Origin of the sequence: Nocardia sp. GCM10030253 (genome assembly GCF_042675075.1) — a bacterium.
In the GTDB taxonomy this organism is placed as follows: domain Bacteria; phylum Actinomycetota; class Actinomycetes; order Mycobacteriales; family Mycobacteriaceae; genus Nocardia.
Window position 1 is genome coordinate 115344 of sequence record NZ_JBHTDL010000005.1, and the last position, 57520, is coordinate 172863.

The window sequence follows — 57520 nt, forward strand, 5'->3', positions numbered from 1 at the left end:
ACATCACCGATGCGCGGGCCGCCCGCGACGATCACGATGAACACGCCCTGCAGCCTGCCGCGCATCTCGTCGGTGGCCACGGTTTGCAGCATCGTCACCCGCAGCGCGGCCGAGACCATGTCCACCGCGCCGCCGAAGGCCGAGCAGGCCAGCGCGATCCACAGGCCGAGCCCGAGACCGAGACCGTGCCCGGTGAAGCCGACGGCAAGACCGAACCCGACCATCGCGAGACCCCACAGCGCGATGCAGATCACCACGGCAAGGCCCTGGCGCCGGATACGCGGGATCCAGCCCGAGAAGACACCGCCGAGCACCGCGCCGACCGACATCGCTGCGAACAGCAGCCCGAGCGCGACACCGCCGGTCACCGGGTCGCCGAAGGTCTCCTGCGCGATCTGCGGGAACAGCGCACGCGGCATACCGAACACCATGGCGATCACGTCCACCGCGAAGGAGGCGAGCAGGATGCGCTGGGTCGCCAAGTACGCGAAACCGTCCAGGACCGTGCGGAATCCGGCCTTGGTCACGGTTCCGGTCGGTGGAAACGCGGGCAGCTTCCATACCGCCCACACCGTGGCGAGCAAGGCAATGGCATCGATCAGATACAGCGTGGACAGCCCGATCAGCGGGATCAGCGCGCCTGCGAGCACCGGCCCCGCGATAGCGCCGACCTGCTGGACGGTCATGCTCAGTGAATTGGCCGCGGCGAGCTGTTCCGGTGGCAGCAGACGGGGAATCGTTGCGCTGCGCGTCGGTTGGTTCACCGCGAAAAATGCCTGCTGCGTGGCGAACAGGCCGAGCACCACCCACACGTTGTCCAGTCCGGCGGCGGCCTGCACCCAGAAGGCGAGCGCGGTCAGTCCGGTGCCCGCGTTGGTGATGAGCAGCAGCTTGCGCCGGTCCATCACGTCGGCCAGCGCGCCGCCCCACAGCCCGAACACGATCAACGGCACCAGGCCGAACAGGCCGGCCAAACCGACATAGCCCGAGCTGCCGGTGATCTGATAGATCTGCTGCGGCACGGCTACCACGGCCAACTGCGACCCGATAACGGTGACAATGTTGGTCGACCACAATCGCCGGTAGTCCGGATATCGCAGCGGTGTCGTGTCGGCGAGCAGCTTCACCGACGAGAGCGTATCGAGCCGAACCCCGATGGCTCGACGCGATATTCATCACTCGTTCACGGCTGCAGGCGTTGCACCTTCATGGCATCGCCCTCGATGCGGACCCGGATCCGGTTGTGCAGCCTGCTGCGCCTGCCCTGCCAGAACTCCACCTCGTCGGGCCGCAGCAGATAGCCGCCCCAGTGCGGTGGCACCGGAATGTCGTCGACATCGGCGAAGCGGGCGGTGGTCTCGGCCAGAATCCGATCCAGTTCGGCCCGCGACCCGATCGGCTTCGACTGCCGCGAGGCCCACGCGCCCAGCTGGGAGTCGCGCGGACGCGAGCTCCAGTAGACGGCGGTCGTCTCGACGGGCACGATTTCGACGGCGCCACGCACATGGACCTGCCTGCCGAGCGCGGGCCAGACGAAGGTGGCCGACGCGAACGGGTTCGCGGCCAGCTGCATGCCCTTGTCCGAGTCGTAGTTCGTATAGAAGGTCACGCCGTCGGGCGATAGGCCTTTGCACAGCACTGTTCTGGCGACCGGGCGCGGACCGGCGTCGGTCAGTGCCACGGTGGCGAGCACCATGGCGTTCGGTTCGGCGATGCCGACGGCGGTGGCCTGTTCGACCCAGTGGCGCAGCAGCGGTTCCCAGCCGCCCGCCAACCAGGTTTCGTCCAGATCAGTGTCTTCACCACTGCCGAACGGGGTGCCGCCGTACTCGACACGCATCGCCGCCAGATCGGCGGTTGCCCGCAGCACGGCCGGATCCGTCGATGTTCGCACCACCGCGGTATCCGTGGTGGCGGGGTTTTCGGCCGTTTCCTGGCCGGCAGATGAATTGTCCAGGTCACGCATGGGCCAGACGTTACTCCGCGGTAGCAAGGAGCTAAGGTTTTCGTGATCGGCATGTGCTGGGTGAACCACATCCCCGTCCCCCGCGAACATGCGACCCGATGTGCAAGGAGAGTCACAACATGACTACCAGCCCCGCGGTTCCCGGTGGGCAGGCCACCGTACCGAGCGACTTCGTCAGCGGCCTCGAGGGTGTGGTGGCATTCACCACCGATATCGCCGAGCCGGACAAGGACGGCGGCGCGCTGCGCTACCGCGGCGTCGACATCGAGGACCTGGTCCTCGGACGGGTGACCTTCGGGGATGTGTGGGCACTACTTGTCGACGGCGAGTTCGGGCGCAGCCTACCGCCCGCCGAGCCGTTCCCGCTCCCGGTGCACACCGGCGACGTGCGTGTCGACGTGCAGGCCGGCCTCGCGATGCTGGCCCCGATCTGGGGCTACGAGCCGCTGCTCGACATCGACGACGAGACCGCCCGCGAGAACCTGGCCCGCGCCTCGGTGATGGCGCTGTCCTATGTGGCGCAGTCCGCGCGCGGTATCTACCAGCCCGCGGTGCCGCAGCGGAAGATCGACGAGTGCAACACCGTCACCGAGCGGTTCATGACCCGTTGGAAGGGTGACCCGGACCCGAAGCACACCGAGGCCATCGACGCCTACTGGGTTTCCGCCGCCGAGCACGGTATGAACGCCTCCACCTTCACCGCACGGGTTATCGCGTCCACCGGAGCCGATGTCGCGGCCTCGCTGTCCGGCGCGATCGGCGCGATGTCCGGCCCGCTGCACGGCGGCGCGCCCGCGCGCGTGCTGCCGATGATCGAGGCGGTCGAAAAGACCGGTGACGCACGCGCTTTGGTCAAGGGCGTCCTGGACCGCAAGGAAAAGCTGATGGGCTTCGGCCACCGGGTCTACCGGGCCGAGGACCCGCGCGCCCGTGTGCTGCGGGCCACCGCGAAGCGCCTTGCCGCCCCGCGCTACGAGGTCGCCGCCGCGCTGGAGCAGGCCGCGCTCGCCGAGCTGCGCGAGCGCCGCCCGGACCGCGCGATCGAGACCAACGTCGAGTTCTGGGCCGCGGTCATCCTCGATTTCGCCGAGGTGCCCGCGCACATGATGCCCGCGATGTTCACCTGTGGCCGTACCGCGGGCTGGTGTGCGCACATTCTCGAGCAGAAGCAGCTCGGCAAGCTCGTCCGCCCGGCCGCCATCTACACCGGCCCCGCGCCGCGCCGTCCCGAGGAAGTCGCGGGCTGGGCCACTGTGGCGCACTCCTGATTCGGTCACGCCTGCTTCCGGTCGAGCGCGGTTCGACCACGCATAACTGAACAAATTGAATCCGCGAGCCGGACGTCGCGGCGGGATCTGTTGCCCGCCACGGTGTTCGGCTCGCGTGGCATCCTGGTGGACGCGCTGAAAAGAGGGCTTACGGGGAATCTCGGAAGTGGATTTCGCGGTGACGAATGTTCGGGATCGGCGCTGCCGCGGTGGCGGGTTCGGCCACCGGATGTAGCGCAGACAACGGTAATACGCCACCGCGCAATCGAATACCGCGACGACCACCACCGGTGGGAATGCTGTCGGCACTGCGGCCGAACCTGGGTCACCGCGGGAGGCGGTCGACGAGGTCTGGGCCAACCACTCACCTTCGTGCATGTCCGGCTCCTCGCAGGGTTCGCAACTACGATCGCCCAAACGTGGGAACTGCAGGCATCCAGCCAGTAAGGTACCGGTGCCGACGGACTACGTCCTGCGGTGTTCGTTAGGCGGATCGCGGCTGCTCACCGGATATTTCGCCGATTGGCGATGTGACCGGATCAGGCCGATCCGAGCGGAAGGCGGTATGAGGGTGGCGCAGACGGTGATCGCGCGCACTCGGTTGCGGAACCTTGAGCAGTGGCGCGTTCGCTGGAAAGTCACCGCGGCTGTAGCCGTCCCGCTTGCCGCGGCGATGCTGCTCGGCGGTCTCCGGTTGACGGTGTTCTTCAACGACTACTCCAACTACAACGACGCGGCCGACCGGATCTCCGACATTCCCGCGATCACCGCGCTCGAGTCGGCGGCCTCGACCGTCGCGGGCGGGCAGGTCTACGGCACCACCACCGACCAGGACCTGGTCGAGCTGTCCACCGCCATCACCGAGGCCACCGTGCGTTCCGGGCGCAAGGGGATCGATGAGACCGTCGCGACAGCGTTGCGGGAAATGACCGCGACCAGCGAGGTCATTCGCGCCGGCGGCAAGGGCGGCGGCGATCCGCTGAAAGCGGTGGCATTGAACAACGCGGTCGCCCATGAGGCGGTCAGCACCGTCGACAAGCTGCTCACACCGCTTCAGATCAGCTCGGTCGTCACCGGGAAGACCCAGTTGTTCGATCTACTGCTCGGCAAGCTGGAGGGCTTCAACTTTCTGATGGTCGCGATGTCGGCGATCCAGGATCCGACGAAGGTCAACGAGTTCAATGCCGTGCAGGGTTCGTTCCTGACGATGACGAACACCGTCGAACGCGACCTGCCCTCCGCCAAACCCGAACTCGACCGGGTGGTACGCGCCAACAACGCCATCCTGAAAGCGGCGATCGACGAGGCGATCGACACGGGAAAGATAGATCTGCCCGACCTACGCGACCTCGCGCTCGCTTCCCGCGATGTGTACACCAAGCTTGCGCGCGAAACCGTCCAGCGCATCTTCGCCGATGTCGACCACGCTGTCGACGCCTCCCGCTCCGCGGCGATCAAGGCGTCCGTGGTGGTGCTCGGCACCCTGGTCGCGGCGCTCGTGTTCGGCGTGCTGGTCGCCCGATCGCTGCTGCAGCCGTTGCGCCGACTACGCGCGGGCGCGGCCAAGCTCGCCGATCGCGACCTACCCGACGAGGTCGAGCGCATCAGCCTCGGCGCGCAGCTGGAGCACATCGTGGTCAATCCGGTGCCCGTGCACACCGGCGAGGAGATCGGTGAGATCGCCCGCACGGTCGACCGGCTGCACGCGCAGGCACTCAAACTCGCTGCCCAGCAACAACAGCTGCGTGACCAGGTCAACGACATGTTCGAGACCATGGCCCGGCGCAACCAGACCCTGGTCGATCGCCAGCTCAGCATGATCGACGCGCTGGAGTTCGAGGAGAAGGATCCCGATCGACTGGACCAGCTGTTCCGGCTCGATCACCTGGCCGCCCGCATGCGGCGCAACAGCGCCAACCTGTTGGTGCTGGCAGGCACGAAATCGCGGCAAGACCGATCCGGGCCGGTCGAGGTGCGTGACATCCTGCGCGCCGCCGGATCCGAAGTCGAGGATTACCAGCGAGTGAAAACCGGTGCGACACCCGATGGTTGGGTGACGGGCACCGCGGCCACCGATCTGGTGCACCTGATCGCCGAATTGCTGGAGAACGCGCTACGCGCTTCGCCGCCCGATAGCGAAGTCACCTTCGCCTACAGCCGGACCTCCGAGGGCGGCCTGCTGATCGAGGTCATCGACGTGGGCATCGGAATCGTGCACGGCGAACTCAACGAGATCAACCGCAGGCTGGCGACATTGGCGACGGCCACGCTGGCGACCACCCGGCAGATGGGTTTGTTCGTGGTCGGCAGGCTTGCCGAGCGCCACGGCATCACCGTGCGGCTGCGCCGTACCCAAGACCGCGCATTGAACCCCGGCATCACCGCGAGCCTGCATATCCCCGCGCCCCTGATCGCGGTGCCGCCAACGGAGCGCGACACTCCGGCGAGCGGACAGCCGGTCATCCAGGTCCATCGTGACACGCTGCATCCCGCGCGCATACCGACGCCGCAGGCCGGCAACAGGGCGGTGCAGAGCAAGCCGATCGGTCTGCTGACCGGGTCGGTCGGAACCGCGAAACCGCAGGCAGGGGCGATCGGCCAACAGCCGCTCGTACCGCGCCCCGCTCCCGAACCACCGGCCGAGACACCGCCTGCCGCACCGGTCATCACCAGTTACGGTCTGCCCAAACGAGTTCCGGGCGCCAACCGCAGGGGCGCCCGCAAACCGGGAGGAAACCGCCAGCCCACCGCGACCGCCACACTGGGCCCGACCGCACCACTCACGTCGGCATCGAGCAAGCCTGCGCAATCGGCACCCGGCACAGCAGCCCAACCAGCACCCGGCACAGCAGCCCAACCAGCACCCGGCACAGCAGCCCAACCAGCACCCGGCACAGCAGCCCAACCAGCACCCGGCACAGCAGCCCAACCAGCACCCGGCACAGCAACTCGGCCAGCACCCGGCACAGCAGCTCGGCCAGCACCCGGCACGGCAGCTCGGCCAGCACCGACCGCAGCCCCGTCGACCACGCCGACGCCGAGCAAGCCTCCCCCCGCGACCGCCCCGAATCCCTCGGAGTTGGACACACAGCAATACCGGGTTTCCCAGACCGCGTCCTTCTTCCGCGCCTCGCATGTGAAGCCAGGATCGGACGACGACAAGGCCGCAAGCCCGATCCCGCCGTCCCCGGGGAAAGCCGCACCACAGGCCGACAGGGCAGCAACCCCGCCGCCGCAGACCACCAGACCGGCCACAGGCCAAGCCGCGACGCCGATCTCGTCGGCTCTCGCGCAGGCCGCCGATCAAGCAGCAGCAACGACAACCGCGCCAGCCGCGGGCACCGCGCCGAACGCTTCGCCATCCGCGAGCGCCACCGATAGCGCGGCGACCGAGACGGCTCCGTCCACGACGAAAACCGCACAGTCACCTGCCCCTTCGCGACCGACCGGCACCACGACCGCAACAGCATCGACGACTGCACCACCTGCGGGCACCGCGCCGAACGCCGCACAGACACCACACACCGCACCCGCCACCGGCAACACCGCACCCGCCACCGGCAACACCGCACCCGCCACCGGCAACACCGCACCCGCCACCGGCAACACCGCACCCGCCACCGGCAACACCGCACCCGCCACCGGCAACACCGCAGCCCCGACGACTTCACCGGCGACGAAGCCCGAACCACCGACTGCCCCTTCGCAACCGGCAAACACCACGCCCGCCAACCAGGCGGCGACCTCTCCAACACCCACGCCCCGGCAGGCCGCGGCACCGATCACTTCGCAGACGGCCGAGGCATCCGGCGTCGATCAAGCACCGACGCCTATTGCTTCGCCACCCACGAACACCTCACACGTAACCAATAAGGCAGCGGCACCGATTAGTCCACCAGCCGCACCCATCACGGCACACGCCAATCACACAGCGGCGCCTATTGCTTCACCGACGACCACCGCACCCGATGCCAACCAGGCGACAGCACCGATCTCGCCGGCCACGCCCCTAGCACCGAATGCAGCCCAATCGACGCATACGTATTCAGCACCCACGAACGCCACACCCAACGCCCACCCGGCAGCACCGGTAACCTCCCCAGCGACACCTCGCACGGCGAACACCGGCCACACAGCAGCGCCTACCGGTTCACCCACCAGCACCGCTCCCCGCGCCTATCAGGCGGCGGCCGCGACCGCCTCGCTCCCCAAGGCGCCGAACGCCGATCAGGCACCGGCACGTGCCTCTTCACCACCCACAAACATCGGTCCCAGCCCCCACAAGGCAGCGGCCCCGCCACCCGAGGCGCCGAACGCCGATCAGACACCGGCACGTGCCTCTTCACCACCCACAAACATCGGTCCCAGCGCCCACAAGGCAGCGGCCCCGATCACCATGCCGCCGGACGCCGACCAAGCACCAGCGTCTTTTGCTTCGTCACCCGCGAGCACGGCACGCACCAGCGACCAGGCATTCACCGCACCCGTGAATACGGCACCGAACACTCTCCCCGCCGCACCTCGAACCGCCTCCACTCCTGCGCACCCCGCACCTGCCGAGCAAGAGTCGGCGAACCCGATCTTCGCGGGCATGATCTCGGCTTGGCTTGCCGATCCGGAGACCAGCACAGAGCAGGCGCCTGCGAGTTGGAACTCGGCGGCGGACGAGGGATGGTCTGCCGCACAGCGAGCCGCGGATCAGCCTGTCACCCTGCGCACCAGATCCGGCCTACCACTGCGGGAGCCGGGGAACCAGTTGGTGCCCGGCGGTGCGGAACCGACAGCAGGAGCGCAGGAGCGAGAGACCGACAGCCGCCCCGATCCCGCGTCGATCCGGGCCGGCCTCAACAACTATGACCGTGGAGTACGCGACGGCCGGGCTACTCGTTCGTCGAAACCATTCGCAGCCGAGGACATTCGATGACCGCACCCGAATCCGTAGCCCCCTCGTCCAGCACCCGCGCCGTCTCGGCCAAGATCGTGATCGCAGGCGAGTTCGGTGTCGGCAAGACCACGCTGGTAGGCGCGGTGTCCGATATCGTGCCGCTGCGCACCGAGGCGGTGATCACCGATCTCAGCTCCGAGGTGGACGACACGTCGCCGGTTCCTGACAAACAGACCACCACCGTGGCAATGGATTTCGGGCGCATCAGCCTGGCCGACGACTTGGTGCTCTACCTGTTCGGCACACCCGGCCAGCACCGATTCTGGTTCATGTGGGACGACCTCAGCCTCGGCGCGATCGGCGCGATCGTGCTCGTCGATGCCCGCCGGGTAGACGAAAGCTTCTCGGCGGTGGACTACTTCGAGGAGCTCGGCCTTCCGTTCCTGGTCGCCGTCAACGAATTCGACGACGCACCGAGATTCCCCGAAGAAGCCATCCGCGACGCCCTGTCGGTCCCCGACGAAGTCCCGGTCATGATGATCGACGCCCGCAACCGCGAATCAGCAAAGAACGCCCTCATCGCCGTAACCCGCTACGCCCTGAGCCGAGTCTCCCCTTCCGCCTGACAGGCCCGGCTTCGCACCGTGGCGAGGGCAGCGCTTCCGGCGGGGCGCTAGTCCTCGCCGAGTGAGGCGATCCAGTCGACGGCTACCGATTCGCCGTGGTCGACGGTGAAGAAGGCGACCTCGAGGTGCTGGCCGAGGTCGACGAGGCTGATGGCGGCCAGCGGAATCGGCTGGATCAGGCGCACGCGCCACGGCTTCGGCTCGTCCCAGGCGCGCAGCTCGAGATCCAGCCGAAGCACCGGGTCGTCGCGGCCGCCGTAGTCGGCCGCGACGGGTGCGGCGGCCAGCACGGTGGCGTCGGCGCGACGACCGTCGGACAAGATCTTCGAAATACTCGCCCGGCCCGCCTCCGCGATATCGGGCACGTACAGCACCAGTCGGTCGCGGTCGCCAGGATCGACCCGGCAGCACACGACATCACCCGGCTGCATCCATTCCAGGTCGTCCGAACGCATGCGCTGGCGCACCCTGGTCTCGTAGGGCAACGCCCCTTCGATCTGCACCCGAATCCAGAACACGTGTCCGGGCTCCTGGCGGCGAGGCCGCACCCCCAAGATCGTTGCCGAGCCGAGCGTTCCCCGCATCAGCAACTCCCGCCGCTGTGCGTCCGACATCGAACCAGCGCGCAGTCCGAAATTGCGTGGCCGCCGACTGCGCAGTCGCCACCCTGAGTTAGCCGACGCCATGTTCATGGGCGTCAACGTTAGCCGGAGTGTGGTCAGCGTCACAGCAATACCACCGTCTACCCTGTGTGCCATGACCACTGCGTTCCCGACGATTCCCGACGATCTCAAGCCCGCCGACGGACGGTTCGGCTGTGGCCCCTCCAAGGTGCGACCGGAGCAGCTGCAGTCTCTGGTCGACGTGGGCGCCTCGGTGTTCGGAACCAGTCACCGGCAGAAACCGGTCAAGGACGTGGTCGCGCGCGTGCGCGGCGGACTGCGTGAGCTGTTCGCGCTGCCCGACGGCTACGAGGTCGTGCTCGGCAACGGTGGCACCACCGCGTTCTGGGATGCGGCCGCGTTCGGCCTGATTCGCGAGCGTTCGCTGCACCTGACCAACGGTGAGTTCAGCTCGAAGTTCGCCTCGGTGGCGAAGGGCAACCCGTTCATCGGCGACCCGATCGTGGTCTCGGCGGAGCCGGGCAGCGCGCCGGAGCCGGTGTCGGACCCGTCCGTCGACCTGATCGGCTGGGCGCACAACGAAACCTCCACCGGTGTCTCCATCCCGGTGCAGCGCCCGGCCGGTTCGGAGAACGCGCTCATCGCCATCGACGCCACCTCCGGTGCCGGCGGTCTGCCGGTGAACATCGCCGACTCCGACGTCTACTACTTCGCACCGCAGAAGTGCTTCGCCTCCGACGGCGGCCTGTGGGTCGCGCTGATGAGCCCGGCCGCGCTGGCCAGGGTCGAGGAGATCAAGGCATCGGGTCGCTGGACACCCGAATTCCTTTCGCTGCCGATCGCGATCGACAACAGCTCCAAGGATCAGACCTACAACACCCCGGCGCTGGGCACCCTGCTGCTGTTCGCCAACCAGATCGAGTGGCTCAACAGCAACGGCGGCCTGGACTGGGCGGTCAAGCGAACCCTGGATTCGTCCTCGCGCCTGTACTCCTGGGCCGAGTCGAGCGAGTACGCCACGCCCTACGTCGCAGATCCCGCGCACCGTTCGCAGGTCGTCGGCACCATCGACCTCGCCGACTCGGTCGACGCGGCCGCCGTCGCGAAGGTGCTACGCGCCAACGGGATTGTCGACACCGAGCCCTACCGCAAGCTCGGCCGCAACCAGCTGCGCGTCGGCATGTTCCCGGCGATCGACCCGGAAGATGTCAGCCAGCTGACCCGTAGCATCGACTACGTCGTCGAGAAGCTGGGCTAGTAACCACCAGGCGCGAGTCTTACGAGCGCTGCAAATTGAGCACGACACGCCAACACTCGACACGCCGCGCCGGAAGGCGCGGCGAATCGAACAGAGCAGATTAGCGGGGCACGGCGGGTTATTGCCCGATTTCCGTGCCGCGTGTCTTGCCTCGAGATCATCAGTAGTGCACTACTGTTTCGGAAAGTGGGCGGTGTCGCGAGCCGACGCGATAAGGAGGTAACGGTGCGTGAACTTCGAGTGATCGGGGTGACGCCCGACTCCACGCACATCGTGTGTATCGACACCGAGACCGGCACCAAGTACCGGCTGCCCGCCGACGACAAGCTTCGAGCCGCAGCTCGCGGAGACCTTGCCCGATTCGGCCAGATTGAGATCGAAATGGAAGCAACTATGCGTCCTCGCGATATTCAAGCTCGCATCCGTGCCGGGGCCTCCGTCGAACAGGTCACCGAAGAGTCCGGGATGCCGGCCAGTCGGGTCGAACGTTTCGCTTACCCAGTACTGCTGGAGCGGGCCCGCGCAGCCGAACTCGCGCAGAAGGCGCATCCGGTCCGTGGCGACGGCCCCGCTGTGGAAACCCTCATCGATATCGTCACCGCCGCCTTCACCGAGCGCGGGCACAATATCGAGGGTGCCGAATGGGATGCCTGGAAAGACGAGAAGGGCTTCTGGGTCGCCCAACTGCAGTGGCAGAACGGCCGTTCCGACATCACCGCGCATTGGCGCTACCAGCCCGACGCTCACGGCGGTTCGGTGTCGCCCCTGGACGATCCCGCCTCCGACCTGATCGATCCCGACTTCGGCCGCGCGCTACGCGGGCTGGCCACGATCCTTCCGCCGCAGGCCGAGATCGAAGCACCCGCCGTGCCAGAGGCGCCAGTGGAGACGCGGCCTGCCGAAACCCGACCGGCTCGGGACACCACGGCTCCGGCCGCGCGTACCGCGACCCGGCAGGGCCAGCCGACGCTGGACGAGTACTACGAGCAGCGCTCCGTCGTCGCGGGTGGCGCCAGCGCCGCCATCCCGGCTGCCGCGAGCACCAACGCCATTCCGGCCGCGAGCACCAACGCCATTCCGGCCGCGAGCACCAATGCCATTCCGGCCGCGGGTGGCACTGCGGCCGCAGCCACGGCGGCAACCGGCACGGCACCCGCCGCCGGTAGTTCGACCACGGGAACCCCGGCACCCAGCGCGGGCACCGCCCCGTCCGTGCCCGCAGCGCCGACGACTCCCGCCGCTCCGAAGACCCCTGCGGCGTCCGCCGAGGAAAAGGCCAAGCCCAACGGCAAGGCCGCCCCCGCGAAGTCCAACCGGACCAAGCGCGGCAAGGCTCCGATGCCGTCCTGGGAGGACGTGCTGCTCGGCGTCCGTAGCTCCGGCCACTGAGTTATCCGGCCGCGTATCCCTTTTCGCATTCGCCCGGCATGGGTGTTCGATGTCCGGCATGGGCGTTCGACGTGCCGGAGTGTCGCGAGCATCGGTAGATACCCACCGAATCCGGCCTTGATGGCAGATGTTTGCCAGCGCGGCCGTGGAGGTTGCTGAGCCGCCTTTGTCGCGAATTTCTTGGGCCGCTGGCGTGTTCGCGGGCAGAAGCCGCGTACTTCGCGGCGAAGTGCGAGTAGATTTTTGGGTGCCGTCGAGTGGTTTGTCGGCATCGGGCGGTTCGCGGTGACGGAAAGCTGTCGAAATCACCAAGAGTTGCTCGAAGTTCGCGGAGCTCTTACGTGCAACCATCGGGAGGTGCCGGAAATGCTATCCAAAGCCTCGTCCCTCTGGTACGTCGACGCACTCGATCCGTTGGCGGTACTCCGTGCGAACCACGATCCCGACCCGGACGCGGCACTCGCCCTCGCGAAGCAGCTGCACGCCGACCGAGATGTCTTGCCGATCATGGTCGGCACGCTCGGCGGTTGCGCGGGCCCGGACGTCGACGAGGTCTACATCGGCTGCTATCCCGGTGTCACTGTGGTGTGTTCGACGCAGGCGGCGCTGGTGCATCCGACGGCCCTGCCGGAACTGCTGGTCCGTCCGCTGGCTTCGGAGCACACTTACCTCGTCTCGTTCGACGCCGCGCACGGCTGGGGTGCGTTCGCGCATTGGGAGCGCGGCGAATTCCGCCGCGCGTTCAGTTCGACGCGGGTGAACATCCTCGAAGACGAGGGCCTGCCGCTGGTGTGGGAGCGCCCCTACTGGGCGGGCGACCATCCGGTGCACTGGTATCCCGGCGACCTGCCCGACCCGCAGACCCTGCCATTCGATCCGCCCGAGTTCGCCGACGCCGCCAATCACCAATGGCTCGGATTCCACTACCGCGCCGCGGCAACCGACGGCGCACTGATCCCCGGCGATATCTCGGTGTGCGGGTTCACCCTGTATCCGAAGGGGCAAGCACCCGACCCGGCCACCCTGGTATCAGGGGACGGACGACCGGACATCGACGCGAAACGCAGACGCGGCCTGTTCAGTTGGCTGCGCGGCCGAGACCGCGTCTCCTGACAGGCACCGCCTGACCGCGCGGCCGCACATAGACCCCCGATAGGCCCCGCGCTTGAACGAGCGCGGGCGGCGCACCGCCTCCATAGGCGCAGACGGACGTAGTTCCCTCAACAGCCCCGCGCCTGGACCAGCGCAGGTGAGGCCACCGCTTAAGCAGCAAACCCACCGAACAGCAGCGCCAACCAACCGAGCAGCACGCCCGCCGCGCCGCCCGCGAGCACCCAGCGGGTCACCGGGACGAACCGCCAGCGCCAGGCTGTCGGCGCGGCCCCACCGGCCGCGACGAGGTTCACCACGACCGCGAGTATCGGATGCACCTGCGCCAGCGCGTCGCCGAACGCATACACCGCGACTGCCGTCAGCAGCGCAACCATGCCCGCGACGGTGAGCCCGGCGGCCCACGGTGTCGGGTCCTGGTAGGGCGGATAGGGCCGATACGCCCCATTCGGCAGGTAGTTCACGACCGCCCCTCGTTCACGATGTCCTCACCCGTTCATAGAAAGCCATTGCCGCCGCGGTCGCGACATTCAACGAGTCGGTGCCAGGCGACATCGGAATTCTCGCCCGGATATCGGTGGCTCGCATGGCTTCCTCGGTCAGCCCTGGCCCCTCCGCGCCCAACAGCAAGGCCACCCGCTCCCCCGTCATCGCCGTTGCCAGGTTCACCGCAGCGGGGTTCGGCGTCAGCGCGATGATCTGGAATCCCTTGTCTCGCAGTATATCCAGCCCGCCCGGCCAGTGCGGAAGTTGCGCGAACGGCACCCGAAGCACATGCCCCATCGACACCCGCACCGCCCGCCGGTACAGCGGATCGGCACATCGATCCCCGAAGAGAATCGCGTCCGCCCCCAACCCCGCCGCGTTCCGGAACATCGAGCCGAGGTTCTCGTGATCGTTGATCCCCTCCAGCACCGCCACCGTCCGTGCCCCAGCGAGCGCCTCGTCCACGGTCAGCTCGGCGGGCCGCGGTGCCACCGCGAGCACCCCACGATTGAGATGAAACCCCACCACCTCCGCCATCACCTCGGCACTCGCCCGGTAGTACGGCACATCGACACCATCGAGATCATCCACCAGCTCTGCCCGCCGCTTGTCCACCCCGAGCAACGCACTAGGCCGGAACCGCGAGCCGAGCATCCGCTGCACCACGACAACCCCCTCCGCGATAACCAGCCCCTTGCGCCCAGGCAGATCCGGCCGGCGATCAGCGGATTTGAGGTCACGAAAGTCATCAACCCGCGGATCAGCGGGGTCGTCGATATCGAACACTTCGGCCACGAGGACACATCCTGCCGGGCCACACCGCCACCACCGACACCGGTGCCCGCCCGCTACGGCCAGAGCCGCACTGGCTGAAAATCGGGTGCGGGTGGGTGGGGTCCGTGGGATGGTCCAGGTATGACGCTGATACCCGGTATCACCATTCGATCGGCTACCGAGGGCGATGCGGCCGGGATCGGGCTGGTGGTCCAGACTTCCTTCGGGACACGGCCGGACGAGTCGCTGGGGGAGCCGTATCGGCGACTGTTTCCGCCGCAGGACGCGATTGTCGCGGTCGACGGTGAGCGGGTGGTCGGGCATGTGGAGTCGACGACGATGACGTTGACCGTGCCGGGCGAGCGAACCGTGGAAGCCTGCGGGATCGCCGGCGTCGTAGTGGCGCCTACGCACCGACGACGCGGGATTCTGCGCGCGATGTATACCGAGCAGCACCAGCGCATCGAGGCGGCCGGGTTGCCGTTGACGATCTTCACCGCGAGCCAGGGCGGGATTTACGGACGGTTCGGGTATGGGCCCGCGATCCGGGAGAACGCGGTGAGCATTGATCGGCGGTTCGCGGAGTTCCTGCCGTCCACACCGGATCCGGGCGGGGTAGAACTCGCGGTGCTCGCCGAGGCGACCGAACGGGTGCGGGCGATCTATGACCGCTGGCGCAGGCCGACTCCCGGCGCGCAGGTGCGTCCCGACGCACGCTGGGAGGTCACCTTCCTCGACCCCGAGCGTTTCCGGGACGGCGGTACCGATCTCTTCGTGCTGCTGCATGCAGATGGGTATGTGCTGTATCGGTATCGGTATCGCGACTCCGTCAGGATCGCCGATGTGGTCGAGATGCGGACGGTAACCGCCGATGCCCATGCCGCACTGTGGCGGACCCTCTGCGGGCTGGATCTCATCACCAGGATCGACGCCGAACTCCCCGACAACGACCCGCTCCCCTACCTACTGACCGATCCCCGGCTGGTCCGGACGAACCAGCGCTACGACGGACTCTGGTTGCGGCTCATGGATGTGCCCGCCGCGCTCAGCGCGCGTTCGTATCTGCGCGACCTGGATGTCGTGTTCGCAGTGACCGACCCGTTCCGGAACGCGGGCGGCACCTTCGCACTCAGGGTGCGCGACCGTGTCGCCGACTGCACGCCGACTACCCGCGCCGCCGATGTCGAACTCGGCATCGATGTGCTCGGCAGTATGTACCTCGGCGCGTATCCGGCGCGGGTGTTCGCCGCCGCGAACCGGTTGCAAGCCAAGGATTCCGGGCAGGTGCGCGCCATCGATGAGGCGTTCGGCGCCGAACGCGACGCGGAACTCGGTTGGTTCTTCTGACATCGTGGCCGACACCGCCCATCGGTGTCGGCTGCGCCTCGGCGCTGGGGCGGATGTCGCGGCATCGGTGCCGTTGGGCGGGTTGCGCCGATGCCGCATCAGGGTCCGACCCGGAGAACGATGTAGTCCCCTGGAGTGATGCCCGAACTGCCGATCTGCTGGCATGCTGGAACGCATGAAGCCGATTCAGCTGGTTCTCAATATCCTCTGGCTCGTGCTGTGCGGGTTCTGGATGGCGCTCGGCTACCTGCTGGCGGGGATCATCTGCTGCATCCTCATCGTCACCATCCCGTTCGGTATCGCGTCGTTCCGGATCGCGGCCTACGTGCTGTGGCCGTTCGGGCGGACCACGGTGGAGAAGCCGTCCGCGGGTGCGGGCTCACTGCTCGGCAACATCATCTGGTTCATCGTCGCGGGCTGGTGGCTGGCGCTCGGCCATCTGTTCACCAGCATTCCGCTGTTCATCTCGATCATCGGAATCCCCTTCGGCTGGGCGAATCTCAAGCTGATCCCGCTGTCGCTGTTCCCGCTCGGCCGCGAGATCGTCGACAGCGATCAGCCGTTCGGTGCCCGGTATCCACAGGACTCCAGGTACTGACCGCCGGCAGGGTTATTCGGACTCGGTGACGAGTTGCTTCATGATGCCGACGGCTTTGGTCAGCACAACCAGCTGCTCGTCGGTCAGCGTGGACAGCTGCTCGGTCATCCAGGCCTCACGGGCGCTGGTCTCATCGGCGATCAACGCGCGACCCGCATCCGACAGCGAGACAATGATCTGCCTGCCGTCGGTCGGATGCGGCTTGCGCTCCACCAACTCCAGGTCCGTCAGTGAGGCGATCACTCGCGTCATCGACGGCGGCTGCACGCGCTCCTTCGCGGCAAGGGCGCCCGGCGTCATCGCGCCGTCCCGGTGCAGGGTGGCCAGCGCGGAGAGCTGGGTCAGCGAAATTTGTGCGTCGGCGCGCCGCCCCCGCAGATGTCGCGTCAAACGCACCACCGCGAGCGACAGCTCACCCGCGAGAGCTCGAACATCCGATGGCGTTGTCACAGTGGCAAACGATACGGGACCCGTTGGCTGCGGGACGACTGTTCCCGCAGCTACGCTAGGGCGGTGACGCAGAAAGTGCCCGAGATCCCGCAGCGGCTGACCGATCCACGGCCGGTACTGGCCGTTGGCAGCGCGCTGTGGCTGATCGCCACGATCGTGGTGTGGGCCAGCGGCGATCGCTGGGAGTCGGCCCGCCCGGTGTGTCTCATGGGAATGGCGGTCGGCTTGCTGGGGTACACGATCTTCGCGATCCAGCGCCGCGGCGCCCGGCGTGGCGACAAGGGCGCGCAAACGGGTCTGTAGCGTCCGTCAGACCACATCGAATTCGTCGCTGGTGCCGGTGAACGGGTGCAGCGCGCCGTCGGGGCTCAGGCTGTCCGCGTAGTGCTGTAGCCGGTATCGACCAGGCGCCGCGTCGGCGGGAACATCCCAGGTGAAGCGGGCCACGGATGCGGCGGTGCCGCGCTTGCTCCAGTGGAACCGCACCGCCCACTCACCCTCGTTGGCGACGCGCACCCACTCGCCGGAGTCGTTGCGCCGCTGCACTTCCAGGAACGTGCCGTTGCGGCGTGGGTTGTGCTTCGGGTGTGCGGAAACGAATTCGGCGGCGACCTGGGTGCCACGGGCGGCAGTGGCCGCGGGCTGGATCAGCACGTCACCGAAGTTGCGGCCCGGCGGCGTCATATCGGGACCGGGTGCGGACTGGAAATTCGGCTGCATGGCGGACACGTCGCGCGGGGCGGGGCCGCGGGGAACCTGCTGACGGTCCGCGAAAGCCGTTGCCAGTCGGGTGAATTCCTGTAGATAGGCACTCGAGGTGTAGCGCCCGAACAGGGTTGACGCGCCCTCGTACTGCTGGGAGTCGTACTCCTCCGGAGTGGTGACGTATTCGTGATAGGAGTTCGCATAGCCCTGCAGGAGCACCTGCTCCAGCGATACACCGAGCGCTGCCGCCACCGCGCGGCGGATCCGCAGGCCGGAGACGATGGTGAACTCCCCGCCACCGGCCGCCAGGTACAGCTCGCCGATGCGGACGATCTGGATGGGCACCACACTCGGCACCCACGACACCGGCGGCAGCAGACCGAGCGGCGCCGCAATCGCCTTGGGCGCCTGGGCATCCGCGAGCCAGGACGGTGCGGGGGCGTTGGGGTTGCCGAGCGCGTCGATGAACGGGTTGCGCACGCCCTCCGGAATGGGAATGCCTGGCAGACCAGGGCCGTCCTCGGTGCTGCCCGCGATGAGCGAGACGCCCGCCGCCGCGGGCGCGGTGTGGCGCGGCTGCCCGTCCGGGGTGAAGCGGCCGTCGACGGCGATGTCGGCCAGGTCGATATAACAGAGCATCGAGTCGGCCGGCCCGCTCAGCGACTTCGCTTCGGCAAGTGCGGCTTTCGCTGCGTGGTACTGCCGTTCACCGATGATGCGGGTGTTGTCGAACTCGTCCTCGGTGGGGCCGGAGCCGGGGCGCAGGTTCAGGTTCGGCGACATGTCGCCCGCGTTGGTCTGCGCGAACGCGGCGATGAAATCGACGGCGCCGTCGAGGTATCGGACGCCGTGTTCGATGTGCTCGAACGAGAAAGACGCGTAGCCCTTGTTATCCGCGCTGATCAACCTGTTCTGATTGGTCATCGAGGTGTTGTGGGTCGCGAACCAGGTGATGGCGCCGACTTGTCTGCCGCCCTTGACGATCGACAGCGCGGTGACCGCCGGATCGATGGCCTGCGGGAAATGCTGTTTGTCCGCATCGGGGTTGCGGTCGAAGGCAACTCGCGAGCGATTGACGCTGGCGTTGTGCAGCTCGCTGCGTCCGAGCGCGAGCGTGCCGGGACCGAGATCGGCGTGTGCGGCGGCGATCGCTTCCACGATGCCGTTCACCTCGGCGTCATAGACCTGCTGCTGAAAACCGAGAATCGAGAGGTTGTATGCGTAATCGTTGCTGGAGCCACCGCAGGTCGCGTGTGAATGCGTCGAAGTGAGCAGCACATTCTGCTCGGTGTAGAGGTCACCGAAGCGGCGGGCGAGCTCGAGCATGACGCCGCGGTGCACAGACTGGAAAATCATGCCGTTCTCCGCGACGGCGAAGACGATTCGCCGCTCGGAGGTGGCGATGATGAACGCGCGGGCGCGCGGGCGCAGGTGAATGCCCGCGGTCTGCTGCTCCAACTGCGAATAGCCCATCATCCCGCATTCGGCGGCCGGGCCGGTGATGTCGGACAGGCCGATGCCGACGAGGTATCCGCCGGACGCCGGTGCGGCCGCGGCGGACGCACTCAATGCCGTAGTTACGCCCGGCACCGTGGCCATCGCAGCCGCGGTAACCAGCGTGGCCGAACCAGTCGCGGTTCGGGCCAAAACCGTTCTGCGTGACACCGGCATATGTGTCTCCCTTCGATCCCGATGTGCAGCGAACCACACAACTGGACGCTCGTCCAGTCGAGATTTTTCGGCCGCGCGAATTGACTGTGCGCTTCTCGGACGCTTAACTCCCTGAGGTGTCCTCCCGATTGAGCGTCGAAGAACGACGGGCCCACCTTATCGAGGCAGCCATCGGCCTTGCCGAGAAAAAAGGCGTGGCAGGCGTGACCACGCGCGATGTGGCTCAGGCGGCAGGTGTTTCGCTCGGTGTGGTGCATTACTGTTTCGAAAACAAGGACGCGCTGATGACCGAGCTGGTCAAAGCGTTGTCGATGGAATTACGCGATTCTGTTGACGCCAATGAAACAGTTTGGCAAGACGCCGGAAGTGGAAAAGAAGCGCTTCAGAAATTGGTACGCGCCGGACTGGAACTGATGTGGCTCAACATTGAAGCCACACCGGAACGACAGCTACTCACTTACGAAACCACGACTTACGCACTTCGCGAAGGCGAACAAACACCGGCGAAACTCGCGATTGCGCGCGAACAGTACGCGTTCAACGACTCCACCGTCGCCGACATCCTCGATCACGCGCGCGATGCGACCGCCAGCCGGTTCACGGTCCCCGTGCACGATCTGAGCCGGTTCACCCTCAACGTCATCGACGGAATCGTGCTGCGCTGGCTGGTCGACAACGACAGCGAGAGTGTTCGCGGGCAGTTGGACCTGCTCAGCGAAATGGTGTCGAGCTACGCGGCATAGGCGGGCGGTCGAGGCCCGGCCACGGAGGATCAGTCCTGCGCGTGCGGCCCTCGGACATGCAAGGTTGCCCCGTCCTGCCACCACGGGACGGCGACCGTAGCGGTCACGGCGCCGTGCAGACGTATGCGAAGGTCGTCGTGCACAACCAGGTCCCCTTGCTGCGGGGGCAGCGTGAAGAGTTGGCGCAGTACAACTCCGAGCGGTTCGGACGACCAGGTGGCCCGTCGGCCGCTGCCGACCACATCGGCGGTGACGGCCTCCGAGACAACGGGCAGATCGAGCAAGGTCGCCAAGGCGGGGGCAGTATCGACATCGCCGACAACCAGGCGGTCCGGCGGGAGTGCCAGGCCGAACCACGGCTGGTCCAGCACGAAGGCGTCGGCCGGGTCCACCACCGCTCCGGACAATGCGCGCACGCGATCGGGCACGTCGAGGTCGGCCAGGTCGAGCCGCTCTGCCGCGACCGCGGCGGCCAATCGTGCGTGGGTTCGTGAAATCACCTCGGGTGAAGGGGTTTTCGCCGGATCGGCGAGGGCAGTCAGGAGTGCGGCGGCCAGCTCCGGGGTGATGGCATCGGGATTCGCCAATGCGGCGCGCAAGGCATCGATGTCATGGCGACCGAGGCCGGGAGCGGCGAATTCGGTTAACAGGTCGTCGAATTCGGTGTCGGCGGGGTGTCGCAATAGGCCGAGCACCGTGCCGTCGATACGGGCGTGCCTGCGCAGCCACCACGCGGTGTAGCCATCGGGGTCGGCGAGTAGCCATCGGGTCCGTTCGCCGGAAGCCAACTGCCGCAAGGCCTCTGGCCAAGCGGCCTCGGCCACCAAGTCCAGGTCGCGGACGGCGGCCAGCTCCGGCGGATCCTCGGGCAGGCCCGACCACCAGCTTTCCTCGTCGTCCAGATGATGATCCGGGCCGGTCGGATCCACCTCGACGACGACACTGAAATCCCAGCCGACGCCGACAGCCCGCAGTGCCTCCGCGCCGTAGCCCTCCACCAGGTCCTTGGCGGCGGTACCGAACGGCGAATCCTCGACCAAAAGATCACGCAGTGGAGCCCCGGGCAGCAGCAGCTCGTCGGCAGGCAGCAATTCCCCCGAGCTATCCGGCAATTCGACCAACCCGAGCCAGGAGGGCAACGCGCCCGGGTCGGCGTTCGCGGCGAGCCGCAGCACCGCATCCGCGGTATCCGGATCGCCCGGCTGGTCCTCCAACTCGGCGCGCAAGCCCGGATCGCTCAACAAATCCTCAGCGGTGGCGGTGCGCGCGCCCAACCGAGCCAGCAGCGGATGCGCCGCCTCCGGATGCACCAGCCGCGCCCAATGCACTGGAATGGGGTCCTCGAGCCGATCATCCAAAACCACTGTGCGCGGCCCGGTCACGAGCCGCCCATCGGCCAGCGGCACCGCGAGCGCCCCCAGCTCCTCGGCGGTCAACGGATCGACCACAAACGGCTCCAGCGCCGCATACAGCGAATACCACCACTGCGGCGACCGCTCCAGCCCACCGGACAACTCCGCAAGCCGAGCCAGCCCCAACCGATGCACATCCAGCACACCGAGCGCCTCGCCATGCGCACGCCCGGACAATTCCGGAAGCACCAACGGCCCGACCACATCATCGATCAGCCCGGCCAATTCCATCGTCAGCCCAGCGAACACACTCGCCCGAGTCGGCACAGCGGCAGCCGCTGCCCTACCCGGCAGTGCCTGTCCCCCTGCAAATTCCAGACCCTCGGTAGCGCCATGCACGCGCGCAGCGGCCGGAACGGTGATAGCCGCCCCGTCATCGCGCAGTTCCTGACCGGCAGGCGGTTCCACACCCTCTCGTCCGGCCGTAACCGCACCGGATGTGTCCGAGCGATCAGTGACAGCGTCCGCGCTATCTGGGAACGGCTCGGCCCAGAGCGAATCCGCGTCATCGAAGTCGGCCGCAGCCGTATCGGACGGGCCGGTGACCACGGGGAGCCAGGAGTGGGTTTGGAGTTCGCGGACCAAGGCTTCGCGGAGCAGGCCGTCGGCTTCACTGCGGGCGAAGCCGGGGGTCGGGACGAGAATGAGGCGGTCGCGGGGTGGGAGGGCGCGGGCGAAATCGCCGTATCCCTTTGCCAGTTCGGCGAGGCGGGCGCCGGGGAGCAGGCGGCGGCGGTCCGGTTGCATTGGAATGTCCGCGATCAGGAGGGCCGGTAGCGACAGCTCCTCGTCGGATCGGGTCGGTGCGCGCAGCACATCCGGGGCGACGGCTACCGGCCTGCCTTCGCGAAGCGGCAACAGCCAGCGGGCACGGCTGGTCCGGTACTCCCACCACACTCGGTCGAGGTCCGGGCCGGAGATGCGCAGCGCACGCAGGCCGGTCCGCTGCGGGCCGGTGTCGCTCGGATCCGTGACCGTGCAGGTCAGTTCGTCGTCGCCGATTCGGATGCTGTGCAGCGCGGGGAGCTCCAGCAGAAGGTCGGCGGCTTCGGAGCGCATTGCGGTAAGCAGGGCCGGTGCGTCGATGTCGTCGCGCAGGCGCAGCACCACTTCGGTGTCGCCGTCCGCGGGGGCAGCGGTGCTCGGCCAGGCCAGTCGCAGCACCGGTGGGGCGAACTTGTCGGCGGTCTCGGGCACGGTGATTGCGTTGTCGTGCAGTGCGTTCCACGTGTTTTCGCGCGAGAACACCAACGAACCGGTGGTCGAACGCACCTCGATCTCGTCGCTCACCGACAGCACGGCGGTGAAGCCGACGCCGAACCGGCCGACGCTCGCGGCCGGATTCGCCTTCGCGGACGCACGCAGTGCGGTGAGTGCGTGTACGCCGGAGATGTCCAGTGGTGCACCGGTATTCGAGATGTGCAGGGTGCGCCCGTCGAGCTGGACAACAAGGCGGCCGGCGACGCCCGCCTTCGCGGCGGCATCGGCGGCGTTCTGGGCCAGCTCGGTCAGTAGCCGATCCCGATACCCGGCCCGCACGAGATCCGCCTCGGTTGTGGCATCCTCCCGCAACCGCGTCGGCGAATCACGCCATGCGGCAAGGACCGCAGCGCGCAGCGTCGAGGTACCGAACGAATCGGACGCCTCGGACGCGTCGCTCAGCCCTGTGTCGATGATTCGGACTCCGGCCGCGCATCGACATCAGACTCGCCCGCGCCACCGGCAGCCTCGACACCCGCGTCAGCGCCCAGCGCCTGCTCAGCAGTCGAAGCCGATTCAGCAGTAGAAACCGAATCCACGCTCGGGACCGACTCGGCTTCCGGCGCCTGCTCAGCAGCAGGTGTCGCGTCGACAGCAGATGCTTGTTCGATGCTCAGCGCCGACTCGACACCCGAATCCTGATCCGACACAGCCGAACCGATGCTCGTCTGCGACGCATCCGACCCGATCGCAGCATTGTCGGCGGCTTCGTCGATCGACTGGGCTACCTCGGCCGCCGCACTCCGAGGGCTCTGCACGCCCTCGGCACTCAACGAAACCGCAGCGCCCGACTCACCAACGGTGCCCGGCTCAGCATCGATATCGCCCGACCGACCCGCACCTGCGGGCTGAGCCGTCTCATCCGCTGCGCTCACCGGAGCCACGCTGCTCGACTCGGCCGCCCTATCTGCCTCGGCCACAACATCGCTCGGCAGGCCAGTGGTCGACACAGCCTCGGCATTCGAGTCACCTGGAACGCTCACCGCTGCCGCAGCATCCGACCCAGCCACCGTGCTCGGCTCAACCACCGCACCACCCGTCAGGCCCGCGTCGGACACCGCCTCAGCGTTCGGCTCGACCTCGGCACTCACCGGAGCCACTGCATCCGACTCGACCATCGTGGTCGGCTCAGCCACATCGCCCGCCGCACCCACAGTCGAGTCGGCCTCGGCGCTCGCCGGGGCCGCGGCGGCCGGCTCCACCACCGTGTCGGTGGATTCAGCTGCGACTGTGCTCACGAGATCGGCTGCTGCCGTGTCGTCGGCGACGGTGCTCGAGTCGACTTCGGTCGATGCCTCGGTGTCCGTCGCGTCGCCGGCGGGTGCTGATTCCGGCTCCGGCTTGCGCGGGGCTTCCTGGGTGATGACGTCGAAAGCCGCGTCGTCGTAGGCCTCGTAGAGCGGGGAGCCGCCGCCGGTGGGGAGGACGGTGTCGGAGTGTGCGCCGCAGCCGTATTCGGCGTGCACCACTCGGCCGTCGGCGCCCATCGCGTTGCCGCACACGCCGAAGGCGGCGCGCATGGCGCCGGCCAGCGGCAGGTAGAAGCCGCATAGGCCACAGGTGGATGGAGCCGCCTTGGCCATGTCGGTGTCGGGGCCGAACTCGGTGTACCAGCGCTCGGCCGCTTCTTCCCGGCCTTCGAGGCTCAGCACCTGGGTGCGGCCGAGGCCGATCTCGCGCGCGACCTCGTCGACCGCTGGGTCGCCGCTGGCGACATACCCGGGGACCAGGCGTGGATCGTTCGGCACGGGGGCGAGGAGGTCGCCGGGCGCCAGATCACCCGGGCGCACCCGCTGATCCCACGGCACGAAATCGGGCGCGACCAACGCGTCCGGGCCCGGCAGCAATGCCGACTCGCTGACCGTGGCGTACGCCGCACCGGGTGCGGCCGCGACGACGACGGCCCACTGCCAGCCGCGGTAGCCGGGCAGGGTGGCTTCGAAGCGGTGCGTCGCGGCACTGTCGTCCTCCGCGGTCACCCCCAAATGCGCGCCGACCCCGGCGGGCTCCAACTCCACGAGCGCTCGACGGGCCACGTCGACGGCATCGGCCAGGATCGGCCACACGCCGGACTCCGAAACAGAAACTGCGCTCACGGCTTACATTTTGCCGTATGGAGCGCAATCGGCGTTCGTTGGCCGTCGCAGTACTGGTCAGCTTGCTCGCATCGACCGGCTGCGGCGGCGCAGACGACCAACCACAACGACTGAAAATCGAGGTCATCGGCACCCGTCCGCACGATCCGACGGCATTCACCCAGGGCCTCGAAATCGACGGCAACGTGCGCTACGAAGGCACGGGCAAGCCGGGCGCGTCGAGTATCCGCGCGACCGACCTGGCCACCGGAGCCGAACTGGCCCGCGTCGATCTCCCCGATCCGTACTTCGGCGAGGGTGTGACACTGGCCGGCGACACCCTCTGGCAGCTCACCTGGAAGGACCGGGTTGCCTTCGCACGAGACCCGGTGACACTGGCCGAACGCGGCCGAGTGCCCTACGAGGGCGAGGGCTGGGGCATCTGCACCCGCGCGGACAAGCTGGTGATGAGCAACGGCACCGACGAGCTCACCTTTCGTGACCCGGTCACCTTCGCGCCGACCGGCACTGTCACCCTCGGCAACCGTCGCAAGGCGCACCTGAACGAGCTCGATTGCGCCGCGGACGGTTCGGTGTACGCCAACGATTACCCCACCGACACGATCCTGCGGATCGATCCCGACACCGGCCGGGTCCTCGCCGAGATCGACGCACGCGGCCTGCTCGCACCCGCGGCCCGCGTGGACACCGACGTGCTCAACGGCATCGCCCAGATCCCGGGCACCGACCACTTCCTGCTCACCGGCAAGTACTGGCCGACCATATTCGAAGTCAGATTCGTGCCCGCCTGAATTGCGACGGGGGTCACGTTCCTCCGACACCCTGGAGCGCAAGTGAACCCCACCCGCGGAAGTACGACAGAATTGGGTGCGTGACTACTCCCCGCGATCCCTCCGGCCCTGACAATGGTCCGTGGGATGGCGAGGAGGCTCCGCCGATCCAACGGCACCCCGGCTTCGACCGATATCCGCCACCCAACGCACCTTCGGCTCGACGGCCGCTGCCGGATCCGGAGCCCAGTCGCCGCCAACCGCCGCCTGCCGCACGGCGACCGCAGTTCGACACCCGACGGCTACCGGAGACCAGGCCCGAACCTGCCGACCCGGCCCAGTTCGAAACCCGCCGCATGCCGGCGCAGGGCGAACCCGACCGATCCACCCCCGACATGCGCAAACCGCCGCACACCGAACCGGACGGCTACGCCGAACCGACGGACGACAGCGCCTCATCGGGCGAACCACGCATCCCCCGCAAGCTGACCGTCACCAGGGTCGCCGCGATGCGCGGCCAAGAACTGACCAAACGCGGTATCGCGTCCTTCCAGCGCGCCGCGAAGGCCGACGGCGCGGAGAAGTCGGGCCTCACCGCGCTGACCTACGCCACGATGGCGAACTTCGCCCTCGACGCCGCGATCGCCGTCGCCCTCGCCAACACGCTCTTCTTCGCGAGCGCGACCGCGGAGAGCAAGTCGAAGGTCGCGCTGTATCTGCTGATCACCATCGCGCCGTTCGCGTTGATCGCGCCGCTGATCGGACCGCTGCTCGACCGCTTGCAGCGCGGCCGCAGACTCGCGCTCGCCACCTCGTTCGCGCTGCGTGCGGTGGTCACCGTGGTGCTGATCGTGGCCTTCGATACCTGGGCGCTCTATCCGCTCGCTCTGTGCATGATGGTCGGCAGCAAATCGTTCTCGGTGCTCAAGAGCGCGGTGACGCCACGCGTGCTGCCACCGGATATCGATCTGGTGCGCACCAACTCTCGGCTCACCGTGTTCGGTCTGGTGGGAGGCACCATCGGCGCGGGCGCGATCGCCGCGGGCGCCGCCGCGATCGCGAGCTCCACCGGCGCACTGATCTTCGCCACCGCGATCGCGGTGGCAGGCACCTATCTGAGCCTGCGCATCCCGCGCTGGGTCGAGGTCACCGAGGGCGAGGTCCCGGCGACCCTCAGCTACCACGCCCACACCGAAGTACTGGATCCGGCAAAGGAATCCACGATCCCGCCGCGCAAGCGCAGGCAGCCGCTCGGCCGAGCGGTCGTCACCGGGCTGTGGGGCAACAGCGCCATCCGGGTGCTGACCGGCTTCCTCACTTTCTATGTGGCCTTCGTCGCCAAGGCGACCGAGCACGGTGGCGTGCAGCAGGCAGCCATGCTCGGCGTGGTCGGTGTCGCGGCGGCCATCGGCAACTTCACCGGCAACGCCACCGGCGCCCGGCTCAAACTCGGCAAGCCCTCGCTGATCGTGCTCAACTGCACTGCGGCGTGCACCCTCATCGCGCTGTTCGCGGTGTTCGCGAACAATCTGCTCGGCGCGGCGCTGGCGACGCTGGTCGCGGCCGGTGCGAGCGCGCTGGCGAAGGTCTCGCTGGATGCGTCGATCCAGGACGACCTGCCGCCCGAGTCGATCGCCTCCGGCTTCGGCCGGTCGGAGACCGTGCTCCAGCTCAGCTGGGTTGTCGGTGGCGCCGCCGGTGTGCTGCTGCCGACCGACTACTGGAAGGGTTTCGCGGTCGTTTCGGCGATACTCGTCATCGGACTGGTCCAGACCTTCGTCAGCTTCCGAGGTCACTCCCTGTTGCCCGGTCTCGGCGGCAATCGACCGCAGCACGCGGAGCAGGAGGTTCCGCAGGCGCGGCCGCATGCCCCCGAAGCAAGCAGACATCGCGGTGCGGACACCCAACGCATTCAACGAGGGATAGGAGATCCCATCTAGTGAGTAAGCCCAGGACCCGAACCCTCGTCGCGCTCGGCGCAGCCGCCGCGCTGGTGTTCGTCGTCGCGTACGTCGGCGTCCTCGCGGTGCTGATCCGCAACGCCCCCGAGCGGGAGCCGGAGATCACCGCCTACGCCCACGGAACCGCCGTCACCGTGCGTCCGTATGGATACTGCTCACCGTTGATGCAGGACTGCCGAATCCTGCCGGAGCGCGGCCCCGATGCGGACACTGGCTCGATCTTCTCCCGGCTGCCGTGCGGTGCGGCGACACCGGACTGTCAGAACGGCAAGACGGTCCGACTAGAGGTGCCTGCGGGCTACCCGCTGCAGATGTCGCTGCCGAAGAAGATCGCGGACGCACCGTGGATCGCCCGATTCGTCTACGTGCTGCCCAACGGCGACACGGTGGACCGAGTGGTCAGCCGCAACGACTACCCCGAGGGTGCGCTCAACCTGACCATCGACTCGACGCCGGAACCGGAGCTGCGCCTCATCGGCGTCGAAATGCAGCTCCCGATCCTCGCCAAGGACGAGACAGGCCAGGAGTTCTATCTCCCGCACGCCGCCTGGTCGATCAGCACGCTGTAAGAACTCCTGCCCGACAGCCGATTTCGCGAGCGGACAGTAACTCGCCGGGAACATCCGTACCCGGCGAGTTATCTCACTCAGTGATCCAGTTCGCGCGCTACGGCACGGACGACCTCGGAAATGCGTTGCGCGGTCTTGCGATCCGGGTACTTGCCCTTGCGCAGGTCCGGCTGCACCTTGGCCTCGAGCAGGGTGATCATGTCCTCGACCATCCCGTGCAGCTCGTCCGGCGTGTGCTTGCGGACGACGGGCTCCCGATGTGCGCCGCGCTCGCGCTCCTGGCCCTGACGGACCGACGGCGGCGCCTCGAGCACCTTCAGGCTCAGCGCCTGCGGCCCACGACGGCCCGCGGCCATCCCGAATTCGACGCGCTGGCCAGGCTTGAGCGCTTCGGTGCCCTCGGGCAGCGCGGAGGAACGGACGTAGACGTCCTCACCCTCGTCCTGGGAAAGGAAGCCGAAGCCCTTTTCGACGTCGTACCACTTAACCCTGCCGGTCGGCACTGCGCTCACCTGTTCATCGTCGAAAGTCGGACCCTGTTGTCCGAGCACATCCGTCTGCCCGGGACCCACCGCGCGAAGCATCGCGAGGCAGATCCTGTCAGTTTGCGAAAAGTAACGCGCCCCACTCATGCAGGACGCGATTCTCACCGAGTCTACCCCGGTGCCAATAACGCAAGCACATCAGTTTTACGGTCTTCGAGTGACGAACCCCTCTGCGCCGCCGCCTCCGAGCGGGTCTCCGCGCCGCTCGAGCGATCGGCTGTTGCACCTCGCACTCGGCCTGTTCGCGATCGGATTGCTGGCGATCGTCGCGATCTTTCTGACGCCGATCCTCAGCGACTCCTCGCCGGGGCTCTGGCTGTATCTGATCGCCATGCTCGCGCCGCTCGGATTCTTGGTCGGCTTCGGGTACGCACTGTGGTCCGGCCGCCGATCCCGGTGACGCGAACACGGTTACCCGACCCGATTGTTACCAAATCTCGAGTGTGATCCTCGTCACATAACGACGGGGTCACGGAGTGGTGACGGCCCCTAATCGGCCCGTTCGCACCACTTCCCATCTGCGCTAAAGCCTTCGGGCACTTACCGAGACCACTCCGAGACCCACGGGTACACGCCGGTTACCAAATAGTGATTTTTCTCGGCGATCGTCGTACGGTCTTACCCAGCCGGGACACCCGGCAACCACCGGCCCGCCGCACCAAGCCTCACCCCGCGGGTACCGGACCCCGACGGAAATAGGGGTGAGGGCGGACGGACGACCTCTCAGTCCGACCACATGCAGGTGCGTAGGAGAGGCAGAAGAACCCGATATGAGTGGACGCCATCGCAAGCCAACCTCCACCGGGCGCACTGTTGCCAAGGTCGCCGTTACCGGCGCCATCATCGGCACCGCCGGTGTAGCCCTCGCTGGCAACGCCGCTGCGGCACCGGACTCCGACTGGGATCGTCTCGCGCAGTGCGAGGCAGGCGGCAACTGGGGCATCAACACCGGCAACGGTTTCCAGGGCGGGCTGCAGTTCTCCCCCGGCACCTGGACCGCGCACGGAGGCGGCGAGTACGCCGCGACCGCCAACCAGGCCAGCCGCGAACAGCAGATCGCTGTCGCCGAGAAGGTCCTCGCCACCCAAGGCTGGGGCGCTTGGCCCTCTTGCTCCTCCAATCTCGGACTGAGCAGCGCACCCACCGTGCGCACCGCACCGAAATCGCCGGATGCCACGCCGCGCTGGCAGCCGGCCGAGGAATCCCCCCTGCAGGTGCAGCCGGCGGACAGCTCGCAGCAGGTCTTCTCCGCAGTCGACCGCGCCGTTGCCGTTGTGCAGGCACAAGGCGTGCAGATTCCGCAGGAAGCCCTCGACTTCTTGAGCGGCGCCAAGGCGAGCAACATAAAGCTCGATCCGACCATCGTGAACTTCTTCGAGGCCAATAAGGGACTTCTCCCCTCCTGAGCCGCGTTCACGCTGAATCTCATTCACACAGAGTCTTATTCACGAAGAAGGTCCCCGCATCAACGAAGATGCGGGGACCTTTTTCGTGTCCGCAGGCTTTCCGCCCGGGATCAGCGATTGATCACCGTGTTCGGATGCATGTACGGCAGCTGATCGGCCGGAACCGGAAACTCGGTGTCCTCACCGTACGGCGAGAGTCCACCGGAACGAGCCGACGAGAGTTCGGTGACCACATGATCACCGTCGGCTACCTTGGGCCAGCCATTGTCGACGTAGGGTTTCTTCGATTTGTTCACCACGGCCCCATGCTAACCCGCCGCTATGCGCCTACAGCCATATAGGTGGGTGCCGAAAATGCATACTCCTGCTCCGCCGGGCACCTGCGCTGCACCGTAGGCTGGACCCGATGATCGCGACCGACTCCTTGGCCGGATGGCTCGGTGCCCGCAGCGATGCCCAGCTTGTGGCCTTGCTCGAACTCCGGCCCGATCTGGCCGTGCCACTGCCCTCGTCGATGGCGGTGCTCGCCGCACGCGCCCAGCAGCGTGCGTCGGTGCTGCGTGCCACCGACGATCTGAACACGCTCGAGTTCGCGATTGTGGAAACCCTTGCCGTACACGGCGTCACCCACTCCGATCGGGCGGCCACCCCGCTACAGCGCAGCGCGTTGCACGTGCAGCTGAGCGAACGCGTCAGCGCGGCAGAACTCGACGCCGCACTGGCGCGATTGACCGACCGTGCGCTCATCTGGACCGACGGCGAGGACCTGCGGCTGGTTCCGGCCGCCGCCGAGGCGCTGCCATGGCCGATCGGCAGCACCACCGAAATCCCGGACGCGCTCACCGAACCGGAGGTGGTGGCCGCCCTCGCCGAGATCGCGCCCGCCGAACGGGCACTGCTGGACAAGCTCGCCACCACCGGCCCGCGCGGCCGCAGCAGGGACGCGGCGCCAGGCACGCCCGAGGACCGCCCGATCCAACGGTTGCTGACACGCAGGCTGCTGCACTGGATCGACGATGAGACGGTCGAGCTGCCGGTCACCGTCGGCCAGATGCTGCGTCGTGAGCCGGTGACCCACCCGCATGCCCTCACCCCGCCACATCCGCGGCTGAGCAAACAAGCCCCCGCGGACGTCAATGCGGTTGCGGCGGGTGAAGTGGGTGAGTTGTTGCGGCACTGCGCGGATGTGCTGGAGGCGCTCGGCCAAGCGCCCGCGCCCGCGTTGCGGGCAGGCGGACTCGGCGTGCGGGAGTTGCGTCGCATCGCCAAACAGACCGGAGTCGACGAAGCTCGGGCCGGGCTGCTCGTCGAACTGCTCGCGGCGGCGAGGCTGGTCGCGAAGGGCATGCCGGACCCGCCACCGGAGTTCGACTCCACCGACGACTTCTGGGCGCCGACGCCCGCGGCCGACGCCTGGCGTGATGCCCCGCTCGCCCGCCGCTGGGTGACCCTCGCGCTGGCCTGGCTCGATCTGGACCGGATGCCATGGATGATCGGGATGCGCGACGCCAACGACAAGCCGCTCGCGGCGCTCGCGATCGAGCTACGCACCCCGCACGCGCCGCGCGATCGGCGCGCCATGCTGAACCTGCTCGGTGAATTCTCCTCCGGCACAGCGCTGGATCCCGCTGATATCGGCAGGATCATGGCCTGGCGGCAACCCCGCTGGCGCAGGCATTTTCGCTCGGAGGCGGTCGAGAACACTCTGCGGGAGGCGGCGGCGCTCGGCTTCGTCGGCCGTGGCGCCCTCGGCTCCCCCGCAAGAGCGCTGCTGCACGACGCACCGACCAGCGCGGCCGACGCCGAGGCCGCGATGGAGGCTGCACTTCCCGCCCCGGTCGATCACGTGCTGGTGCAGGCCGACCTGACGGTGATCGCACCGGGTCCGCTGACGGCGGACCTACAGCAGCAAATCGCACTGGTCGCCGATGTCGAATCGGCGGGCGCGGCAACTGTCTATCGGATCGGGGAGACCTCGGTGCGGCGCGCGCTGGACGGCGGTATGACGGCGGCCGAGTTGCACGCGCTGTTCACCACCCACTCGCGCACGCCGATTCCGCAGGCGCTGACCTATCTGATCGACGACGTGGCCAGGCGGCACGGGCAGCTGCGGGCCGGGATGGCGCAGTCGTTCCTGCGCAGCGACGACCCGGCACTGCTTGCGCAGGTGCTTGCCGCACCCGTGGCGAGCGCGCTTGCGCTGCGGGCGATCGCCCCGACCGTCGCTATCGCCCAAGCCCCGATGGGTGAGCTGCTCGAGCAACTACGCGCGGCCGGATTCGCGCCGGCGGGCGAGGATTCGGCAGGCACGATCGTCGATCTGCGGCCGCGCGGCGCGCGCATCACGATCCGGCCGAACGCGCGGCAGCCCTATCGGCCGACGCCGCCGAGCGCCGAACAGCTGGAGCTGCTGGTGGCGGAACTACGGGCGGGCGAACGCGCCGCCAGCGCCCGCAACGGGCAGTCGGTGCGCACCGACGGCACCCGAACCAGTACCGCCGCAACCCTGGCGCTGCTGCAATTGGCGGCGCGGGTGCGGCGGTCGGTCAATATCGGCTATGTCGACGCCTCTGGCGTCGCGACCCAGCGCGTGGTCGAACCGTTGAAAGTCGGCAACGGTCAGCTCGATGCGCTGGATCCGGTGACCGGCGCGGTCCGGCACTTCACATTGCACCGGATCGCATCGGTCGCCCTACTCGAATAAGCGATGTGGCTCGAGATCAGGCCTTCGGCTTGCCGAGGCAGAAGGTCGTCTTGGGATCCGAGACGGTAATGAATTTTTCCGACTCCGCGCCACAGAGCAGTTCGTCGACCTGTCCGTCGATCCGCTGGATCACCCGGAAAGTCGCCTCGTTGGATGCGCAATCCGCGAACTGGTATCCGGTGAGGTTGTTGTCGATGTAGCAGCTGCCCTGCTTGAAATTCGGCGCCAGGCAGAGGAAGGCGGTGGTGCCGCCGTTCAGAGTCTCCTCGTAGGAGGTGTAATCCTCCGCGCAATCGGTCTTCGTGTCGTAGGTCTGCACAATCTTGTACACGGCCTTCTCCGACGAGCAATCGACCGGCTCGGTCTTGGAGTCGACAGCCGAGCCCTTGATGACGTTGATACAGTCACCGACCTTGGCTTTTGCCGTATCGGACTTGCTCGCGTCCTCGATCGCCGAACAACCGGTCACCGCGACCGCGACCGCGGTCACCGCCAGGAGGGCAAGCACAATCCGTGCCAGCAGCCTCGTTCCTGGGAACTTCACCTGAAAACCTCTCTCACCGAACGCGTTCACGGTAGTCGTGAACGCGGTGAGGATACCCTCACGGTCGCCGAAACCGCATCTGCACTTCGGACGATCTTCGGTGCGCCCGCCTTCGGGCCGGAGAGTAGGTCAGCGCATGCCGAGGCCGTACATCCCCAGAATCGAGTAATTGAGAATCGAGGGGAGCAGGCGGCCGAGGAGTTGAAACCCAAAGTAGTCCACTATCAATGCCTTTCGCAGTCGCCCACGCTGTGGACGTTCAAGCAATCCGAGCTCTGTGTCGCCCGAAGAGGCTAAGTCGTTACGCTTGGAAAGTATGACCCTAGAGGACGTTGCCGTCGACTTGTACGGGCTCGACCCCGGCGCCTTCGTCGCCGCGCGGGCCGACCGGGTCAAAGCGGCCAAGGCCGCCGGCGACAAAGAGCTCGCCGCGGCCATCGGCAAGTTGCGCAGGCCGACGGTCACCGCATGGACGGTAAACCTGCTGGCCCGCGCGGCGCCCGCGGATGTCGAGGCGCTACTGCAACTCGGCGCCGCCCTGCGCACAGCCCAGCGGGAATTGTCCGCTGACCAGCTGCGTAGCCTCACCGCACAGCGTCAGCAGGTGGTGAATGCCCTCGCCAAGCGGGCCGGGGCGCTGGCCGCCGAAAACGGACATCCGGTCGGCGAGGGGGTGCTGCGCGAGGTGGGTCAGACGCTGACCGCGGCACTGGCCGATGCCGACGTCGCCGAGCAGGTCCGCGCCGGAACGCTGGCTACCTCGGCGACCTATGAGGGATTCGGGCCGGCAGGCCCGACGCTGGCAGCGGTCGCCGACACCCCGCCGACACCCGAGCCCGCGGAAACCGCCACCGCGGAAACCGCGCGCCAGGAACTCGACGACGCACTCGAAGCGCTCGAATCCGCACGCACAGCAAGGGATTCCGCGCAATCAGCTACCGAGGACGCGGCAAATCTGCTGGCCGAGAGCAAATCTCGCCTCACCGCTCTTCGCGAAGAGCTGGCCCACGCCGAACAGCAGAAGCAGTTCGCCCGCACCGCGGAACGAGCCGCGCACGATCAATTGCGCTCGGCGCAAAAGCAACTCGACCGCGTGGAGCGCTGGGCGGAGAAGGCGCGCGAGCGCGTCGACACCGAGTGACATGCCCTCAGCCGCGCAGTGCCCCTGGGAAGAGGTACTCGTCGGCGGGCACTGTCTCCTGGTCGAGCCAGGCGCCGAAGAAGCCGGTCAGATCGGCCCTGGATTTCGATTGCATGAAGGTACGGAACTCGGGCATGGAGGCATTGCCGTAGGTATGGGCGACATTGAATTCCCGGACGGCGGTGAAAAACAAGTCATCACCGAGCTGTTTGCGCAGTGCGTGCAGGAATAGCGGGCCACGGTAGTAGACGGAGGTGAATTCGTTCCCGACGCCGGGATCGCCCAAGGAAATATCCCAGAACTTCTGCACATCGCGATATTTCTGAATGGTGGCGCGGTAATCGGCGTCGACATCGGCGCCTTCCATTCGCTCGGGCCACAGGTAATCGGCGGTGTAGCTGGCGAAACATTCGTTCAAGCAGATGTCGGACCATTGCCGCACCGAGACCGAATCGCCCCACCACTGATGGGTGATTTCGTGCACCACGACCTGCAGGTCGGTCCACGGCGCGTAAATCGGCCTGGTCTGGGTTTCCAGCGAGAACTCCAGCTCGGTGTCGACATAGATCCCGCCCGCCGCCTCGAACGGGTAGGGGCCGTACAGCGATTCGACGAAGTCGAGGATCTCGGGTAACCGCTGCTCGGTCTCCCTGCTGTCGTCCGCGTCCGGGGCGAAAGCGCTGACAAGCGGCATGCCGTTGGCGCGACGCTGCTCGAGGTAGCTGAACCGATCGATGGCGACGGTGGTCAGGTAGCCGAGTACCGGCTGACGAGACTCCCAGGTGACCGTCCGTTTGCCGGCGGTGACCGCGTTCTGCGTCCGAACACCGTTGGAGACGACCTCCCATTCCGCGGGGACGGTCGCGTGCAACGCGAACGTGGCCTTGTCCAGCGGGGTGTCGTTGAGCGGGTACCAGGTGGCGGCGGAATGCGGTTCACCCGCGACGAGAGCGCCGCCGCTCGGTGCGAGGGTCCAGCCTTCTCCCTCGACGTCCGCGGCGGGGCCCGCGTAGTCCACGGTCACCGTGAACGACAGGCCGGACAGCAGCGGCAGCAGCGGCGTCACAGTCAGCTCGTGTTCGCCGTTGCGGTCGAAGGCGGCGGGCAGGTTGTTCACCGACACCATCCGCACGTCCGGACCGTCGAAGTCGAGGTTGAACACGCGCAGTGCCTGCGTCGCGGTCGCGTCGATCCGGGTTGTCGCGGTGAGCTGACTACTCGGCGGGTCGTAGTCGAGGGTGACGTCGTAGTGGCGGACGTCGTAGCCGCCGTTGCCGTCCAGCGGGTAGTACGGGTCGCCGAGACCCGGTGCGCCGGTCAGCGGATCCGCGTTCGCGGGCGCCGATGCGACGGTGACGAGCGCCCCGGCCACCGCGACACACAACATGCCGGACAACCTCATTCGACCACCCCTTTCCACCACCCGTGGATTCCGGTACCGCGTACCGACCTCGGTGGATGGTAGTCGCTTCAGTCGGCGGCGCCGGTCAGCGCCACCGACGCACCGAGACCGAAGATCATCGCGCCGCCCGCGCCGCCGACCGCCTCCAGCCGCCGTGGCGAGCGCGCGAACCACGAACGCGCCGATGCGGCGAGCAGTCCCCAGGCACTGTCGGAGACCAACGCGATGCCGAGGAAGATGGAGCCGAGTATCAGGAATTGCAGCGGCATCGCGCCCGCGTCCGGGTCAGCGAAGTGCGGGAGCACCGCCGAGAAGAAGACGATCGACTTCGGGTTGGTAAGCCCGACGAGAACGCCCTGCCGGAATACCCGGGTGTCGGAAGACGAATCGTCCACCGCACCCAATGCTTCCCGCAGCGCCTTGCGCTGCCTGAACGCCTGCACCCCGAGATACATCAGATAGAGGGCGCCGACGAGCTTCACGACGGTGAGCGCGAACGCCGAGGCCGCGATCAGGGCGCCGAGGCCCACAGCGACGAACAGCAGCGCGACGAAGACTCCCGCCGAGTGCCCGAACACCGAGACAAGGGCGGCCCGTCGGCCGAGCGCGAGTGCCCGGCCGATCGTGAACAGCACGCCGGGGCCGGGGATGACGATGATCAGCAACGACGCGGCGATAAAGGCCAGCAGATTGGTCGTGGGCACCATCTTCCGAGTCTAGGCTGCCGTGCAACCCGAATTCCGGAGGATCACAGGTCAACTCACGCGCCGAGGTCGCCGGGCAATTGGTGCGGGTCGAGCAACAGGCGCTTGGCCGAGCTGCGACGCACCTTGTCCGCGAGCGCGAGATTGTCGGTGAGCAGCCGCCATTCGACCTCGCTGATCGCGGCGCGGGCCCGCTCGATGACCGCGTCGTCGCGGGTACCCCACGCGATCGGCATGGCGCTGACCGACTGCCACCGCTCACCCACCTGTCTGGGCGCGCGGTCGGTGCGCACCGCGACCGACGGCACCCGTTCGCCCGCGCGCTTCTGGTGGCCGGGTAGGTCGCGAACCTTCCTGATCACCAGTGCATAGCGCGGATCGGTCGCCTCCGGCTTCGCCACGTCGACCAGCGCCAGCAGCACCACCCCGCTGGGGTGCGTCTCGGAAATCACGGCGGGGACGAGTTCCCCGTCGGCATACAGCTTGTCGATGCTGGAGCGTCGCGGCGTCCACAGCCCCACCCAGAGCGCGGTGACCGCACCCAGCGCGAAGGCGACGGCCAGCAGGTAGGCCCACGGGTGATTCAGCCAGATCAGGTAACCGGTGCCGAGACCCAGGAGGACTGCGGCACCGATCGCCAGCGCCCCAAGTCGGCGCATATCGGCGACGATCTCGTTCACTGCGCGGGCATGTTCACGATTCACCGCGAATTCGAAGCGTCGCACGTCCTTCTTCCTACAGCGTGCTGAACACACGTTCAACACCACCCTTCTCGGGTGTTCCTCTCCGTTGCCGGACGAGGTTCCTGCTTCATCGAGCCCAGTTTCACTGGTCCGAGCAGTGGACCAGCCAGCGCCAAACCCTCCGCAGACATTGGTAACCCGGCCTCCCACTTAGAGGTCCGGAGCGTCGTTACCGGCGCGAAAGCCACTCTACCGAAGAGCACCGACAGATCCCCTTGATTATCCGATGGCCGGTCCCAGCAAGTCGTCGGCATCCGTGATGCGATAGGCATACCCCTGTTCGGCGAGAAAACGCTGGCGATGTGCGGCGTATTCGGCGTCCAGCGTGTCACGCGCGACAACCGAATAGAAGTGGGCTTGGCCACCATCCTGTTTCGGCCGCAACAATCGGCCGAGCCGCTGCGCCTCTTCCTGACGCGATCCGAAAGTTCCCGAAACCTGCACTGCTACAGATGCTTCCGGCAGATCGATGGAGAAATTGGCGACCTTGCTCACCACGAGAACCGGAATGTCGCCACGCCGGAATGCCTCGAACAGCTCTTCGCGCTCTTTGGTTTTCGTCGAGCCCTGGATCACCGGCGCATTCAGAGCGGTACCCAATTCGTCGAGCTGATCCAAGTAGGCGCCGATCACCAATGTCGGCGCGTCCTTGTGTTTGGCCAGGATCGACTCCACCACAGCAATTTTCGTGCGAGCGGTCGAGCACAGCTTGTAGCGCTCCTCGGGCTCCGCGGTGGCGTAGGACATCCGCTCGGCGTCGGTCAGCGTCACCCGGACCTCGACGCAGTCGGCCGGGGCGATCCAGCCCTGCGCCTCGATGTCCTTCCACGGCGCGTCGTAGCGCTTGGGGCCGATCAGCGAGAACACGTCGCCCTCGCGGCCGTCCTCACGTACCAGCGTGGCGGTCAGCCCGAGCCTGCGGCGCGACTGCAGGTCCGCGGTCATCCGGAACACCGGAGCGGGCAGCAGGTGCACCTCGTCATAGATGACCAGGCCCCAATCGCGGCTGTCGAACAGCTCCAGATGCTTGTACTCGCCCTTGGTACGGCGGGTGATCACCTGGTAGGTCGCGATGGTGACCGGACGGACCTCCTTGCGCTCACCGGAGTACTCGCCGATCTCGTCCTCGGTCAGCGAGGTCCGCGCCAGCAGTTCCCTGCGCCATTGCCGACCCGCGACGGTGTTGGTCACGAGAATCAGCGTCGTCGCCTTCGCCTTGGCCATCGCCGCGGCGCCGACCATCGTCTTGCCGGCGCCACAGGGCAGCACCACGACACCGGAGCCGCCTGCCCAGAAAGAATCCGCGGCCATCTCCTGATAGTCGCGCAGATGCCATTTGCCACCGGAGTAGTCCAGGTCGATCTGATGGGCCTCGCCGTCGACGTAGCCCGCCAGGTCCTCCGCGGGCCAGCCGATCTTCAGCAGCATCTGCTTGATCCGCCCGCGTTCCGACGGATGCACCACCACCGTGTCGTCGTCGAGGCGGGCACCGAGCATCGGCGCGATCTTCTTGTGTCGCAGCACTTCCTCCAGCACCGCTCGATCCAGGCTGATCAGGACCAGCCCGTGCGCCGGATGCTTCACCAGTTGCAGCCGTCCGTACCTGGCCATGGTGTCGACGATGTCCACCAGCAGCGGCTGCGGCACCGCATACCGCGAGTAACTGACGAGGGCGTCCACCACCTGCTCGGCGTCGTGCCCCGCCGCCCGCGCGTTCCACAGCGCCAACGGCGTCACCCGGTAGGTGTGCACGTGCTCCGGCGCCCGCTCCAACTCCGCGAACGGCGCGATGGACTGCCGTGCCGCGTCGGCCAACTCGTGGTCGACCTCCAGCAGCAGCGTCTTGTCACTCTGAACGATCAGCGGACCGTCGGTCACGGTGCCTCCTTGTTTGGCTCCGGACCATTCTCCCTGAACCCACCGACAGCCCGGCGGGCGGAACGGTCCGGGGCCGCACGTCCAGCGGCGTCGAACTGGACCGAGACGAGCCCATGGCCGATCGGCGACGATCAGAGACATGATCGAGACGGCAGCGATTATCGGGGTGGCGGCAGCGGCGCTCGGCATGGTGCTCACACCCGGCCCCAACATGATGTACCTGGTCTCGCGGACAGTCGCACAGGGGCGCAGGGCGGGGTTGGTGTCGCTGAGCGGAGTGGCGGCCGGATTCGCGGTGTATCTGACGGCCGCGACCGCGGGCATCACCGCGGTGTTCGCGGTGGTCCCTGGGTTGTACTCGGCGGTGAAGGTGGCCGGCGCCGCCTATCTCGGCTGGCTGGCCTGGCAGGCATTGCGGCCCGGCGGCGCCTCGGTGTTCGCGCCTACCGCGCTGCCCGCCGATCCGGCGCGCCGACTGTTCACCATGGGCTTGGTCACCAATCTGCTCAATCCCAAGATCGCGATCATGTACATGGCGTTGATTCCGCAGTTCGTAGTGCCCGGCCACGGGCGGGCGTGGTTGCAGAGTCTGTGCCTCGGCATGGTGCAGATCACGGTGGCGCTGGCGGTGAACTGCCTGATCGTGCTCGGGGCCGGCGGCATCTCGACTTTCTTGACGGGCAGGCCGCTGTGGCTGCGCGCGCAGCGGTACGTGATGGGCTCGATGCTCGGCGCCATCGCGGTTCTGCTGGCGACCGACCGCGCGCGGCCGACCCCGGCCTGATCGCGCCTATTACCCACCAGGACCGATAACCAGGGTGTCGCGGAACTCACAGCTCCCCCATCGTGCAAACCTGCTCGAGCAGAGTGCACTCGGAAGGGAACGGATTCATGGGCGCCGAACTCGACATCATGGCGACACAGCTCGACTCGGCGGTCAATGCCGCGCAACGAATCGGCGAGTTGCTCGGCGTCATCGCCTTCGCGACCTCCGGCGCCTTGCTCGCGGTACGCAAGAACCTCGATATCTTCGGCATGGCAGTGCTGGCCTGCGGCACCGCACTCGGTGGCGGTGTCGTCCGCGATCTGCTCATCGGCCGCACGCCGCCCTCGGCGTTCACCGACCTGACCTACCTCAGCGCGTCACTGCTGACCACGCTCGTCATCTTCTTCTGGCACCCGACGAGCAGGCTGACCCGCGGCCCGCTCGAGATCGCGGATGCGATCGGACTCGGGCTGTTCTGCGTCACCGGCACCGTCGTCGCCTACTCCTATGGCACCGGCGCCCCGACCGCCGCGCTGCTCGGCATGGTCACGGCGATCGGCGGCGGCGTGATCAGGGACGTGCTCGGTGGACAGGTGCCGAGCGTGCTGCGTCCGGATCAGGAGCTATACGCGGTGCCCGCCCTTTTCGGCGCGGCGACCACCGCCGCGCTGCTGCATTTCGGCGCCTACCGCGCCTGGACCGGCTTCCTCGCGGCGCTGGTCGCCATCGCGGTCCGGCTGCTCGCACGCCGCTTTCAATGGCGCGCGCCGCAGGCCAGGCACACCACTCGCCGAGGCGGTACGGCGGGCTGACACCCGCGTCAGCTCACGCGCACGCCCGCGCGCAGGCGCCGGACCCCCTCGTCCAGGATTTCGTCCCGTTTGCAGAAGGTGAAGCGCACCAGCCGATTCCACGCCTCGGTGTCATCGGCGAACACACTGACCGGGACCGCCGCGACGCCGATCCGTTCAGGCAGTTGCCTGCAGAAGGCGAGTCCGTCGGACGCCCCCATCGGAGTGATGTCGGCGCAGACGAAATAGCCGCCCGCACTGGCCTTCACCTCGAACCCGGTATCCGCGAGCGCCGCGGAGAGCCGCAGTCGCTTCTCCGACAGGGTGTCTCGCAGGCCTGCCACCCAGCCGAGTTCGTTGTTCAGCGCGTGCGCGACGGCGGGCTGGAACGGACCGCCCGCGACAAAGGTCAGGAACTGCTTGGCGGCGAGCACCTCGTCGATGAGATCCGCGGGACCGCACGCCCAGCCGGTCTTCCATCCGGTGACACTGAAAGTCTTCGCCGCACTGGACACCACGATCGTGCGCTCGGCCATTCCGGGCAGCGTCGCGAGGCTGATGTGCTCGGCACCGTCGAAGACGAGGTGCTCGTACACCTCGTCGGTGAGCACCAGCAGGTCGTGCGCACAGGCGATTTCGGCGATCGCCGTGAGATCGGCGCGGTCCAGAATGGTTCCGGTCGGGTTGTGCGGTGAATTCACCACCAGCATCCGGGTGGCGGGCGTGATCGCCGCGCGCAGGCTGTCCAGATCGAGGACGAAGCGGTCACCGTCGGGAACGAGGCGCGCTGTCCGCCGCCGCGCTCCGGCCAGTGCGACCGCGGCCGCGTAGGAGTCGTAATAGGGCTCTATCAGCACGACTTCCTGACCCGGCTCGACCAGCCCGAGCATCGCGGCGCTGATCGCCTCGGTCGCGCCGACGGTGACAAGCACCTGAGTGTCCGGGTCATAGTGGGTGCCGTAGCGGCGGGCCCGATCGTCGGCTACGGCGCGACGCAGGACCGGCATGCCGCGCCCGGGCGGGTACTGATTCAGACCGTCGGCGATGGCACGCCTGGCGACCTCGAGCATCCCGGCCGGTCCGTCGGTATCGGGAAAGCCCTGGCCGAGGTTGACCGCATCGTGGCGGATGGCGAGCTCGGTCATCTCCGCGAATATCGTCGAGGCAAAGGGGCGCAGGCGGGCGACGGTGGCAGGACGCGTGGGCATATCCGGAGAGTAGCCCAGCGGTCGCTATTGTTGCCATTAGATAGCGAAAGGCTATGTTTCACTTTCCATTTGAGCCTTCTACCTGCATGGTTGTGCGTTATCCCGACGGCGGCTAGCCTCGCCGTGTTCTACCTCACATCGCCGCACGGCGAATCTCGAAAGGGGCGATTATGGCCTCGTACCTCGACCTACTACTGCATCCGGCCGCGTCGGAGGTCGCCGGATCAGTACTGGGTCTGCTTCGCGACATCGCGCATCTGCTGATCGGAGACTCATTCCTCGGTTCCTCGACGCCCGACCTCGGCCTCGGGTCCTCGACCGGCAGTGGCGGGCTCGGGTCCTCCACCGGAAACTGGTTCAACGGCTCGTCGACAGGAAACTGGTTCAACGGCTCGTCTACGCCGTAGCGACCGCCGACGCCAGGCCTGGCGATGAGGGCCCGGCCTGGCGTCTTTTCACCCGAGATGAATTCCCGACAGCTTGTCGGGGTTGGCCACATCGTAAGCGCCCCAGACCAATCCGTCGCGAACTGTGAAGCCCATGACCCGGGTCCGATGCGTACTCGGCCAGTCGCCCGCGACCGCCCACCTCACCACCAGCCCCAATTGCCCATTGACCACGGCGAATTCGAGATCGACCGCCGGAGTTTCCGTCGAACCGTCCAGCCCGTACTTACGGGCGAGGCCGTGCAGGAAGCGGGCGATTCGATCCGCGCCACCGACCACGTTGATCGCGGTCGACGTGGTGCCGTTGGCATCGCCGATCATCACCGAATCCGGATGCAGCGCAGCGGTTACCGCGTCGATGTCACCGGAACTCAAGGCGACGAGCAGCCGCTGCACCGCGGCCTCGTGCTCGTCATCCGGCACCGGCGCGGGAGTGTGCGCTACGGCCTTGCGCGCGCGCACGGCCAACTGCCTCGCCGCATCCGCCGAGATGTCGAGGATGTCGGCGATTTCGTCGAACGGCACCGAAAGACCATCGTGTAGAACGAATGCCACCCGCTGCGGCGGCGTCAGGGTGTCCAGCACGACCATCGCCGCGAAGCGGTACTCCTGCTTGCGGACCACCATGTCCAGCGGATCAGGCGTGCTCGACGGTGTGATGGCAGTCACTACCGGCTCCGGCAGCCATTGCCCCACATAGCTTTCCCTGCGTACTGCGGCACTGCGCAAGCGGTCCAAGCAAATTCGGCTCACCACGGTGGTCAGCCAGGCCCGCAGATCCTCGATCTCCGATTGGTGCGCACCCGCAAGACGTAGCCAACTCTCCTGCACGGCGTCCTCGGCATCGCCGACGCTGCCCGTCAGGCGGTACCCGACGGAAAGCAAATGTGCCCGATGCGATTCGAACAAGTCGGCGAGGAGAGCGGCAACCATCGGTCTGATTCTACGGTCTGCGCCAAGGCCCGATTACCACGGCGTCATGGCCGGTGCTGCGAAAACCGGATGATCCGGCGCGTGCCCGCATGACACCATGCTCGAATGGAGGTACGCCTACTGTCCGACGAAAAGGTGTGGTTGTCGCCGCCGACCACGGCCGACATCGACGCCATCGTCGAATGCTGCCAGCATCCGTCCATCGGCGAGTGGGTGACGATTCCGGTGCCGTATCGCCGGGAGCACGCCGAGAGATTCCTCGACGAACTGGTGGTGCCGGGCTGGGCGGCGGACAACCCGACGTGGGCGCTGCGGCTGCGCGCGGACGGCCCCGTCGTCGGCATGATCAGCCTCGGAGCGGTCGACGAATCGGCGCGCGAAATCGGTTTCTGGCTGGTGCCCGAGTATCGCGAACGCGGATTGATGTCGCGCGCGATCACGCTGGTGTGCGACTTCGGTTTCGACCCCGACGGAATGGCCCTCGCGCGCATCACGTGGCGCGCCTTCGTCGGCAACCACCCCTCGTCAGCGGTGGTCCGCCGCAACGGTTTTCGCTATGAGGGCCTGGCCAGGCTCGGCAATCTACAGCGCGGTGTCCGCCGCGACAGCTGGTTGGCCGCCCGCCTGGCCACCGACCCACCGGGTCGTGCCGACGGCTGGCCACCAGGAGTCTGATCCGCTCGTCGGCCGCGGTGGTGTGACTACCGGCGAATCGGCCCCGCTGGTCGCCACGACCTCCTAGATTGCAGTAATGGCGGCTGACGGACGGTTTCGATGGATCGTCGAGACCATGCTGGTGCGGCCCGACGATCGGATCCTCGAGATCGGGCCGGGGTCGGGCGATTCGCTCGCCTATCTCGCCGAACGACTGCGCAACGGGCACGTCGTCGGCGTCGACCGCTCCCCGACCGCGATCGCCCGCGCCGCGAAACGGCATGCCGCGTACATCGATTCGGGGCGAGTCAGCCTGCTGCAGGCCGGGATGGAGCAGTTGCGCAGAGAGCAACTACTCGAGGAGATCGGGCCGGACGCGACGGGATTCGACATCGTCTTCGCCGTCAACGTGAACCTCTTCTGGACCAAGCGACCGACAACGGAACTCGCCCTCATCCGTGACTGCCTCGCCGAGGACGGCAAGTTCTATCTGTTCTACGGATACGGCCAACCGGACGCGCGCGTATCGACCAGCCCGAAGCCGACCCCCGGCCACCTCATCGACTACCTGACGCAGGCCGCCTTCGACGTCGACGTCGTGTCCTCGGGTGACCTCCTGGGTATCGTTGCCACACCTCGATAGCAACAACTCCGGGAGCCACCGCTTGCCCCCGGCTTTCGCCGGGGGCGGCGGCACAAAAACGCAGTCGGTCAGCGGTTTCGACGCTGCGCGACCGCGTCGGCCAGGTGGTCGAGCTGGCGGGCGGTGGTCTCCCAGTCGAGGCAGGCATCGGTGATGGACTGGCCGTAGGTCAGCTCGTCGGCGTGGCCGAGGGCCAGGTCCTGACGGCCAGCGACGAGGAAGCTCTCCAGCATCACACCGACAACGCCCGGCTCACCGGCGGCCAGTCGCGCCGCGATATCGGTGACCACATCGACCTGCTTGTTGTGGTCCTTGTTGCTGTTGCCGTGGCTGGCGTCCACCACGATCCGCTGCGGCAGCGACGCCTTCTCCAGCCGGATGCACGACTCGGCGACCGAAGCGGCGTCGTAGTTGGTGCCGGTGCTGCCACCACGCAGGATCACATGGCAGTCCGGGTTGCCGTAGGTGCGGATGAGCGCCGCGCGACCATCCAGGTCGGTGCCGGGGAACACATGGCTCGCGGCCGCGGCGCGCACGCCGTCGACGGCCACCTGGACATCGCCGTCGGTGCCGTTCTTGATGCCGACCGGCATGGACAGCGCGCTGCTCAGCTGACGATGCACCTGGCTTGCCGCGGTGCGCGCACCGATGGCGCCGTAGGACACCAGGTCCGAGATGTACTGCGGGGTGATCGGGTCGAGGAACTCGCACGCCACCGGCAGGCCGAGCGCGGTGATGTCGACCAGCAGCTTGCGGCCGAAACCGAGACCGGTATTGACGTCGAATGAGCCGTCTAGGTGCGGATCATTGATCAGCCCCTTCCAGCCGAGGGTGGTGCGCGGCTTCTCGAAGTACACCCGCATCACCACGTGCAGTCGGTCGTCGAGCTCGGCAGCCTTGGCGGCGAGGCGGCGCGCGTAATCCAGCGCCGCGGCGGGATCGTGTACCGAGCACGGACCGACGATCACCATCAGACGGTCGTCGTCGCCATTGAGCACGTCGACGGTGGCCTTGCGGCCCGCGCGGACGGTGTCGGCGAGCGGATCGGTGATCGGGTGCACGCGCCGCACCTCGGCCGGTGAGCGCAAGGGGCTCACGCTGAGGGTGCGTTGATCATCGAGATCGGAATGCCGCGCATCGATATCGGCAGCGGTAGTCATCGTTGTGGGTTCCTTTAGGTCAGGCCGACTCACTGACGGAAACCCGTCGAGCCGGTCATCATCCGGCTCGGGGGTGGAAGTTGGTCAGCGCAGGAGGTTGCCGCAGACCGACCCACCCAGGGCCGGCTTGCTAAACCAGAAATACACGCGCTGCACGTCGGCGACTGTACCAGGCATGTACCAACCAGTGAACGCACGGTGCCGTGCGGTCTCGCCGAATGAGCCGGACGTCACGTTCGGCGAGTTGAAGCTACCGAGCGTGACGCTCGGTTGCCCGCCATCTTCGCAGCCGGTGCCGATCAATTGCCGAACCTCATCCAACGACCCGCCCTGACGGCGTGTCCGCGTTCTATCCAAGCTGGTGAAGGCGGGTAAAGAGTACCGTTCAGCGCCATGGACACGCTCATTTTCGGCGGTTTGCTGGCAGCCATGATCGCCCTGTTCCAGCAGCGTTCCCGGCGTTTGGTAATAGGCGCGTGGTGGGTACTGCTGATCGCGACGGTGCTGCTGCTGGCGCATCACATCACCAGCAGTCTCGGACTCGGATTGAGTTACTGATGGCGACTACCGAGGCTTCGTCGGCCCGGGTGGTTCTCAGCCAGATCCAATACTGGCTCGCGGTAATTTTCGTGATCGGCTGGGCCGGCATCATCTGCGGCGGACTCGCCTTCCAGTTCGGCGCCTGGGAGTACCCGTGCCCGCTGTGCATCGTGCAGCGCATGTTCATGGCGCTCGCCGCATTAGGCGCCGCGTACATCGTCCGCGAGGGGATGAACGGGACCATCGAGCCACACGACTACACGACAGGCTGGGGCCTGGCCATAGTCGGTTGTGTCGCAGGCGGATTCGCCTCATGGCGGCAAACCATGCTGCACATCCTGCCCGGCGACCCCGGCTACGGCGACCCGCTGCTGGGTCTGCACCTGTATGTCTGGGCGTGGATCCTCTTCGTGGCCGCGATCGCGACTATCGGTGTCGTGCTGTCGTTTTCACACGAGACCGCCGCACTGGAGATCCCCGCGGTGCCGCATCGCATGATCGGAATGCTCGCGCTGTGGTTCCTCGGCATCGTGCTGGCGATCAACCTGGTAGCGGTCTTCCTCCTCGAAGGATTCCACTGGTTCCTGCCCGACGACCCGAACCGCTACCAGTTGTTCTACGACCTGCACATTCTGAGCTGAGCGTCACCCGCAGACGGATTCGGCCGGACGTCCAGTGCATCGGGACGCCCGGCCACCCGTTTACTTGCCGAAGTTGTAGGTGACGCCGGTCAGTTTCTCCGACAGCTCCCACAGACCACGCGCGACTTCCTCGTCCTTCGACGCCGCGCTCGAACTCGAGCCAGCCGGATAGCCACGCAGGCCCAACCAGCCGTCCGGTCCGTAAAACCTGCCCGGTTCGACCTTGTCGGTCGCGGCGAATAACTGTGGCAGCGCACCCATCTCGGCGCTCTGCGCCAGCAACCGATTGCCGAACGCCATGACCGTGTCCTGGATCGACTCGGTATGCGACTGCAGCTCGGTCGCGGCGTAGCCGGGGTGTGCGGCGACCGAGATCTTCGGCGAGCCCGCCGCGGTCAGCCTGCGGTGGAACTCGTAGGCGAACATCAGGTTGGCCAGTTTCGCCTGACCGTATGCGGGCCACCGCTGATACTTGCGGTGCTCCCAGTTCAAATCTTCCAAGTCGATCTTGCCGGTGCGGTGCGCGCCACTGGATACCGTGACCACTCGGTCCGAAATCTTATCCAGCAGTAGGCCGGTCAGCGCGAAGTGTCCGAGATGGTTTGTGCCGACCTGCATTTCGAAGCCATCGGCGGTCCGCCGCTCCGGCACCGCCATCACACCCGCGTTATTGATCAGCACGTCGGCCGTGTCCACCGAATCGGCGAACTCTCGCACCGAAGCCAGGTCCGCGAGATCCAGCTTGCGCACCTGCGCGCGCTCCCCGATCTCCCCGGCAACCTTCTCGCCCTTGGCCACGTTCCGACAGGCCAAGATCACCTGCGCCCCGGCCCCCGCCAATGCGCGCACGGTCACCGCGCCCAGACCGCTGTTCGCGCCGGTGACGATGAAAGTCCGGCCACTCTGGTCAGGAATGTTCGAGGTATCCCACCTGCTCATAGGGGGAGTCTAGTCCGATCGGGGGTGGATCTCATGAGCTTCGATACTGAGATAGGGTTGCCTAACCTTTGTTATGAGACCCTAGTCATGCAGTACATATCCACTTTCCCTGTGAGGCCGACTGTGACTTCGACACACACCACTAGTGACGGCTACGTCCCCTTTCCCGCTGCCGAGGCCGACGCCTTCCGCACTGCGGGCTACTGGACCGGACGCCCGCTCGGCGACCTGCTGCGTGCGACAGCGCGACAGCATCCGCACCGCACGGCGCTGCTCGGTGGCGACGCCGCACGTAGCTACGCGCAGCTCGATTCCGACGCCGACCGCATGGCGCACGGGCTGCTCGCGCTGGGCATTGCGGCGGGCGATCGAGTGGTCGTGCAATTGCCGAATGTGTCCGAGTTCGCGACCGTGCTGTTCGGACTGCTCCGCGCTGGGATAATCCCGGTGCTGACCCTGCCCGCGCACCGGAGGGCCGAAATCGAGCATCTGGCCCAGCTTTCCGGCGCCGTCGCCTACCTCATCGCCGACCGGCTCGGCGACTTCGATTACCGGGAGCTGGCGGCGACGGTCCAGCGGTCGGTACCAACTTTGCGGCACGTGCTGGTGCTCGGCGATCCCGGAACCCATACCGACCTGAACTCGATTCCGCGCGAAGGTGATTCACTGCCGACCATCGATCCGAGCGACATCGCGTTGATGCTGGTCTCCGGTGGCACGACCGGCCTGCCGAAGCTGATTGCCCGCACCCACGACGACTACGTCTACAACGCAACGGCGAGCGCCGAGGTGTGCGGACTGACCGAAGCGGACGTCTATCTCGCGACGCTGCCCGCGGCACATAACTTCCCACTGGCCTGCCCCGGCATCCTCGGCACCATCAGCGTCGGTGGCGCGATCGCCTTCCTCACCGATCCGAGCCCGGAGAATGCCTTCGCCGCGATCGAACGACACCGGGTGACGGTCACCGCGGTGGTTCCGCCGCTGGCCCAACTGTGGTGCGCGGCAATCGAATGGGAGGACGCGGATCTCAGCTCGCTGCGCCTGCTGCAGGTCGGCGGCGCCCGCCTGGCCGAGGTGAATGCCCGCGATGTGGAGCCCGCACTCGGCGTGAAACTACAGCAGGTGTTCGGTATGGCCGAGGGGCTGCTCAACTACACCCGCCTCGACGATCCTGCCGACACCGTGTGCACCACGCAGGGCCGACCGTTGTCCCCTGCCGATGAGGTCCGCGTCGTCGACGCCGACGGCAACGACGTCGCCCCCGGCGAAGAAGGCGAACTGCTCACCAAGGGCCCCTACACAATTCGCGGCTACTACCGCGCACCGGAGCACAATGGCCGCGCCTTCACTCCCGATGGCTACTACCGCAGCGGTGACCTGGTCCGCCGCCTCCCCAGCGGCCACCTGATCGTCTCCGGCCGCATCAAGGACGTCATCAACCGCGGCGGCGAGAACATCTCCTGCGACGAGTTGGAAGAGCACCTCCTCGCCCATCCCGCCGTCCGACACGCCGCCGCCGTCGGTCTGCCCGACGCCGCGCTCGGCGAAAAGGTCTGCGCCATCCTGGTAGTCGACACCACCATGCCCACCCTGGCCGAGATCAAGATGTTCCTCACCGACCGCGGCCTGGCCACCTACAAACTCCCCGACATACTGCGACGGGCCGACACCCTTCCTCTCACCGCCGTCGGCAAGATCGATAAAAAGGCCCTGCGCGCCGAAGTCTGACGACGAACGGCCTGGATGGACAGCCGGACGTGTCCATCCGGGCCGGACTCGGACCGATCGACGCTATGCCTTCACCACGTAAGGGGCGATGCTGCCCAGCTTTTCGCAGGTCTCCTCGAACTCGCGCTCAGGAAGCGACTGCCCGACAATGCCCGCGCCCGCGCGCAGCCAGGCGCCCTCGGTGTTCTGGTAGACCGCCCGCAAGACCAGCGTGGCCTCCATCGCGCCGGTCGGGGAAATCGTCACCACCGCACCGGAATACAGACCGCGCGGCGCACCGTCGAGGCGGAAGACGGAGTCCACGCCCGCACGCTTCGGGATGCCGGACGCGGTGACCGAGGGGAAAAGCACTTCGAGCGCGTCCCAGCTGGAGCGGTCGGCGGCGAGTCGGCCGCGCACGGTGGAGGCGAGGTGCTGGACACTGCCACGCTCGCGCACCGCCATGAAGTCCGAGACCGCGGGCGTGCCGGGATCGGCCACCGCGGTGATCTCACTGAACGATGTCTGCACCGAAATGGCGTGCTCGACAATTTCTTTCGGGTCGCTGACCAGATCGGCCCTGGCCGCCATGTCGACCGCGTGACCGCGGCCGAAGGCGCGGGTGCCTGCCAGCGGTTCGGTGGTGACCACGCGATCCGCGTCGACCGAAGCGACCAGTTCCGGACTGAAGCCCGCCGCCTCGAGTCCGCCGAGCCGCAACAGGAAGGATCGCGCCGGGGTGTTGCTGGCTCGGCCGAGCCGGTAGGTCGCGGGCACATCGACCACGAACGGCAGATCGACCTTCCTGGACAGGATGACCTTCTGGTAACGGCCCGAACGGATTTCGTCCACTGCCTCGGCAACCCGATCGCGGTACCCGGTCGGATCGAGGCGAACGTCGGCCGGATGCGCCTGCGGCAGCTCGCTGCCCTGCGAGGCCGCGATGAGATCGTGGATATCGCAGGTTTCGGCCGGAGTCGCACCGGAGATTCGGACGCCGAACTCGCCGACCGCCACCTCGATGCGCGGAATCATCAGGTGCGCCAAGGCCGTCCGCGGATGCAGGTGCGCGGTGGCATCCAGCGCCCACGCGCAGAATTCGAATCCGATCCAGCCGTAGGCCTGTCGTCCGCCGAGCGGCAGCGTGCCGAGCGCGCGATCGATGACGCTCGCGGGGCTGCCTTCCCACGCACTGGTCGTGGTCCGCCCCTCCCACACCACACGCAGCTCGTGCTCATCCAGCTCCACGCTGCCGAGCGGATCGGCCGCGAAGACCCATTCGCCTGGGCGCTCGTACATTACGTACTCGCCGAACCGATCGGCGGCCGCAAGGTGAGACATCGCTGCCGCCGGATCGGTCACATACTCGAGGCGCAAGCGTTCCGTGGTCGACAACGATCCTCCAAAGGTAATGCTGACCTAACTTTGAGAGGTAAGGTTAGCATTACCTGGCCTGACCGGAACTGTGCTGGCAACCACAGCAACCGACCCGCCACCGGGTCATTTCGCGGGGACCGCGATCGCCGAACGTTCGACGCCGAGCAGGCTCTCCGCGATGCGTGCTCGACAGGTCGAACGCCTCACCGGCCAGACGCACGAGCTCGGATCGATCGATATCCCACCCGATCTGATCAGCGAACGGGAGACCACCGCCCAGAAGGCCGGAACAGCCGACCCGCGGCGAACTCGCGCGCCGGAGTTCCTGCGCGGAATCCCGTGGCGGGCTTGAATAGGGGGATCGTCAGTTGCGGAGGGATCTGGTCATGATCGATCACCGCGGGGACTCACCCGCGCAGGCTCAGCGAGCAACGACACCCGAATCGGTGGTTGCCCTTGTCGACGCGGGATCCGGAGTCGAACGCGAACTCGTCGGCACCTGGCTGACCGACGGCGGCATAGCCAAGGAATTCGGCGTGCACGCTCCCGTCACCCAGTTGGACCTGGACGCCGGCGCCATCGCCACCCGGCTGGTCGGCCGCCACGACGATCCACTCGTCGTCCCGGTGCGAGTGCTGTGGCTGCCACCCGAACGCGACGGAGTCCGCCGCGTCACCTTCGCCGACCTGGCGTTGCTGAGCAATCCACGCAAGCCGCACCGCCTGGCCCAACGCAGGCTCATCGGCAAGTCACCGGACCGTCACGTCGTGCTCACCGGGCAGCCCGCGCTGCTCAGCGAGTTGCGCGCCAATAACCCCGAGGCCGCCGCGCTGTTCGCCGCTGGCTCCGCCGAGCCATTCGCCCGCGCCATCGTGCGCGCCGCGCTGGTGGTGCTGGAACGCGCCGAACGCAACGTGATCGGCGATCGGTACAAGGTGCCGCGGCTGGTGGCCGAGGAGATCCTCGACTCCCCCGAGTTCCTGCGCCGACTCGACCTCATCGCCGACCAGATCGGTGCGAGCCCGCACGAGGTGTACCGCAGGGCGGAGAAGGGGCTGGAGGAACTCGTTGCCGCGCAGAGCAGGCTGGTCTCGGATCTGTTCACCCAGGCAATGCGGCCGGTGCACGCCTCGACCTGGAAGGTACACACCGAGGAGTCCGGGCTGGCCGCGCTGCGGGCGCTCAATCGGCGCCACCCACTGGTCTTCCTGCCCTCGCACCGCTCCTACGTCGATGCCTTCGTGCTCGGCGACGTGCTGGCCCGCAACGATTTTCCGCCGAACCATGTGATCGGCGGCGCGAACCTGAGCTTCTGGCCGATGGGCCCGATCGCCCGTCGCACCGGCACCGTCTTCATCCGGCGCAGCTTCGGCGACGACGAGGTCTACAAGGCGGTGGTCGAGGAATATTTCGCCTACCTGCTCGCCAAGCGATTCAATCTGGAGTGGTACTTCGAGGGCGGTCGCACCCGCACCGGCAAGCTCCGGCCGCCGCGCTACGGGCTGCTGAATTATCTTGCCGCCGCGGTGCGTTCGAATCGCATCGACGACGTCATGCTGATACCGGTGTCGATCACCTACGAGCGGCTCAACGAGCTCGGCGCCATCGCCACCGAACAGGTGGGCGGGAAGAAGAAGCCCGAGGGCCTGGCCTGGATGGCGCGCTACATTCGCAGCCAACAGCATTCGGCCGGGCACGTCTATGTGAGCTTCGGCGAGCCGCTGTCCGCACGCGATCGGCTTGCGGCGCACGGCGATCCGCTTACCACGCCGCCGCTGTCCATCCCGCTGCACAGCACCGATTCGGTTCTGGACGGACCAGGCACCACCTCGCATGACGAAGAGACCGCGGAGCTGGAGCGAAAGGCCGTGCAGCGGTTGGCATTCGAGATCGCCGTCGGCATCAACGCGGTCACCCCCATCACGGTCAACGCGCTGGCCACCCTCGCACTGCTCGGCGTGCACGAACGCGCACTGACCCTCGGCGAGGTGCGCGCCGTACTCGCTCCGGTACTGCACTACATCGAGAAGCGCGATCTGCCGCGCGGTGAGCTCGACGCACTACGCGATGAGCAGAGCCTCGCGGTGGTGCTGGAACAGCTTTCGTTGGCCAAGGTGGTCACCGTCTATCGCGGTGGGCTGGAACCGATCTACTCGATCGAGTCGGGCGCCCACCTGGAGGCCGCGTTCTACCGAAACAGCGCCGTGCACTGGTTCATCAACCGCGCGATCCTCGAGCTGTCCATCCTGACCGCGGTCGACACGCCTGCCCCGAACCAGCTGAAGGCGGGCTGGGATGAGGCATACCGACTGCGCGACCTGTTGAAGTTCGACTTCTTCTTCCCCGAACGGTCCGAGTTCGCCGAGCAGCTGACCACGGAAATGCTGGTGCTCGACCCGGACTGGCACAGCCACACAAACGAGGACACCTTCGGCACCGACGTGCTCGCGACGCTCACCGCCTCGGGATTCATGATGGCGCACCGCGCCTTGCGCTCGTTCTTCGACGCGCAGTTGGTGGTGGCCGAGCGACTGGCGGCCCGGGACCCGGCCGAGGAGATCGACCGCAAGCAGTTCATCGACGAATGCGTCCGGGTCGGCAAACAGATGATCCTGCAGCAGCGGCTGCACAGCCCGGAGTCGGTGTCGACCGAACTGTTCACCAGCGCACTGAAACTCGCGGACAACCACGGGCTGCTGACACCGGTCGAGCACGATTCGGCCAAACGCAGGTCCGAATTGACCGAGCGCAGAATCGAGTTCGCCGAACGGCTGCGTGCCATCGGCAACCGAATTTCCCAGGCGGCCGCATTGGATCCGTCGAACCGACTCGTGCGGGAGCCGTGATGGGTGCGCGCGACACGGCCGCGCGGCATCAGCAGGAGGACTCCGCTGTCGCCCACGGTGGTGTGGTGTCAGCGGATCTCGAATCGGCCATCGACGCGATCCGATCGGGACCGCAGGGACCCGGTATCGCCGCCGTTTTCGACTTCGGCGGCACCATCGTCGACGGGTTCGCCCGACCGTCGGTGCTGCGTCGCATTTTCCGTCCCAGCGCCTCGCGGACAGCGGCCGCGGCACTGCTCGGCGGTATACGCAACAGCCTCACCGATGGCGAGTACGGGCGTTTCGTCCAGCTGTCCATGCAAGCACTGGCGGGGTATCCGGAGTCGGAGCTCGACGCGCTCGGCAAGCGGCTCTTCGAGAAGACCATCTACGGGCACCTATATCCCGAGGCGTGGCAGCTCATCCGGACCCACGAGGCCGCGGGTCACACCCTGGTACTCGCCACTTCGCTGACCCGCTTCCAGGTGGCGCCCGCCGCCGCCGAGCTCGGCATCGAGCACGTGCTGTACACCCCGATGGCCACCAGCGACGGCGTTCTCACCGGATATATCGAGGGAAAGACGTTGTGGCGCAATGGCAAGGCCGACGCGGTCCGTGATTTCGCCGACGCCGCGAGCGTGGACCTCAGCCGTAGCTACGCCTATTCCGATTCGCTCGCCGATTTGCCGCTGCTGTCGCTGGTCGGCCGTCCGGTGGCGATGAACCCCGACAGACGGCTCAGTGTTGTTGCCGCCGAACATGATTGGCCGACGCTGACCTTCCGGCCCAGGCAGACCGCGAGCCCGGCCGACTACGGGCGCACGGTAGCGGGATTTGCCGCACTGCTCGGCGGCGCGCTTCTCGGTGTCATTGCCAAGTCCTACACGAGGCAGCGCAGGAAGATGGCCGATGGGCTGATGGCATACGGCACGAGCGGCACCCTCCGGGCTATCGGTGTACGAATCCGCGTCTGCGGCGCGAAGAATGCGCGCGCACCGCGGCCCGCTGTCTTTCTCTTCAATCATCAGAGCCAATTCGACGTGATCATCGTGCCCAAGGTCTTGGCGGGCGGCGTCACGGGTATCGGGAAGAAGGAACTGACCCGCAATCCGGTATTCGGGCCGCTGATGCGTTTCGTCGGTGTGACATTCATCGATCGCTCGGATACCGCGCAGGCGAAGGCGGCGCTCGCGCCGGTGGTGGAGACCCTGCGCGGCGGTCTGTCGATCGCCATCGCCCCCGAAGGGCACCGCTCGTACACGCCGAACCCACTGCCGTTCAAGAAGGGCGCGTTCCATATCGCGCTGCAGGCGGGTGTGCCGGTGATCCCGGTGGTGATCCGCAATGCGGGCGAAATCTCTTGGCGCAATTCGATGATCGCGCGTAAAGGCACGGTGGACGTCGCGATCCTCGCGCCCATCGATGTGAGCGGCTGGGATCCCAACGAGATGGACGACGAAGTCGAGGCGGTACGGCAGCTGTACATCGACACGCTGCTGAACTGGCCGGAGCCGGACGCGGACTAGCGCTGTCGGCCATGCATGTGGTGCTCGCGCCGGTCATCGTCATCAGCATGGAGGGGCTGCGGCGCGGACTCATCGAGTCCTGAGCCGAAACGACGCAGGGCCCCGCATCCGAGTCGGATGCGGGGCCCTGCTCGTTCGACTGTTTCGGCTACACCTTGCGACCGAAGAGCAGCTTCCACGGCATCAGCGCCGACTCCAGTTGCACCTTGAGGCTCATCTTCGAGGCGCCGACGGTGCGCTCCTCGAACCGGATCGGCACCTCGGCAATCGCGATGCCCTGTTTGATCGTCCGATAGTTCATCTCGACCTGGAACGAGTAGCCGTTGCTGCGGATCGAGGCGACCTCGATCGCGCGCAATGTATCCGCCTTCCACGCCTTGAAACCGGCGGTGGCATCCTTCACACCGAGCCGCAGGATCAGGTTCACGTAGAAATTGGCCCACGACGAGAGCGCCTTGCGGTACCACTTCCATTCCTCGGCGGTCGACCCGCCCGGCACGTAGCGCGATCCGAGGACCACACCGGCATCAGTGGTGGTCAGCTTCTCCAGCATCGCCGGAATCACCTCGGCCGGGTGGGATAGGTCGGCGTCCATCTGGATCACCACATCGGCGCCTTCGTCCAGCGCCCGCGTGATCCCGGCAATGTAGGCCCGGCCCAATCCGTCCTTCTCGGTGCGATGCAGTACGCCGACAACGTTCGGCAGCTCCGCCGCCAACTTGTCGCCGACCTCACCGGTCCCGTCCGGCGAATTGTCATCCACCACGAGCACATGCAGGTCGGGCACTTGCAGCGCCGTCAGCCGCTCCACCGCAACCGGCAGATTCTCCCGCTCGTTGTAGGTCGGCACAACAACGGTAACCCTCAAGGGTCGCCCTCCCTGCTCACCTGTCAGCCCCGAGCCCACGACAGGACCCCGAGCATTCGTCTGATTTCAGGAAACCGTACTTGATCGACCTAACGGGGACCTGAGCGCATGCGCTGGAGCGCCCCAGCCACTCAGCTGTCCCCGTCACGCCAGGAGCGATCCCGAGCATCCTCACGCTCATTGCGGGCCTTCACGATCTCCAACGCCCGCTCAGCAGTCGCCTGATCCGGATACGGCCCCATCCGATCCCGAAACCAGCACTGCCGCCCCTGCTCGGCCCGCTGATGCTTCAGGCAGTAATACCATCGCTCAGCCATGCTCATCCGCCTCTCCGCGTGCAACGCACCATTAAGAGCCTCGACAGTCGCATCGCGGGCCGGCGGTCGAGTCCCTGGCCATGTTCCGGCCGTACCCGATGAGTTACCCATGTTCTCACGAGATCAGTCGGCCAGCACCGAGAACGATGGTCCAGAACCATCGCGGGCAGCCACCTCGTGACCACGTCGCGGCACCAGCGCCAGCCTGGCGTGGCCGCCGCATGCTCGTCCGAATGTGTCTGGCAGGGCGTCGAACTATTCCGATCGCTTGCCGGTCGAATCCGGTGCGGCGGCCGCTGCACCCGATGGGGCGTTCGCGGGTTCGGACAGCAGCCATTGCTGATAGGTCTGATGCCGAAACTGATAGGCGGCGCCGGTGACTCGGAGTAGTCCTGAGGAGCGTGCCCAGTCGAGGAAAGGTGAGGGGCGCCAGGTGAATCGAGAGCCACGGATCAGCAGCGCCCGTGCGATTCCGTAGCGAACGCTGGCGCGCGACCACCACAGTCCGAAGGCAATCGTGTACACCACCATCCCTGCCGCCGCGTCCACGATGTTGCCGCCCATCGTGGCGTCCTTCAGCAGGGACGCTGTCCATGGGTCGTAGACGATCGCTTGGGAGGCATGCATAGCCAGCGGGAGGACGATCCACTCGTGGAGGAAGTACGCGACGCCGAACGCCCCGCCGACGACCGCGCCTGACAATAGATCCTCGCGGATATTCGCACGCTCATCGAGATTTGGCTCGTCGTGAGTTGTCAGCGCGAACATCAGGGCCAGCACAACACCCAGGCACAGCGCCAGCGACATTCCGAAGGCCAGGCCCCATTCCATGGCGGAGTCCCAGAAGCCCAATGCGAGGCCGTGCACAGCGACGATGGCAACGAGCACGACGGCGCCGAGCACGACGCCTGTGACGAGACCCTGTGCGACGCCCCGACCGAGCCCTCGAAGCGTTGATCCGGACCGGCTGCGCCAGCGCACTCCCACCCGGTGGGCGCGCTTCGGACCGGCCGATCCGGATATCAGCGCGAAACAGAGCCCGAATATCGGAGCGAGCACGACGACTGTCGCCACTCCAAGGAATGACATGCAGGCGATAGTGAAGATCGGGAACAACAGAATCGTGTGCAGGATGCGTGCAT

At 67.0% G+C, this 57520-nt stretch carries 53 protein-coding genes (2 of these 53 only partly in view); 28 read left to right on the forward strand and 25 right to left on the reverse strand.

Annotation, left to right across the window (positions count from 1 at the left end; translation table 11 throughout):
* Positions 1-1127, reverse strand: partial view of an MFS transporter gene (locus ACFQZZ_RS08855; RefSeq protein ID WP_378676684.1) — the 5' portion only. The gene continues 166 nt to the left of window position 1, outside the view; only the first 1127 of its 1293 coding nucleotides appear in the window; the start codon lies at positions 1125-1127; its stop codon lies off the left edge, out of view.
* Positions 1128-1183: 56 nt separating this feature from the next.
* Entirely contained in the window at positions 1184-1966 is a 783-nt protein-coding gene (gene pdxH, locus ACFQZZ_RS08860; RefSeq protein WP_378676686.1) for a pyridoxamine 5'-phosphate oxidase, read from the reverse strand.
* Between the two features lie 119 nt (positions 1967-2085).
* Here pdxH and ACFQZZ_RS08865 point away from each other — a divergent pair, with 119 nt between their 5' ends.
* The 3 genes from ACFQZZ_RS08865 (at position 2086) to ACFQZZ_RS08875 (ending at position 8745) form a co-directional block, all read left to right on the forward strand.
* The gene (locus ACFQZZ_RS08865) at positions 2086-3234 is read left to right on the forward strand and encodes a citrate synthase 2 (protein ID WP_378676689.1); all 1149 of its coding nucleotides are present in this window, start codon (positions 2086-2088) and stop codon (positions 3232-3234) included.
* A 565-nt stretch (positions 3235-3799) separates the two neighbouring features.
* Positions 3800-8158, forward strand: coding sequence for an ATP-binding protein (locus tag ACFQZZ_RS08870; RefSeq protein WP_378676691.1), 4359 nt, complete (start codon positions 3800-3802; stop codon positions 8156-8158).
* A complete protein-coding gene (locus tag ACFQZZ_RS08875; RefSeq protein WP_378676694.1) occupies positions 8155-8745 on the forward strand; it encodes an ATP/GTP-binding protein in 591 nt (196 codons plus the stop codon). The genes ACFQZZ_RS08870 and ACFQZZ_RS08875 overlap by 4 nt, the downstream gene beginning before the upstream one ends.
* A 47-nt stretch (positions 8746-8792) precedes the next feature.
* Here the strand turns inward: ACFQZZ_RS08875 and ACFQZZ_RS08880 are convergent, their stop codons facing one another.
* Complete coding sequence (locus ACFQZZ_RS08880) at positions 8793-9437, reverse strand: hypothetical protein (RefSeq protein ID WP_378676696.1); 645 nt, start codon at positions 9435-9437, stop codon at positions 8793-8795.
* A 64-nt stretch (positions 9438-9501) separates the two neighbouring features.
* Here ACFQZZ_RS08880 and serC point away from each other — a divergent pair, with 64 nt between their 5' ends.
* The 3 genes from serC (at position 9502) to ACFQZZ_RS08895 (ending at position 13128) form a co-directional block, all read left to right on the forward strand.
* Positions 9502-10626: a phosphoserine transaminase gene (serC, locus tag ACFQZZ_RS08885; protein WP_378676699.1), complete on the forward strand. Its 1125-nt coding sequence runs from the start codon at positions 9502-9504 to the stop codon at positions 10624-10626.
* Between the two features lie 225 nt (positions 10627-10851).
* Entirely contained in the window at positions 10852-12015 is a 1164-nt protein-coding gene (sepH, locus tag ACFQZZ_RS08890; protein WP_378676702.1) for a septation protein SepH, read from the forward strand.
* A gap of 366 nt (positions 12016-12381) precedes the next feature.
* Entirely contained in the window at positions 12382-13128 is a 747-nt protein-coding gene (locus ACFQZZ_RS08895; RefSeq protein WP_378676705.1) for a DUF6928 family protein, read from the forward strand.
* Between the two features lie 149 nt (positions 13129-13277).
* Here the strand turns inward: ACFQZZ_RS08895 and ACFQZZ_RS08900 are convergent, their stop codons facing one another.
* Positions 13278-13589 (reverse strand): DUF2537 domain-containing protein, encoded by a 312-nt coding sequence (locus ACFQZZ_RS08900; protein ID WP_378676708.1) that lies wholly within the window; start codon positions 13587-13589, stop codon positions 13278-13280.
* Positions 13590-13602: 13 nt separating this feature from the next.
* On the reverse strand, positions 13603-14406 hold the full coding sequence (locus ACFQZZ_RS08905; RefSeq protein WP_378676711.1) for a TrmH family RNA methyltransferase: 804 nt from the start codon (positions 14404-14406) through the stop codon (positions 13603-13605).
* Between the two features lie 120 nt (positions 14407-14526).
* Between ACFQZZ_RS08905 and ACFQZZ_RS08910 the strand changes: the two genes are divergently transcribed.
* Both ACFQZZ_RS08910 and ACFQZZ_RS08915 read left to right on the forward strand, forming a co-directional pair.
* A complete protein-coding gene (locus tag ACFQZZ_RS08910; protein ID WP_378676714.1) occupies positions 14527-15732 on the forward strand; it encodes a GNAT family N-acetyltransferase in 1206 nt (401 codons plus the stop codon).
* Between the two features lie 175 nt (positions 15733-15907).
* Positions 15908-16330, forward strand: coding sequence for a YccF domain-containing protein (locus ACFQZZ_RS08915; RefSeq protein WP_378676717.1), 423 nt, complete (start codon positions 15908-15910; stop codon positions 16328-16330).
* Positions 16331-16342: 12 nt separating this feature from the next.
* On the opposite strand, the gene ACFQZZ_RS08920 is transcribed toward ACFQZZ_RS08915, so the two are convergent.
* Positions 16343-16780 (reverse strand): MarR family winged helix-turn-helix transcriptional regulator, encoded by a 438-nt coding sequence (locus ACFQZZ_RS08920; RefSeq protein WP_378676720.1) that lies wholly within the window; start codon positions 16778-16780, stop codon positions 16343-16345.
* A gap of 63 nt (positions 16781-16843) precedes the next feature.
* Between ACFQZZ_RS08920 and ACFQZZ_RS08925 the strand changes: the two genes are divergently transcribed.
* The gene (locus ACFQZZ_RS08925) at positions 16844-17083 is read left to right on the forward strand and encodes a DUF2530 domain-containing protein (protein WP_378676722.1); all 240 of its coding nucleotides are present in this window, start codon (positions 16844-16846) and stop codon (positions 17081-17083) included.
* A 6-nt stretch (positions 17084-17089) separates the two neighbouring features.
* Here ACFQZZ_RS08925 and ACFQZZ_RS08930 read toward each other — a convergent pair whose 3' ends face one another.
* The gene (locus ACFQZZ_RS08930) at positions 17090-19156 is read right to left on the reverse strand and encodes a neutral/alkaline ceramidase (protein ID WP_378676725.1); all 2067 of its coding nucleotides are present in this window, start codon (positions 19154-19156) and stop codon (positions 17090-17092) included.
* 128 nt (positions 19157-19284) lie between these two features.
* Here ACFQZZ_RS08930 and ACFQZZ_RS08935 point away from each other — a divergent pair, with 128 nt between their 5' ends.
* Positions 19285-19899: a TetR/AcrR family transcriptional regulator gene (locus ACFQZZ_RS08935; RefSeq protein WP_378676728.1), complete on the forward strand. Its 615-nt coding sequence runs from the start codon at positions 19285-19287 to the stop codon at positions 19897-19899.
* 29 nt (positions 19900-19928) lie between these two features.
* Here the strand turns inward: ACFQZZ_RS08935 and ACFQZZ_RS08940 are convergent, their stop codons facing one another.
* Together ACFQZZ_RS08940 and ACFQZZ_RS08945 are read right to left on the reverse strand one after the other, a co-directional pair.
* A complete protein-coding gene (locus ACFQZZ_RS08940) occupies positions 19929-22973 on the reverse strand; it encodes a sacsin N-terminal ATP-binding-like domain-containing protein (protein ID WP_378678287.1) in 3045 nt (1014 codons plus the stop codon).
* Complete coding sequence (locus ACFQZZ_RS08945) at positions 22970-24667, reverse strand: DUF3027 domain-containing protein (RefSeq protein WP_378676731.1); 1698 nt, start codon at positions 24665-24667, stop codon at positions 22970-22972. The genes ACFQZZ_RS08940 and ACFQZZ_RS08945 overlap by 4 nt, the downstream gene beginning before the upstream one ends.
* 17 nt (positions 24668-24684) lie before the next feature.
* Between ACFQZZ_RS08945 and ACFQZZ_RS08950 the strand changes: the two genes are divergently transcribed.
* From ACFQZZ_RS08950 to ACFQZZ_RS08960, 3 genes are all read left to right on the forward strand, one after another.
* Complete coding sequence (locus tag ACFQZZ_RS08950; protein WP_378676733.1) at positions 24685-25458, forward strand: glutaminyl-peptide cyclotransferase; 774 nt, start codon at positions 24685-24687, stop codon at positions 25456-25458.
* An 80-nt stretch (positions 25459-25538) separates the two neighbouring features.
* Positions 25539-27377: an MFS transporter gene (locus tag ACFQZZ_RS08955; RefSeq protein WP_378676736.1), complete on the forward strand. Its 1839-nt coding sequence runs from the start codon at positions 25539-25541 to the stop codon at positions 27375-27377.
* Positions 27377-27967 (forward strand): DUF2771 domain-containing protein, encoded by a 591-nt coding sequence (locus ACFQZZ_RS08960; protein ID WP_378676739.1) that lies wholly within the window; start codon positions 27377-27379, stop codon positions 27965-27967. Before ACFQZZ_RS08955 ends, ACFQZZ_RS08960 begins: the two co-directional genes overlap by 1 nt.
* A gap of 77 nt (positions 27968-28044) precedes the next feature.
* Here the strand turns inward: ACFQZZ_RS08960 and ACFQZZ_RS08965 are convergent, their stop codons facing one another.
* A complete protein-coding gene (locus ACFQZZ_RS08965) occupies positions 28045-28470 on the reverse strand; it encodes a cold-shock protein (RefSeq protein WP_378678290.1) in 426 nt (141 codons plus the stop codon).
* 199 nt (positions 28471-28669) lie between these two features.
* Here ACFQZZ_RS08965 and ACFQZZ_RS08970 point away from each other — a divergent pair, with 199 nt between their 5' ends.
* Positions 28670-28912: a hypothetical protein gene (locus tag ACFQZZ_RS08970; protein WP_378676742.1), complete on the forward strand. Its 243-nt coding sequence runs from the start codon at positions 28670-28672 to the stop codon at positions 28910-28912.
* A gap of 370 nt (positions 28913-29282) precedes the next feature.
* Positions 29283-29918, forward strand: coding sequence for a transglycosylase family protein (locus tag ACFQZZ_RS08975; RefSeq protein ID WP_378676744.1), 636 nt, complete (start codon positions 29283-29285; stop codon positions 29916-29918).
* Between the two features lie 110 nt (positions 29919-30028).
* Here ACFQZZ_RS08975 and ACFQZZ_RS08980 read toward each other — a convergent pair whose 3' ends face one another.
* Entirely contained in the window at positions 30029-30217 is a 189-nt protein-coding gene (locus ACFQZZ_RS08980; RefSeq protein ID WP_378676747.1) for a hypothetical protein, read from the reverse strand.
* Positions 30218-30324: 107 nt separating this feature from the next.
* Between ACFQZZ_RS08980 and ACFQZZ_RS08985 the strand changes: the two genes are divergently transcribed.
* Complete coding sequence (locus ACFQZZ_RS08985) at positions 30325-32622, forward strand: helicase-associated domain-containing protein (RefSeq protein ID WP_378676750.1); 2298 nt, start codon at positions 30325-30327, stop codon at positions 32620-32622.
* Between the two features lie 16 nt (positions 32623-32638).
* Here ACFQZZ_RS08985 and ACFQZZ_RS08990 read toward each other — a convergent pair whose 3' ends face one another.
* The gene (locus tag ACFQZZ_RS08990; protein ID WP_378676753.1) at positions 32639-33166 is read right to left on the reverse strand and encodes a hypothetical protein; all 528 of its coding nucleotides are present in this window, start codon (positions 33164-33166) and stop codon (positions 32639-32641) included.
* 316 nt (positions 33167-33482) lie between these two features.
* On the opposite strand from ACFQZZ_RS08990, the gene ACFQZZ_RS08995 reads away from it, so the two are divergent.
* Positions 33483-34307 (forward strand): hypothetical protein, encoded by an 825-nt coding sequence (locus tag ACFQZZ_RS08995; RefSeq protein ID WP_378676756.1) that lies wholly within the window; start codon positions 33483-33485, stop codon positions 34305-34307.
* A 7-nt stretch (positions 34308-34314) separates the two neighbouring features.
* On the opposite strand, the gene ACFQZZ_RS09000 is transcribed toward ACFQZZ_RS08995, so the two are convergent.
* From ACFQZZ_RS09000 to ACFQZZ_RS09015, 4 genes are all read right to left on the reverse strand, one after another.
* The gene (locus ACFQZZ_RS09000) at positions 34315-35709 is read right to left on the reverse strand and encodes a M1 family metallopeptidase (protein WP_378676759.1); all 1395 of its coding nucleotides are present in this window, start codon (positions 35707-35709) and stop codon (positions 34315-34317) included.
* A 68-nt stretch (positions 35710-35777) separates the two neighbouring features.
* The gene (locus ACFQZZ_RS09005) at positions 35778-36416 is read right to left on the reverse strand and encodes a LysE family translocator (RefSeq protein ID WP_378676761.1); all 639 of its coding nucleotides are present in this window, start codon (positions 36414-36416) and stop codon (positions 35778-35780) included.
* Positions 36417-36469: 53 nt separating this feature from the next.
* Entirely contained in the window at positions 36470-37138 is a 669-nt protein-coding gene (locus ACFQZZ_RS09010) for a DUF3239 domain-containing protein (protein ID WP_378676764.1), read from the reverse strand.
* A gap of 237 nt (positions 37139-37375) precedes the next feature.
* Positions 37376-39034, reverse strand: a complete 1659-nt coding sequence (locus tag ACFQZZ_RS09015; protein ID WP_378676767.1) for a DNA repair helicase XPB — start codon at positions 39032-39034, stop codon at positions 37376-37378.
* A gap of 139 nt (positions 39035-39173) precedes the next feature.
* On the opposite strand from ACFQZZ_RS09015, the gene ACFQZZ_RS09020 reads away from it, so the two are divergent.
* Positions 39174-39818 carry a LysE family translocator gene (locus tag ACFQZZ_RS09020; protein ID WP_378676770.1) on the forward strand — a complete coding sequence of 215 codons (645 nt, stop codon included), beginning with the start codon at positions 39174-39176 and terminating at the stop codon, positions 39816-39818.
* A gap of 107 nt (positions 39819-39925) precedes the next feature.
* The gene (locus tag ACFQZZ_RS09025; RefSeq protein ID WP_378676773.1) at positions 39926-40612 is read left to right on the forward strand and encodes a trimeric intracellular cation channel family protein; all 687 of its coding nucleotides are present in this window, start codon (positions 39926-39928) and stop codon (positions 40610-40612) included.
* An 8-nt stretch (positions 40613-40620) separates the two neighbouring features.
* On the opposite strand, the gene ACFQZZ_RS09030 is transcribed toward ACFQZZ_RS09025, so the two are convergent.
* A complete protein-coding gene (locus ACFQZZ_RS09030; protein WP_378676776.1) occupies positions 40621-41799 on the reverse strand; it encodes a pyridoxal phosphate-dependent aminotransferase in 1179 nt (392 codons plus the stop codon).
* A 170-nt stretch (positions 41800-41969) separates the two neighbouring features.
* Between ACFQZZ_RS09030 and ACFQZZ_RS09035 the strand changes: the two genes are divergently transcribed.
* Positions 41970-42206 carry a hypothetical protein gene (locus tag ACFQZZ_RS09035; protein ID WP_378676778.1) on the forward strand — a complete coding sequence of 79 codons (237 nt, stop codon included), beginning with the start codon at positions 41970-41972 and terminating at the stop codon, positions 42204-42206.
* A 48-nt stretch (positions 42207-42254) separates the two neighbouring features.
* Here the strand turns inward: ACFQZZ_RS09035 and ACFQZZ_RS09040 are convergent, their stop codons facing one another.
* A complete protein-coding gene (locus ACFQZZ_RS09040) occupies positions 42255-43178 on the reverse strand; it encodes a sigma-70 family RNA polymerase sigma factor (protein ID WP_378676780.1) in 924 nt (307 codons plus the stop codon).
* Positions 43179-43283: 105 nt separating this feature from the next.
* Here ACFQZZ_RS09040 and ACFQZZ_RS09045 point away from each other — a divergent pair, with 105 nt between their 5' ends.
* Both ACFQZZ_RS09045 and ACFQZZ_RS09050 read left to right on the forward strand, forming a co-directional pair.
* Positions 43284-43853, forward strand: coding sequence for a GNAT family N-acetyltransferase (locus tag ACFQZZ_RS09045; protein WP_378676782.1), 570 nt, complete (start codon positions 43284-43286; stop codon positions 43851-43853).
* Positions 43854-43929: 76 nt separating this feature from the next.
* Complete coding sequence (locus ACFQZZ_RS09050) at positions 43930-44475, forward strand: class I SAM-dependent methyltransferase (protein WP_378676784.1); 546 nt, start codon at positions 43930-43932, stop codon at positions 44473-44475.
* Between the two features lie 68 nt (positions 44476-44543).
* Here ACFQZZ_RS09050 and ACFQZZ_RS09055 read toward each other — a convergent pair whose 3' ends face one another.
* Positions 44544-45635 carry a 3-deoxy-7-phosphoheptulonate synthase gene (locus tag ACFQZZ_RS09055; protein WP_378676786.1) on the reverse strand — a complete coding sequence of 364 codons (1092 nt, stop codon included), beginning with the start codon at positions 45633-45635 and terminating at the stop codon, positions 44544-44546.
* A gap of 84 nt (positions 45636-45719) precedes the next feature.
* Positions 45720-45938, reverse strand: a complete 219-nt coding sequence (locus tag ACFQZZ_RS09060) for a hypothetical protein (RefSeq protein ID WP_378676789.1) — start codon at positions 45936-45938, stop codon at positions 45720-45722.
* Positions 45939-46028: 90 nt separating this feature from the next.
* Here ACFQZZ_RS09060 and ACFQZZ_RS09065 point away from each other — a divergent pair, with 90 nt between their 5' ends.
* Together ACFQZZ_RS09065 and ACFQZZ_RS09070 are read left to right on the forward strand one after the other, a co-directional pair.
* Positions 46029-46193 carry a DUF5993 family protein gene (locus ACFQZZ_RS09065; protein ID WP_378676792.1) on the forward strand — a complete coding sequence of 55 codons (165 nt, stop codon included), beginning with the start codon at positions 46029-46031 and terminating at the stop codon, positions 46191-46193.
* Positions 46193-46816, forward strand: coding sequence for a disulfide bond formation protein B (locus ACFQZZ_RS09070; RefSeq protein ID WP_378676795.1), 624 nt, complete (start codon positions 46193-46195; stop codon positions 46814-46816). Before ACFQZZ_RS09065 ends, ACFQZZ_RS09070 begins: the two co-directional genes overlap by 1 nt.
* Before the next feature lie 60 nt (positions 46817-46876).
* Here the strand turns inward: ACFQZZ_RS09070 and ACFQZZ_RS09075 are convergent, their stop codons facing one another.
* Positions 46877-47755 (reverse strand): oxidoreductase, encoded by an 879-nt coding sequence (locus ACFQZZ_RS09075; protein WP_378676797.1) that lies wholly within the window; start codon positions 47753-47755, stop codon positions 46877-46879.
* 87 nt (positions 47756-47842) lie between these two features.
* Here ACFQZZ_RS09075 and ACFQZZ_RS09080 point away from each other — a divergent pair, with 87 nt between their 5' ends.
* Complete coding sequence (locus tag ACFQZZ_RS09080; RefSeq protein ID WP_378676800.1) at positions 47843-49486, forward strand: (2,3-dihydroxybenzoyl)adenylate synthase; 1644 nt, start codon at positions 47843-47845, stop codon at positions 49484-49486.
* Positions 49487-49549: 63 nt separating this feature from the next.
* Here ACFQZZ_RS09080 and nbtS read toward each other — a convergent pair whose 3' ends face one another.
* Positions 49550-50860, reverse strand: coding sequence for a nocobactin biosynthesis salicylate synthase NbtS (nbtS, locus tag ACFQZZ_RS09085; RefSeq protein WP_378676802.1), 1311 nt, complete (start codon positions 50858-50860; stop codon positions 49550-49552).
* A 160-nt stretch (positions 50861-51020) separates the two neighbouring features.
* Here nbtS and ACFQZZ_RS09090 point away from each other — a divergent pair, with 160 nt between their 5' ends.
* From ACFQZZ_RS09090 to ACFQZZ_RS09100, 3 genes are read left to right on the forward strand one after another with little or no spacing between them, the layout of a single operon-like run.
* Positions 51021-51194, forward strand: coding sequence for a hypothetical protein (locus tag ACFQZZ_RS09090; RefSeq protein WP_378676804.1), 174 nt, complete (start codon positions 51021-51023; stop codon positions 51192-51194).
* Positions 51195-51228: 34 nt separating this feature from the next.
* A complete protein-coding gene (locus tag ACFQZZ_RS09095; RefSeq protein ID WP_378676806.1) occupies positions 51229-53688 on the forward strand; it encodes a glycerol-3-phosphate 1-O-acyltransferase in 2460 nt (819 codons plus the stop codon).
* Entirely contained in the window at positions 53688-55193 is a 1506-nt protein-coding gene (locus tag ACFQZZ_RS09100; protein WP_378676809.1) for an HAD-IB family hydrolase, read from the forward strand. Before ACFQZZ_RS09095 ends, ACFQZZ_RS09100 begins: the two co-directional genes overlap by 1 nt.
* A gap of 148 nt (positions 55194-55341) precedes the next feature.
* Here ACFQZZ_RS09100 and ACFQZZ_RS09105 read toward each other — a convergent pair whose 3' ends face one another.
* The 3 genes from ACFQZZ_RS09105 to ACFQZZ_RS09115 form a co-directional block, all read right to left on the reverse strand.
* Entirely contained in the window at positions 55342-56061 is a 720-nt protein-coding gene (locus ACFQZZ_RS09105) for a polyprenol monophosphomannose synthase (protein ID WP_378676812.1), read from the reverse strand.
* A gap of 131 nt (positions 56062-56192) precedes the next feature.
* Positions 56193-56378: an SPOR domain-containing protein gene (locus ACFQZZ_RS09110; RefSeq protein WP_378676815.1), complete on the reverse strand. Its 186-nt coding sequence runs from the start codon at positions 56376-56378 to the stop codon at positions 56193-56195.
* A gap of 255 nt (positions 56379-56633) precedes the next feature.
* Positions 56634-57520: the end of an NACHT domain-containing protein gene (locus ACFQZZ_RS09115; RefSeq protein ID WP_378676818.1), read on the reverse strand. The gene runs 1180 nt beyond the window's last position; the window shows 887 of its 2067 coding nt (coding positions 1181-2067); its start codon lies off the right edge, out of view; it ends in the stop codon at positions 56634-56636.

Coding starts and splice junctions, on each gene's coding strand:
- ACFQZZ_RS09090 (WP_378676804.1), top strand. CDS start 51,021: ATGCGTGCTCGACAGGTCGAACGCCTCACCGGCCAGACGCACGAGCTC.
- ACFQZZ_RS09070 (WP_378676795.1), top strand. CDS start 46,193: ATGGCGACTACCGAGGCTTCGTCGGCCCGGGTGGTTCTCAGCCAGATC.
- ACFQZZ_RS08895 (WP_378676705.1), top strand. CDS start 12,382: ATGCTATCCAAAGCCTCGTCCCTCTGGTACGTCGACGCACTCGATCCG.
- ACFQZZ_RS09005 (WP_378676761.1), bottom strand. CDS start 36,416: ATGGTGCCCACGACCAATCTGCTGGCCTTTATCGCCGCGTCGTTGCTG.
- ACFQZZ_RS08910 (WP_378676714.1), top strand. CDS start 14,527: ATGACGCTGATACCCGGTATCACCATTCGATCGGCTACCGAGGGCGAT.
- ACFQZZ_RS09075 (WP_378676797.1), bottom strand. CDS start 47,755: ATGAGCAGGTGGGATACCTCGAACATTCCTGACCAGAGTGGCCGGACT.
- ACFQZZ_RS09100 (WP_378676809.1), top strand. CDS start 53,688: ATGGGTGCGCGCGACACGGCCGCGCGGCATCAGCAGGAGGACTCCGCT.
- ACFQZZ_RS08930 (WP_378676725.1), bottom strand. CDS start 19,156: ATGCCGGTGTCACGCAGAACGGTTTTGGCCCGAACCGCGACTGGTTCG.
- ACFQZZ_RS08985 (WP_378676750.1), top strand. CDS start 30,325: ATGATCGCGACCGACTCCTTGGCCGGATGGCTCGGTGCCCGCAGCGAT.
- ACFQZZ_RS09020 (WP_378676770.1), top strand. CDS start 39,174: ATGATCGAGACGGCAGCGATTATCGGGGTGGCGGCAGCGGCGCTCGGC.
- ACFQZZ_RS09050 (WP_378676784.1), top strand. CDS start 43,930: ATGGCGGCTGACGGACGGTTTCGATGGATCGTCGAGACCATGCTGGTG.
- serC (WP_378676699.1), top strand. CDS start 9,502: ATGACCACTGCGTTCCCGACGATTCCCGACGATCTCAAGCCCGCCGAC.
- ACFQZZ_RS09065 (WP_378676792.1), top strand. CDS start 46,029: ATGGACACGCTCATTTTCGGCGGTTTGCTGGCAGCCATGATCGCCCTG.
- ACFQZZ_RS09000 (WP_378676759.1), bottom strand. CDS start 35,709: ATGAGGTTGTCCGGCATGTTGTGTGTCGCGGTGGCCGGGGCGCTCGTC.
- ACFQZZ_RS09035 (WP_378676778.1), top strand. CDS start 41,970: ATGGCCTCGTACCTCGACCTACTACTGCATCCGGCCGCGTCGGAGGTC.
- ACFQZZ_RS09055 (WP_378676786.1), bottom strand. CDS start 45,635: ATGACTACCGCTGCCGATATCGATGCGCGGCATTCCGATCTCGATGAT.
- ACFQZZ_RS09080 (WP_378676800.1), top strand. CDS start 47,843: ATGCAGTACATATCCACTTTCCCTGTGAGGCCGACTGTGACTTCGACA.
- ACFQZZ_RS08870 (WP_378676691.1), top strand. CDS start 3,800: ATGAGGGTGGCGCAGACGGTGATCGCGCGCACTCGGTTGCGGAACCTT.
- ACFQZZ_RS09030 (WP_378676776.1), bottom strand. CDS start 41,799: ATGCCCACGCGTCCTGCCACCGTCGCCCGCCTGCGCCCCTTTGCCTCG.
- ACFQZZ_RS09095 (WP_378676806.1), top strand. CDS start 51,229: ATGATCGATCACCGCGGGGACTCACCCGCGCAGGCTCAGCGAGCAACG.
- ACFQZZ_RS09040 (WP_378676780.1), bottom strand. CDS start 43,178: ATGGTTGCCGCTCTCCTCGCCGACTTGTTCGAATCGCATCGGGCACAT.
- ACFQZZ_RS08865 (WP_378676689.1), top strand. CDS start 2,086: ATGACTACCAGCCCCGCGGTTCCCGGTGGGCAGGCCACCGTACCGAGC.
- pdxH (WP_378676686.1), bottom strand. CDS start 1,966: ATGCGTGACCTGGACAATTCATCTGCCGGCCAGGAAACGGCCGAAAAC.
- ACFQZZ_RS08950 (WP_378676733.1), top strand. CDS start 24,685: ATGGAGCGCAATCGGCGTTCGTTGGCCGTCGCAGTACTGGTCAGCTTG.
- ACFQZZ_RS09045 (WP_378676782.1), top strand. CDS start 43,284: ATGGAGGTACGCCTACTGTCCGACGAAAAGGTGTGGTTGTCGCCGCCG.
- ACFQZZ_RS09025 (WP_378676773.1), top strand. CDS start 39,926: ATGGGCGCCGAACTCGACATCATGGCGACACAGCTCGACTCGGCGGTC.
- ACFQZZ_RS08975 (WP_378676744.1), top strand. CDS start 29,283: ATGAGTGGACGCCATCGCAAGCCAACCTCCACCGGGCGCACTGTTGCC.
- ACFQZZ_RS08995 (WP_378676756.1), top strand. CDS start 33,483: ATGACCCTAGAGGACGTTGCCGTCGACTTGTACGGGCTCGACCCCGGC.
- ACFQZZ_RS08915 (WP_378676717.1), top strand. CDS start 15,908: ATGAAGCCGATTCAGCTGGTTCTCAATATCCTCTGGCTCGTGCTGTGC.
- ACFQZZ_RS09110 (WP_378676815.1), bottom strand. CDS start 56,378: ATGGCTGAGCGATGGTATTACTGCCTGAAGCATCAGCGGGCCGAGCAG.
- ACFQZZ_RS08875 (WP_378676694.1), top strand. CDS start 8,155: ATGACCGCACCCGAATCCGTAGCCCCCTCGTCCAGCACCCGCGCCGTC.
- ACFQZZ_RS08880 (WP_378676696.1), bottom strand. CDS start 9,437: ATGAACATGGCGTCGGCTAACTCAGGGTGGCGACTGCGCAGTCGGCGG.